The organism is Flagellimonas hadalis, assembly GCF_007785775.2.
Taxonomy (GTDB): Bacteria; Bacteroidota; Bacteroidia; order Flavobacteriales; family Flavobacteriaceae; genus Flagellimonas; species Flagellimonas hadalis.
The window spans coordinates 1-57671 of sequence record NZ_VNIK02000017.1 but is presented as its reverse complement, the minus strand read 5'-3'; the positions used below and the strand labels follow the sequence as shown (position 1 = coordinate 57671).

The window sequence follows — 57671 nt, the reverse complement described above, 5'->3', positions numbered from 1 at the left end:
CTTTCCTATGATCCGGGTCCTGCCCTCATTGATTTGGTAGCCTTTTGCCTTTAGGGTTTCAATGGTTTCCAAAGGAAAGCCTTCGGGTTCGAACACGACTACATCGGGCATCCATTGGTGGTGGAACCGCGGAGCGTTCACGGCATCCTGCATGCTGAGATTGAACTCGTGGACATTGAGTATGGTCTGGGCCACGGCCGTGATGATCGTGGAACCTCCAGGGGTGCCGACGACCATGTAAAGCTCGCCGTCCCTTTCCACTACGGTCGGTGACATACTGCTCAACATTCGTTTCTCGGGTGCAATACTGTTGGCCTCGGAGCCAGGAAGACCGAACATATTGGGAACACCGGGCTTGGTACTGAAATCATCCATTTCATTGTTCAGGAAAAATCCCAAGGCATCAATATAAAGTTTGGAACCGTATCCACCGTTCAGGGTCGTGGTCGCACTGATGGCATTGCCCTCCGCATCGATAATGGAGTAGTGGGTGGTCTCGCTGCTTTCCACAATTTCCACCGTTCCATGGCCTACTTCCGAGGACAAGGTGGCCCTATCAAAAGTAAAATCGGCCATTCTGCACTTTAAGTAGTCAACGTCCATGAGCCCCTTATAGGGAATGTCCACGAAATCGGGATCACCAAGGTAATGGTTCCGATCCGCATAGGCTCTTCTGGAAGCTTCGGTGAACAATTGGATGGCCCTTGTCGAATTGTGGCCATAGCTAGCTATTTCATAGGGTGCTATCATGGTAAAGATCTGATCCATGGTCATACCACCACTGCTGGGGGGACCCATTGAGATGATCTTGATGTCCTTGTAGTCAAATACAATGGGCGATCTCCACTTGGCCTCATACCTAGCGAGATCCTCCTCCGTGATCACACCTCCCTTTGCCTGTACATAGGCCGCTATTTTTTGGGCTACCTCCCCTTTGTAGAACCCATCACGTCCCTCGTTCATGATCTTTTCCAAGGTGGTGGCCAATGCCGGGTATTTGATGGTATCACCAGCTTTGTACACGGTCGCGAACTTGGTGCTGTCACTATTAGCTTCAATGAATCGTTTTCGGGTACCTTCTAATCTTTTGGCCTGTTTTTCGGTCACCACGACCCCTTTTCTCGCCAAGGCAATGATGGGTTCCATGATTTTGTTGAGGGGCAGTTTTCCGAATTTCTTGTGGACTTCCAGAACCCCGGCCACGGTACCTGGGACACCTACGGCGGTTCCCCCAGATGTGCTCAGCCCAGGTATGACATTGCCCAGGGAGTCGAGATACATGTCCCTATGGGCGGCCAATGGAGCCTTTTCCCTGTAATCGATACTTCCCACTTCACCATTACTCTTGCGATAGACCATAAATCCCCCGCCCCCGAGGTTTCCCGCAAAAGGGTAGGCCACCGCTAGGGAAAGTTCGGTGGCTACCATGGCATCGAAAACATTCCCGCCTTTTTTCATGATTTCAACGCCTATCTCCGAAGCTTCCCTACGTGCAGAGACGACCATGGCATTTTCCGTGACCAAACCTGTCGGTTCGGCAGGTAACTCACGGGTACATTGGGTAAATAGTAGTAAGGGAAGAAAATATAGCATTCTTTTCATGGGTTTATTTTTAAGGTACTTAATGTTGCTTTTCTGGATTCCGGGTTTTGCTCTTTTGTCCGGGTCAGGGAATGTCCTTGATACGCTCCAACATGATCTCCATAAGTGCTTCGGCGCCCTTCTCCGCCTTTTCCTTTAAAAAATCCCTTGGGGTATTGTCCCCGACCTCAAAGACCAAGGCCTCGGCACCATGTTTTACGAAGAAATAGTTCCTTGATACCGTGGTAGGGACCAAATCCCCATTAGGCTTGATATTGGGATCATATCCCTCGATGCGCTTCTTTAGGCCATCCAGCCAGGTGGAGACCAAATTGGGCATGTTTCCATGGAGTTCCGGATCCACGGTATAGTAAATATCATCCCAAGTGGAATGGAAATCTATGCCGAAATAGAACTTCCCTTGGGTCTTCTCGACCATCCCTTCCATGAAATCCTTGACCGCAGAGGTTTCCGGTTGGTTAAAATTGGCCCAATCCCGGTTGAGGTCTATTCCACCGGTATTATGTCTCCAAAACCCATTGTCGACCCCGTCAGGGTTCATCAAGGGGACCACATAGATGGTAAATTCCTTTCGGAACTTTTTGGCCAATTTGGTATTCGAGGAAAGGGTCTCCACAAAGGATTTCATAGTCAGGTACCCTGTTACCTCAGGGGGATGCTGTCTGGAAATGATCATAATCATATTTTTGGAGTCCGTATCGCCAATGCTGAGCAAATTGAGGTTCCGGCCCTCACGGCTCTTTCCAATGGTGTTCTTGGTCACGAACTTTTTCTGGGAAATACTGTCCATCCAGGCATTTACCCGGGCCGAATTTTCCAATTCTTGTCCAGCGACCCAGAGTGTATCCGGGCCCACTTCCAATCGCATTTTGACCTTTTCAGGCAAGGAGCCGGGGCCAAAGGCCTTTTCTCCCTTACCAATCTCAACATAACGAAGGGAATCCAATGCGGTCCAGTGCACTCCGTCATGGCTGAGCTTTGGATAGTACCTGTGTTTGTTGTCCGCTTGATAGGTCAGCCATACATCAATGGTCATAGGACGCTTTCCCCAAACCTTGAACGCATACCACGGACTGGTATTGATCGGAGTGTTCTCCGAAGTGATCAATAGGGTATAGGTACTGTCATTGTTCTGGACCAAGCCGTTCAACCGGGCACCGTCGAACTCATTGGAGAAGGTTATACCTTGATCCGGAAAGGCAAACTGTCCCTTCCATTGCTTTTGGACCGGTTTGGAATCCGTTGGTACGGCATTCACAGGGGGTTGGCCCTGGAACCGTTGTTCTTGGCCAAATAGGTTCGCTATGGCCAACAGGCTTAGGAGTACAAAGATTTTTTTCATAATAGGATTTTTAAGCTAGTTGTTTTTGCAGTTCAATTTTCTTGAAATAGGATGCGTTGGCCGCATTGATGCGCGGTGCCAATAAAATCGCCGAAACCATGGTGGGGATGGACATTAGGGCAAAGCTGATATCGATGATGCCCACGACACCGGCCAAGGAGGAAACCGAGCCAAGGAATATGCCCGCGATATACAGGTAGTTATAGATGTTCCGATATTTGGCTCCAAACAGGAATACCACACATTTCGATCCATAATAGGAATAGGTGAACAAAGAGGTCAATGCGAATATGGCCACGATAAAGATCAACAACGGGGCACCTATTACAGGCATGGCAGAAACGAAAGCTTCCAAAGTAATGGACACACCACTGAGGTCCGAACGCTGCCAACTTCCCGTGACCAAGATGGCAATGGCGGTCAAGGTACATACCACTATGGTGTCGATAAAGGGCCCCAACATCGCTACCAGTCCTTCCTTGATCGGTTCGGTGTTCTTTGAGGCACCATGTGCCAAGGGAGCGGTGCCGATACCTGCCTCATTCGAAAAGGCGGCCCTTCGTACCCCCATAATGATGATGGCACCCAGACTTCCCCCCAACACCGCATCGCCGGTCATGGCATCCCTAAATACGTCCATTAGGACCGGAATGATCCTACCATGGTTGACCACCAAAATATAGCTAACAGATAAAAAATACAAAGTGACCATAAAAGGGACCAGTCGACTGGCCAGGTTTGCTATGCGCCTGATTCCCCCAAATATGACCAGACCCACCAAAAAGCAGATTACGATCGCCACCATTGAAAGGGTCAGGTCCTTGGATGGTCCCATAAACGAGAGGGGCATCACTTCCACGACGACCTGGGTCAACTGGTTTGCCGTAAAAATGGGAAGTGAGCCAAAGATCCCTGCCATTGAAAAGAAAATGGCCAGGGGTTTCCATGGTTTGCCTAGACCATTGACGATGACATACATGGGCCCCCCTTGAGATTCCCCCGAATCATCGGTACCCCTGTACATGACGGAAAGGGAACAGGTATAATATTTGGTCGCCATCCCGATCAAGGCACTGATCCACATCCAGAAAAGGGCACCAGGCCCACCCATCGTAATGGCAAGGGCCACCCCTGAAATATTGCCCATGCCCAAGGTGGAGGACAAGGCTGTGGTCAATGCCTTGAAAGCACTGATCTGTCCAACATTCGAGGCCGTCTCGTACTTTCCCCTGATGACCTGAAGGGCATGCCAGAAATGCTTGAACGGCAATAACCTGGAATACACCAAAAGATATATTCCGCCACCCACCAACAGCAATAATAGGGGAAATCCCCAAATCCAGTCACTGATTCCGGTTATCGTTGCTTCAATTTTTCCCATCTATCTATTCGTTCTGGCCTAATTTGGAGGAATAGCGTTTGTAGTCCAATTGTTGTGGTCCTTCCAAATCGATCTGCTTGCCGCCAATAAATGCCAAGGTCAACGCATTGGTCTGTATATCGAGTGCATCCCCCTTGGACACAAATAGACTGGCTGTCTTGCCCATGGCAATGGACCCCAGCTTATCGTCAATTCCCAGAATTTTTGCGGGATGCAAAGTAATGGTTTTCAGGGCTTCCTCCTTTTTCATCCCAAATGCCACCGATGTTCCCGCATAAAAGGGCAGATTGATGGAGTTGGACAACGATCCCACATGGTACATGGATACCTCGATGCCCATCCGTTGCAATTTTGTTGGCAAACCATAAAAGGCATCATAGTCCATATCATCGTTTCTGGGGAGGTTGTAGGTAGGCGGTACAATCACCGGAACTTGGTTTTCCTTGAGAAAATCGACAACTTCCAGGGAACCCTCAGAGGCCACCAAGGAGATTTGGTCAATGCCAAAGGACTTGGCAAAGGTGATGCTCTGTATGATTTCCTTGGGTTCATTCGCATGGATGACAAGTACCCTTTCTTTTTGGAACAGATTCGTTAAGGCCTCCAACTTCAAATTGGTTTGGGCAGTGGGCATTTGTTCGTATTGCTTGGCATCGGAGAACAATTTTTCCAGTTCACCGGTAATCTTTTCGTAAGAAGTATTGGGGCGGAGCATCCTGCTGTTCGTCTCGGCATCATAATAACTCGATAGGGCAGAGGGCCAATCGAGGTGTATGGCCGCAGCCCTTTTGAATACGGCTTCCTCCCAGTTCCAGCCATCCAAGGACATTACCGATGAGGTGCCTGGAATGACACCTCTTGATCGAATCGATTCAATGTAAAGAACCCCATTGAACCGCAAAGGTGGAAGAAAAGTTGATGTCATATCAAAGGCGTAGACTGTTTGTAGGTTGGGAAGATAATCCCCTTCCTCCAAGGTATCATTGGTATGCGGAACGCCACTGATTTCGTTGATACCGATAATGGAATTCAAAAGGATAAAACCCGGATATACCTGTTGTCCGGTTATGTCTATGATCTTATAATCGATCCCATTGGCGTCCAGATCAGAGGCTTTGCCCAAGAAGGTAATGGTCCCCTTGTCAAATCCGACCGCGGTGTCCTCCAGTACCCGGCCATCTCCGGTATGGACGGTCCCCCCAACCAAAAGGATGGGAGTTTCCTGCTCCTTGGCAACCATCGGAAGAATCTGGGCATCCAATCCTTCCAAAAGGCTCGAAAGGATCAGTATCATGGTCAATATCGTATACAATGTCTTGTTTTTCATGTTCTTGATTATTTAGTACTGCATCTCCAAGGACTCACAATGGAATTCCAACCGTTCCAAGGATATTCTGGTTGATACGTTCTCGGTGCCTTCCAACCCTTCCATTTTTTTGAGGAGTCTGGCACGCTCTTTTGAATTCTCCCTGCGCAACTGCGCATCCTTGGCCAGATCAAAATAAATGGCCCCTTCAATGATGGTCTTTTCAGGTTTGGAATAAAGCGACAGTGGATCTCCTGTCCAAAGGACAACATCCGCGGATTTACCGACTTTGATACTTCCCATGGTATCGTCCAGGTGCAAGAGCCTTGCCGGGTTCAAGGTGACCATTTTAAGGGCTTCCTCTGGTGTGAGCCCCCCATATCTGACCATCTTTGCTGCCTCATGGTTCAAGTGTCGCATTGTTTCACCGCTATCGGAGTTCAATGCAGTGACCACACCTTCACGGTCCATGATGGGGGCATTGTACGGGGTCCCGTTCCTAGCCTCCCATTTATAGTTCCAACGATCGGAAAATGTGCTGCCCCCGACCCCGTGTTCCTTCATTCGGTCCGCGATCCGATAGCCCTCCAAGGCATGGGTGAACGTGTTCAGGGCAAAACCAAACCGCTCCGCGACCTCCATCAACATCAACATTTCCTTATCCTGGTAGGAGTGGGCCGTAATGAACCGTTTTTTCTCCAAGATTTCCAACATGGTCTCATGAAGAATGTTTTTACGGGGTTCCACTGCGGTCCTTTTTTCCTTTGTGCCCAAGCTTCTATAGGCATCCCATTCCTTTTTGTAATCCAAGGCCTCAGTGAAGGCATTGGTATAAAATTGTTCCACGCCCATCAAGGACCTTGGAAATCGTATGGATACGTTGTTTTTTGAACGTTTCACGTTCTCTCCAAGGGCAAATTTTATGAAGGGGTCAGCGCCCTGGATCAACAATCCCTTGGCATCCTCCCCCCATTTGAATTTTACTAGGGCGGACTGGCCCCCAATGGGATCCGAAGATCCATGTAGGAGCTGCGCCGCAACGACGCCCCCGGCCAAAGCCCTATAAATGCCCGGGTCATCGGGGTCGATCACGTCCTGCATCCGGACCATTCCCGAATTTGGTGCCATTTCATTGATACCGCCCAAGGCAATATGGGAATGCTCATCAATGATTCCAGGGGTCAGGTGCTTGCCCGTACCGTCCAATACCAAGGCATCCTTGGCACTGAGATCGGTCCCGATCTTGGCAATCTTGCCATTTTCAAGAAGCACGTCCGTGTCCATGAGGATTCCTTCATCTTCGTTCGTCCAAACGGTGACATCGGTGATTAAAATGGATCGGGATGCAATCTTTTCCGGACTGCCAAAGGCCAAGAATGGATAGAATACCTCACCCAAGTCGACAGGACCCTTATCCTGTATCTTTTGAGCTCCCAAGGTGCCCCTTCCTTTTTCTTTCATCCGGGCGGTCCAAGGTTGGTCCTCCCCAAAGTTCAGGGTGCCAGTACCGTTAAGCACGGTCATTCCCTTTTCTTGTTTGGTCCAACCTTTCAGATTGTATTGGCTTCCCTTGACCGTGAATTTAAGGACAGGAAGATCCCCGTCCATTTTAAATTCCACCTTTTCCTTTGATCCATCGGTCAATGTCAATTCGGCTTGGTACTTAGGGCCTTTTCCGATAATGGACAATACGGCCTTTAAGCCACCTACGGATAAATCGTATTCCCCAAGGATGGATTCGGAAATGGGGGCGCTGACCATATAGGGCTTCCCTTCGATCCAGTTGTCCATAATTTGAGTGCCCGGTTCAAAAAGATCCCCGTCCGTAACAATGAAGTTGGCCATTTTACCGGCTTCCAAGGTACCCAGATCCTGGTCAACGCCCAGCCATTTTGCAGGAACTGTGGTCAAAGAGGAGAGTGCAGCCGTTTTGCTCAGGCCATACGCCACTGATTTTCTCAGATTTTTCAAGAATTCAGGAAGATTTTCTGGTGGGAAGGAGGTGATGGCAAAGGGAATGCTATTATGTTCCAACGATGCCGGGTTTGTAGGGGCAAGTTCCCAATGCTTAAGATCGGCCAAGGTGATTTTCTTGGTGCTGTAGGGGTCACTCACATCATAGGCCTTGGGAAAGTCGATCGGTATGATCATGGGAGCTTTCATGTCCTTCACTTCCATAATCCGTTGATATTCGTCTCCACCTCCCTTTATAATGAACTCGAACCCGAATTCATCCGCTATTTTATCGGCTCTTAAGGCGGTCAACCAACCATCGGCCTCCATGATTTTGGGCAGGTTCCCATTGGCCAGCATGGCATCCAACGACAGGTCCGAAAAAGGGCTGTCGGTTTGTGCGCCATACCACTTGGCATCGTAAAAGGTCTGACGCAAAAGGGCAATGGTCCCCATAGGGGAAATGGGATAGTCCTGGGTCGAGGTGCCCTTGTCAAAAGAGTAATGGTCGGCCACCTTGGAATTGATGACCAAATTGTTTTCCGTATCCTCGCCCAGGGCCACCAGGGCAGCGGTTCCCCGCGCAATTCCATCCCTTCTGATGGTCGCCACGGCACCAAATCCTTGGGCCCTCCATTTGGAGGCAAGCTTTTTGTCCACGGTAAAGTTTTCGGAACTGTTGTATTGCGATTTTATGGCCTCGTTGGCATTGTAGGGTCCCTTGGTATTGGACTGTATCTGTTCCCTACTGAGAACAGGGTTCCTGAATGGGGGACGTTTTACCTCGGGTTGCCCATATTCCCCGAACATGTCTATAAAAGAGGGATAGATATAACGTCCGCTGAGATCGATTTCCAGATAGCCTTTGGGTACCTGGTTCCCGGTCTGTACCGAAACGACCTTACCGTCTTGGATGACCAACATCGCATTCTCCAAAACTTGCGTCGGGGCCGTGATGATGGTCGCATGGGTAAGGACCACCCTGTCCGGGCGCGCGTCCAGGACATCGTTTTTGGGAAAGGTCTCCTGTGCGAGTGAACTCCCCATAGATAACATGATACCTAAAAAAAAGAGGTATCCAAAGGTTTTTTTCATCTTCATTGTTGGTGATTTTATCATTTATTTGGTTTTAGATTTCGAACCATTGGCCCAATTCCGGTCTTTGGTTGGATTCAGACTTGTGGTGAAAGGTATTGCTCACGGGATCGTAATCATATGCTTTGGCCATTTCAGCCCCATGCTCCGCTATTTCGCGAAGTGCATCCAGTATAAGGTCCAGTTCCCCATCCGTCATAGTGGGATGGAGTGAGAGACGGATCCACCCAGGTTTGTCCTTAAGGTTTCCGTGCTCGATCTGGTCGGTAATGTGCCGTGAACGTTCCTGGGTGACCTCCAACAGTATGTGGCCATAGGTGCCGGCACATGAACAACCGCCCCGGACCTGGATTCCATAGTGGTCGTTCAATAATCGGACCACCAGATTATAATGGAGATGTTCCACATAAAAGGAAAAGACCCCTAGTCGGTACCTGACTTCCGGTGCGAATACATGCAACCCCTTGATCTTGGGCAACTCCTCGAAACATTTCCTTGTAAGTTCATTTTCCCGTTGCCGGATCTGCTCAATGCCCATTTTTTCCTTCAGAGCGATCGACAGGGCTGTCCTTATGGTCTGTAGGAATCCAGGCGTACCACCATCCTCCCGGGCCTCAATGCTTTCAAAAAAACTGTGCCCCCCCCAAGGATTCGTCCATTTTACCGTTCCACCACCTGGATTGTCTGGAATCCGGTTCTTGTAAAGCGCCTTGTCGAAAACCAAAACGCCTGAACTGCCAGGCCCCCCTAAAAACTTATGTGGGGAGAAAAAAATGGCATCCAATTTCCTTGCCTTGTTCTCCGGGTGCATATTAATCTGGACGTAGGGTGCTGATGCGGCAAAATCCACAAAACAGTACCCGTCGTGTTCATGCATGATTTCAGCCAACTCATAATAGGGGGTTCCCAACCCCGTGACATTGGAACAGGCCGTAAAGGAACCGATCTTGAGTTTTCGGTCCCCATATTTACGAAGTTCCCTGCGCAATTGGAGTGTATCGACGAACAGGTCTTCTGTAGGCTGTAACAATACGACATCGGCCATGGTCTCCAACCAGGTCGTCTGATTGGAATGGTGTTCCATATGGGTCAAAAAAACGACAGGTCTTTCGGTCTCTGGAATCGAGAGGGAATTCTTGAACTTTTCTGGGAGCTTTAGCCCCAAAATACGCTGAAACTTGCAGAGCACCCCGGTCATACCGGTGTCAGTGGTAATAATGACATCTTCCTCGGAGGCATTGACATGTTCCTTGATCCGGTGTTTAGCCTCCTCGTAAAGATTGGTCATCAATTTCCCGGTAAAAGTGGTCTCGGAATGGGTGTTCCCGACAAAGGGACCGATTTTTTTTTTCATGATATCCTCTATGGGGCCATATAACCTACCGCTCGCGATCCAATCCGCATAAACGATCTTTTTGGTCCCAAAAGGGGTTTCGATATTTTCGTCGATACCGATAATATTTCTTCGAAAGGAATTGAAGTACGATTCCAATGATGTTTCTTTTTTCAAGATTATTATTATGAAAAGCTACCCTTTATCCAATCCAACTCAACAAACTACTAATTCAAATATTTATGGCAATGTGTTGAAGACCCCATACGATAAGGCCTAAGTTTCTATTTTTACTTGTTTTGAATTGATAGATAAGGGCAGCTTTATTAATTAATTTTCACAGAATGCGATATTCTGTAAACCCTATTGTACTGGATTCTTCCCGGCTTATCGGTCAGTTATTGCCTCTAGGGAAAAATCCCGGGCACTGAATTTTGTTTCAGTCCATATAGGATTCCACAAAGTCCAAATAAGTAGTGATGGATTCCGCAAAGGCTTTGGAAAAGTTTTTCCGGTTCTCCTCACTGTCACGGACCCCTTGGAAATTGGCCTCTATCTGCATCCCGAAAACTTTGGGGTGGTCGTAAGCAGTGTACCTCCTGGTGTTATACCCTCCGTTGAAGTAGGGCTCGCCCTCCTTGGGATAGGGGTCGCCTTGGCTTGGAACCGCAGGGAAACCGGCTCGTTCCATAAGGGTTCCGAAAGCGTTTTCCCCGGTCAAGAGTTGGTTGAGTCCCAATTGTGGGTTACCCTTTAATAGGTTCCGTACCGAAGTGTTTCCGCCAATTTCAGACTCGGAACTTTCCCCTTCCCTTAGTTCCGTGAGGGCAGGTGTCCTAAGTAGGTACCCCAACTCCAAACGTTTTACTTTATGGCTTTGGCCGTGAAGGTCGATGTACATCACATATCCGTATTTTTTGATGGCCGCATCCAAGGCCTCCTCGATATGCTTGTGATATTGTCTCCAGGTATACTCCATTTGTGGGTTTCCACAGGTGGCCTCCTCCAGGTCCCGGTTAAAATCGATCTTACTCCTTGCCAATCGGGCAATGACCAGGTATGGTTTTTTGCCATGGACCTTGAACGCATTCTCTATTTCCAGTGCGAGCTCGACCGTATTGTTGTCCATTACCTTCGCGCCACAATCCCTGTCCTTGATCTCCTCAGGAGATATGGTGCCCCCATGTGGGGCACTGATAACCAAAGGGATGTTGCCCTTGACGGTTTCCAGCCAGCTGTCCTCGAATATTTTCCGTCCTTCGGACAAAGCCTTTTTGTCCGAACCGTCCGATGTGCTTTTGCCACCAGCGCACTGCACTTGAAGAAGTGCAGTGGCAACTAGAAGGCAAATGAGCATGTTTTTCCCAATCTTTCCTTGAAAAAATAGATCCCTATGCATTTTTCGGTGACTTAATTTTTCAATTATTGATTGACTTTGGTAGGTTCATATAAACCAGGATCTGCCGGGGCCGCAGGATTTGACAAGACCTCATCCTGGGGATACAACATTCGTTCAACATTTTGGGTGCTCGTTGGAACATTCAAGGGAAATGGTACAGCTACATCTGAATCATTCTTCTTTAACCTGCGTGCATCATCAAATGGCATGAAGGTCGTAAACCCTGAAACATAACGTTCTTCGATGATTTCCCTGAGCAAGGCGGTTTCCGGGTCTGTTCCGTCCATATTCTCCATGCCACCGGAATCGAAGTCCCCGGCTACATAAGCGTCATATAAATAGGGTTCTGCTGAAAAATTCGAATTTAGAAAACTACCGGTGTTCAAAAAGGCACGCAACTCGTTCAAATGTCCCAAACCAATTTCGAAACCTTGGGTACGGGCACCGGCTTCTGCCAATATGAGCATATTTTCCTGAAATGTTATCATGGGTTGCGGCTCCAGTTCCTGTGCCACACCCAGATTTCCGTCCGCATCCGATTGGTCGATAACATAATACATACGCCTTGCCGTTTCATCGGTCTTGGCATTGTTCCGGGAAATTCCACTGGTATCGTCCAAGAGCTGCATCAAATAACTATCCCCGGTCCCTGTGTTCGGACCACTGGCCAAAACAATGTAGTATTTGTTTTTGGTGGCGTTTTGCCCCGTAACATCAAGGGGATTGAACATCATGTTGTTGTTGCTAGAGGAAATCCCGTTCAAGGCTGCACTATAGGCTTCGCCATACGCTTTGGTATGCATAAAGTAACGAGCTTTCAGGGTCCATGCGGATTCGAGCCATTTGTCGCGGTCACCTTGGAAGATGTAATCCTCCAAAACCCCAAAACCGGCAGCACCCTCCAAATCTGCTATGGCACTGTCCAACAGTATCTGTAACTGTTCAAAAACATAGAGTTGGTCATCGAATTCAGGGTTTTCTATATCGCTCAATGCTTGTGAATAGGGGATATCTCCGAACAAGGAAGCATAAGTGCCCACCAAATGGGCCTCTACCACCTTGGAGATACCCAATAATAGGGGGTTGTCAGATGCTCTTTCCTGTATCACCCGCACTGGGGTCAATACACTTTGGTACCCATCCCAATCAAAGGTATTGTTAGCGACATTGTATTGGAACCGTTCCAGTTCCACTTGTTCAAAGCCGACCAGTTGTCCCGACCAATACCCCGCCATCCTGCTATAGGCGCCCAATTGGATTCCAATGTTCGAAAGCTCCGCGCCGTTTAGGAAAAGGCCTGGGTCGATATCATTCAGGGTTAACTGGTTGGGATTTTCATTGAGATCATCGACCATTTTTTCACAACCAAAAAAAACGAAAGCCGTGAAAATCAAAAGAATTTGTATATATGTTGATTTCATGATTATTAAGTTTTAGAAATTGGCTTGAACGTTGAAAAGAACCGAGCGTGTTCCAGGATTATTGAAGTAATTCATTCCGAAGGCATTGCTGACGCCATAGTTATTGGTCTCTGGGTCTACATCCTTGATTCCGGTCCAGAGGATCAAATCCCGCCCTGTCACCGATATCCGGAACGAATCCAATGCCAGTTTTTTGCTCAACTTAATGCCCGAAAAAGTATACCCTAGGGTCACGTTACGGAGCTTGGTCCACGTGGCATCCTCGATGTACAGATCATTGGTCTTGTTGAAACCTAGGCCTCCACCGATACCGCGATACCACGATTCGTCCAATAATACATTGCCTGCACCAAAGTCTGCAATGTTTCCCCTTACCGTGGTACCTGCAGGGATTATGTCCCCATTGACATTAACAAGGTCCTCGGATAGGGTAACTTCTTGGGACACGTCCTCATGGACACCGAAGCCATAAAGAACGATTCTTGTCCTGTTGATGTAATCTCCACCTTGGGAGTGTTCAAAAAGGAAGCTGAAGTCAAGATTTTTATAGTTGAGTTCCATACCGATGCCTCCCCTCCAATCAGGATTGGGGTCACCCAGAACACGGCTATCGGTGTCCAATTGTGGAAATCCATTGGCATCCAATGCTATACTATTGTCCTCATTACGTAGGGTTCCTGGCAAGAAAAAAGAACTCATCGGGTATCCCTTGACCGCTTTGGAGGTCCCCCCGATATCCACAGTTTCTGCACCAGCAATATCTACCACCATGTTCTTGTTGTTGTTGTAATTGGTATTGATCGATAATTTGAGGTCATCGGTTTCGATCAATTTACCGGTAAGGTCGATTTCCCAACCTTTGTTCTCGATGACCGCAGCGTTCTTATAGTTAAAGTTGAAACCGGAACTCGGATTGGCTTTCACGGCAAAGAGGATGTCCTTGGTCTCATTTCTATAATAGGTGACACCCAGTCCGATTCTGTCCTTAAGGAAGCGTAGATCACTACCTACTTCCCATTCGGTTTTGATCTCAGGTTTCAGATTGGGATTCCCCTTTTCTGAATCCACCATGAAACTTCCCCCAAACGTTGAAAAACCGGTAGTGGCCAAGGTTTCGAATTTATAGGGGGCCGGTTGGATACCCACCTTTCCCCATGCCGCCCTGAGCTTTCCAAAACTCAGGAAATCAGAGGAACCGACCAAGTCACTGAACTGCCAGGCAAGATCTACAGAAGGATAGAAAAAGCTCCCCTTTATGGTGGACGAGGCCTCCAATGCTCCCGAGAAATTGACGAATAATTGGTCATATAGGCTTAGGCCCAATACCCCGTAACCACGATTGGATCGGATATGCTGCAAGGTCCTGTCCCAGGAAGTGGCCGCTTGGTCCGGATTGAGATCCGTTGTGGGCAGTCTGGAATCCACGGCAAATGGACTTATGGCATTTTCGTTGATGGCCCTTTTTCGGTCATTAAAGTTTACCCCCAAAGTGGCGGATACTCCAAAATCGGTACTGAAGTCGTGGGTTGCAATAACGATTCCATCCAAATTGAATTCCTTATTGGTGATATCGGTCTGGCTCCAATAGCCACCGCTTCGATTTGCACTTGCCGATCCGATCGGGTAGAATTGACTCCTGGAATCCGTGTAATAGTCCAAACCACCCCTTAAAATGACCTTTAACCAATGGGCAGGGTCAATGGTCAGTTCAGGATTGATGATGAACCTGTTGACATCATTGGGTGCCTTTTGTTCGTTCAAGGTCCACAGGGGATTGTTATAAATAGGATTTTCGGCTTCGCCCAATTGACGTCTATAGGACCTTTGACGGTTGGCGGTGATATCGCCATTGGCAGCCGTATAGGTGCCGATATAATCGGTAATGTCAAAATCGGGGGCGGCCCTTAAAAGTCCTAAAAGTATACCGTTAGTTGTTTCACCAGCTTGTTCTATCCGATTCGATTTGGTGTTAGTATAGGAGACCCTATTGTTCCAGGTCAACCAATCGGTAATCTGGAACTTGGTGTTCAACCTTACGTTCTGTCTTTTGTAGTCATAATTTTCAATGATACCCTTCTGGTCCAGGTTTTCATAACTGAAAAAGTACGAGCCCCTTTGTCCACCACCGTTGACGGATACATTATGTTGTGAAAAAGTTCCGATCCGAAAGACTTTGTCCCAGTTGCTGTCGGTATAGGTTTCCCGAGAGTTCTTCGTGGTTACGGGGTAATAAGTTTGGCCCGTGGTATTGGAGACAAAAAATTCACCGGTGGTATCCACTTCATCCGCTCCCCCGGAACGATCGGCTATTTTGTCGCCCCAAGATTCCGCAAAGGAGGTGTTGTACACCCCATTTCTACCTTGACCATAGGAACTTTGCATCGCAGGCCTGACATTGATGTAATCATAGGACTGTGTAAACGAATATTGTACGGTGGGTTTTTTACCCAATTGTCCGCTTTTGGTCGTGATCACTATGACCCCATTTGCTGCACGAGATCCCCAAAGAGCCGCTGCGGAGGCCCCTTTTAGGATTTGGACAGAAGCGATGTCCTTTGGGTTGATGTCGTCCAATCGCGATTGTTGGCTCAAGGTGACGCCACCGATATTATCATTACTGATGGGAATCCCGTCCAAAATAATCAATGGCTGGCTGGCACCTTGAATGGTGTTCGCACCGCGGATCTGAATGGAAGATCCAGCCCCTGGGTCACCATTGGATTTACCGATCCGTACACCTGATGCCTTACCTGCCAATGCATTAATGACCCCGGCTTCCCCGGATTTGGCAATGTTCTCGGATTGGATGGAGGAACTTGTCGAACCTGATTCATCCTTTAGTTGCTTGGTACCAATGGCCGTTACAATAACTTCGTCCAAATTACTGACACTGGGGGCCATGGTCACATTGACGACGGGATTGTTCCCTACGGTTATTTCCTTGGTTTGGTAACCAATATAGGAGAATACCAATATGTCTCCTTGGGAGGCTTCTATGGCATAGTTTCCATCGAAATCGGTGGAAACCCCTTTAATGGTGCCCTTGATGACAATACTGACCCCTGGTAATGGGGAATTGTTCTCATCAGTAACCGTTCCTGTGATGTTGATGAAATCCGGTTGCAATGCCTTTACAGCTCGTGAACCGGTAATTTGTGGTTCATTTTCCTTCTCCACTAGGACAATCAATTTTCTCCTGATCTCATAGGAAACATTGCTTTCAGCAAGGATTAGGTCCATCAGGGCATCGATCTTTATCTTTTCCACATCCACCGATATCCTTTTGTCCAAATCCAATGTGGAGTTTTTATAAAGGATATTATAATCCGTACTCTCCTGAATTTTTTCGAATACCGATGCTATGGATGCGTTTTCCATTTTCATCGAAACGTATTTTTGGGCATAGGAATTATTGGCATTGAGCTGGAAAAGTGCAACCAATAAAAACAGGGCGGAAATTTTCATTTTCAAATCTATTTTACCACTAAAATAGCTTTTGCATAGTGTGTTTTTCATACTTTTGATATGGTTTAAAAATTGGTCATTCAGTTTTTGAATTGTTTGAAAACCAGGGATTGTTCCCGCAATTCCTGGTTCTTTTTTAGGTTTAGTTCATAGGCCTTAGTTGTTTTTCTGAGTTAGTATTATTTTATCGTTGGTTATCTTATAGTCAAAATCCTTGATCCTTTGGAATCCTTGTAACACCTCTTCAATGGTTTCCGTTTTGAAGCGACCCGTGTACCGTTCACTTTTAAGAAGGTCCCCCCTTATTTCGATGGTCACATTGTAGTGCCTCTCCAATTTTTTGGTAATGTGAACGAAATCTTCGTTTTTGAAATACAGGATGCCTTCCTTCCAGGCAATGTATCTGCTGACATCCACATCGGTCAGTTGAAGTGCTTTATGATCATTGGAGAAGGATGCCATTTGGTTCGGTTTTAAAAGGAAATGTGATGCTTCGGAACCATTGCTCCTTTTGACCGAGAGGCTGCCCTCCACCAAGACCACTTGAACGGTTTCGTCATCGAGATAACTGGATAGGTTGAATTGTGTGCCCAAAACTTTAGTGTCCAATTCCCTTGTTTTGACCCTGAAAGGGCGCAAGGAATCGGATTCTACGGTAAAATATGCTTCCCCTGTCAATTCCACATCCCTTGGTCCCGAAGCATAAAATGCCGTGGGGTAGGTCAAGGAAGAACCGGAATTGAGATAGACCTGCGTTCCATCGGACAGCACAATCTCGAATTTCTTCCCATAGGGTACGTTGAGGGTATTGTATACCAAGGGTTCGCTCAAATCATCATTCTCAATGCTAACTTTTTTGTATACAATCTTAGATCCATCCTGTTCAGCAATGATATTGTTTGAACGCGTGACAATTGAGGCATCCTTGTTCGATAGCTCCTTGGTCGTACCGTTGTCCAGGACAATGGTAACTTCCTGTTGGCCAACGGTATTTGGGGTATTGTTTCGTGGCAAAAGCAATGTTGATATTCCGATGAGCCCGATAAAAATGGCAGCATATCGCAACCAAGCCTGTCTTCTTTTTCTTTTGGACCGGACTAAAAGGTCAAATTTTGAAAGTAATTCCTTCTTGTACTGTTCGGCATTTTCCTGACCTAGGGACCGTGTGATCAAATAGTGGAGTTCGGCCGAATCCTTAAAGGAAGAAGGATTGTCCTTGACCCATTGGGCCAATTGCTCAATTTCCTCTGGGTTCGAAGGGTTTTCAAAGAAATTGAAAATAATTTTTTTGATATGTTTATTTTTCATTATTGTTAAATGCGGATTACCAAATTGTTATCTGTGAAACGATCTGAAATTGACAAACCCTTGGTTTTAATCAAAAAATATTGATAATATTGATCGGACTTAGAAGATAGGTGCAATGGATTCCAATGATATCGGGGGAAATATTGATTTAATCTCAATCCAAAAGGGCAGTCGAAAGGAATTCGAGAAGGTTGTGGAGCTTTACTACAACGAACTCTTTTTTTATGCCAAAAGTTTATGTAGGGACGAATTGTTGGCCAAGGACTTGGTCCAAGATGTTTTTTTTGGACTATGGAAAAAAAGGGAAACATTGAATACAAAAACGGTCCTTAGGGGATGGCTTTACCTTTCATTGAAGAATAAATTCCTGGACCATGTAAAAAAGTACAGAAAGGAAACCTATTTTTTCGAGAGGACCTATTCGGAGACCATGGAAACCCTTTCACAACAGGATCACCAAGAAAACCTATCCAGAAAACTTGAATTGATGGATAGGGAGATTGCCTTGTTGCCCAAGAAATGTAAACAAGTATTGGTCATGAGCAAAAAGGAAGGATTGACCAATGCGGAAATTTCGGATTATCTCAACATTTCCATCAAAACCGTGGAAGGCCATCTTTCCAATGCTTATAAAATCCTCAAGGAAAAGCTGTATGAGAAATTTCAAATTTTGTTCACAGTAATCGGTTTCAGATCAAAGTGATCGCGAACCTTAATAGGTTCTATCCGTGATAAACCTCGATTAGGATGCAGCCAATTCAAATATTCGACAATCCTACAGCCACGTATTAAAGGTTTTTTTTCATCATTTTTTACAGCATAGGAATTTTGTGGTTTATCCTAGAATAACAATGAAAGTCCTGAAAGCATTAGCAAAAACAGGATGCTCTTTTTATAATGGGCCTTCCCTGATTTTTTGAATGTTTTTCTTCCCAAAAACTGGGCGGAAAGGAAAATAGGAAAAATAATCGCGGCGTATTTACATTGCTCAAAATTTAAAATGCCACTTAAGGCCAAGGTTGGTATTCTGGTAAGGGTAACAAGTCCCAAAATGCCAATCATCGTGGCCCTTATGGTATTGATTTCCTTGATCCTATTCTCCACGCAGATGATATACAATGGTCCCCCAGTGGAGAATATCCCAGAGAAAAACCCTGCCAAAATACCAAGACCTAAAATACTGGTGTTCCCCAGATTCGATTCTCGCTTACCTAGAAGGGAATACAACACGTATGCGAGTATGAAGGCACCAAGCATTTTTTTTAAAAAGACTGGCTTGGAATAGGAAAGGACCAAAACTCCTAAAACAACCCCTACAATTGATGTTATGGAAAGGTCAAGGATTGTTTTTTTATCAATGAAGACCCATTCCCTGTAAATCAGAAAGATACTTGAAAAAACATAGAATAGAGAAATGTAGGCAATGGCTTCTGGTAATTGAAACTTCAATAATAGGATTGGAAGTGCCATGAGAGAACCAGCAAATCCCATAGCAGTTTGCACATAAAACCCTGCAAAAATACCTATGGACAAAACGATAAGTGAAAATAAATCCATGTTTCCAAAATTGATCGGCTAATCTAGTGAGTTGCAAAATGGATCTAAAATTGAAAAATCGGAGAATACAGGTTATTTTCATTGAATATGCTTTATTTTGGCAAAAAATATATTGAAATGATGGTTGATGGAATAGATAGCCGAATAATAGGTCTTTTGAGGCAGAATTCCAGATATTCGTTTGCTGAAATCGGTAGAATCATTTCGCTTTCGCCTTCATCTGTGAGGGAAAGGATACAAAAACTAGAAGATTTAGGCATAATCGAATCGTACAATATCAAGGTCAATTATGCCTTGTTGGGATATGGGATGGAGGTCTTTATCCTCTTAAAGATTTTCGATGGCAAACTAAAGATATTTTTAGATGAAATCCATGACTTTGTTGAAGTGGAGGAGGCGTATAGGATTACCGGCCCGTATAATATCCATATTAGAGCAATTCTGCGGGACCAAAAACATTTGCAAGACTTTGTGGACAGGCTCATCAATTATGGAAGTCCAACAACCCTTTTGATTCTATCCGATATTGAAAAGAACTTGTGATTCATTGTTTACTTATTTGCGAACCGCATAATTCGATTTTAAATGTAATATAATATAATGATTTTTTGATTTTAATTTTTTGCATTAAGACATAAAATATAATCCACCCTGAGAAAATGTTCTAAGCATAATATTCTGGAGCTTGTCTGGTTATAAACTCTGCAAGAGATCTGTCCTCAATATAAAAAGATACATAGGATAAACAATTCTTTATATTGTGATAGGTTATGTTGAAAGAAGTTCCCAAAAACAGTCAACATAAACTGAAATCATTTTATGAATTCGTCAATGCCTCTTAAAAGATAAAGTTAGAAGGGCTTATTTTTATATCTTTGTTTATATCCCAAATCTGGCCTCATGAGAAAATACACAATTACAGTTGGAGTGATATTGGTAATATCTTCTTGTAGCAAAGATGATGACGTTTCAATTAATGACAGGAAGGAGGCACTTTTTGGCCAATGGGAATATGAGGCTATTGATTCCGATACTGCCGTTGATATCAATGGTGACGGGACCGTAAACATTGACCTATATAACACAAACGAAATTCGTCAATGTCTTAAAGACAACTTAATCTTTTTTACAGAAGGGGCAATTGGAGAAAAAAACGAGTTTAGAATTAATGAAAATGGTCTTTCCTGTGGTGAAGTTGACCCATATAGTACGGTGGAATCGGACAAATATGAGTTGATCAATAACGAAATTCTACGCTTCGAGAACAGAAATGATATGCGAATCATAGAGTTTACCAAGAACCGTCTTGTACTGGAACAGGATGATTTTTTGGATGATCAGGATGTCGTTATCACATATACTTACAAACGGTGTTGATTCAGATATTGAATAAGTGGGGCATAGCCCATTAATGAATTTTATACCCTTACCACGGAGCCAAAAGTCCAATCGCTCCATTGCCCATCACTGTCCCGTACCCTTACTTCATAAGGCTGATCTAGGTATTTCAATCTACTTTCACGCGGTTCGGTCTCCATCTCAAAATACCTGTCGACACCACTTCCCTTGGCTTCGCTGTAGTTCAACAATTTGGTATCCCAACGATTGTCCTGTCTGTTGAAAATGCGGATCTCGACCTGTTCCAAGCTTGCTCCATTATAGGCCTCCGAACAGTTAATGCTAAAGCAGGTATATATCCTGACCTGATAATCACACCCGTTCAGCCCACCACAGTTGATGTTGTGTTTTTCACCCTTGGCCGCCACAGTGGGCAATTTCAACATCTCGATGGATTCGCTCTCGGTCTGTGACTGGCCTGTGGAATTCTGCACCAAGAAATTGATCACAAAACTTTCATCCGTTTCGGGAAAGAACTGCATGGGCGCACTGCCATAATCCAACGGGACGATCTCTCCCTCATTATAGGTAATGCCCTTATAGCGTATGGTTCCTGCACTGGCCCCTGTAAAGGTGAACACCAATGTGTAACCAACACTCTGGTCATGACCCGAGGTGGCATTGGTTATGGCAGTGATATCGAATGGGTCGTTGATGTATTTGTCCTGGGCCGATTGGCTGATATTGAGCGTGAACGGTTCCTGGTATACTTCATAATCCACGTTGACGTTGGCGGTTTTTTCCACATCGGAGGAGGAACGGACCGTGAACGTCAGATTATGGTTCCCCTCGCTGTTCCCGGTATATTTTCCAGAAAATGTGCCCACGGGTACAACAAAACTTTCCCCAGCTGAATAAGTGTTGCCATTGTACCGGAAAGACCCATTGTTGCCACTGACGGAAAAGTACATTTCATAGGAATCGCCCCCGATACCGATTTCTGAAATGTTGAAATTCACATCGATTTCCTCCCCGGTGTATGCCTGTTGGACGGTTCCGGAAGCTGTGAAATTATAGTCCTTGGCCGAAACGTCCACGGCGATGTTTACCGATTTTTCAAGCCCTGTATCGTTCTTCGCATAAAAGGTCATGCTTACCGTCCCATCGTCAGTGCCCTCAAAGCTCCAATTGAAGTTGCCCTTTGGCACTTCATAGATGTTCCCGGGACTCAACACATTGCCATTGCTGTCCTTGATGATGGCATTTCCATTCATGCTGAAACGCATGGTATAGTCGGATGACCCCACGCTCTCGGAAATATTAAAGTTCAGGGAAGTGGTTTCCTCCACGGTGATATCGGAACTCTGTATGCCTCCCGTAAAGGTGAAATCGACCTGGTCAAAGGTTATGGTCGCATTGGACGTACGGGTAACGTCGGACCCTGATTTGACACTCAGGACAATATTGTGCTGACCAGGCTCCAAACCCGTGTATGTAATGTTGTTCGACCCAGGGCCCAATGGGAAATTTTCCCCTGGCCCATAGGAAACCCCATTGACCAACATGGACCCGTTCTGGCTCGACGAATAAAAGGCGGTATAGGTGTCGTTCGCCCCATCCGGGACTTCATCGATGTTCACGATGACACCAACGGGATTGTTAGAAAACTCAGTTGCCTTTGAAGGGGTCATGGCAATACTGAAATCATTGTTGCCCACCACTACAGTGACCTGTTCTTCCAAAAGCTGTCCATTACTGTCGCGTAACAAAAAGGAGATTTCATAGGTCCCAGCCAGCTGCCCTATAAAATCATAGGCGAAACTTCCCGGGGTAACGGTGAAATACTGGCTCGGTACAATGGGTGAATTTCCGTTATAGAGTTGGCCATCCCCACCTGTGATAAAATAGTTGAGCTCATAGGAAACCCCGTCATAATCCCCTTTTTCGATAAGGCTCAGGGATATGGCCCCTCGTTGGCCCACCAATACCTCACTGTTGTTGGCAGAGGCATTGAAATCAAGTTCCAGCTGTTTTGCATCCAGATCTATTTCGACGGGGCCGACCTCTTGCCCAAAATTGTCGGTCACGAGAAAACTGATCTGATGGCTCCCAAGGCTTTCCGGGGTATAGAAAAGGGAAAAGTTTCCAAGGTCGACAGGGTAGTCCGTATTGTTCTGGATATTGTTCCCGCCCGTCCCCATGACCTTGCCATTGCCCTCGGTTATGTTGTAGGAAAGGAAATAATCGATATTGGAGGTATTTCCGCTGGATCTGATGTTGAAATTGAGCTGTGTCCTTTGGTTGACAAATACCTGGTTGCTCTCCGCATTGCCACTAAAAGTGAACGGAATATTGGCCACCTCGATCTCCACGCTGTCCCTTTTCATCTGGCCATTGCTGTCGCGAACATCAAAGTAGATCTTTCGTTGGCCGAGCACATTGTCCTTAAAGGTGAAATTGTAATTGCCCGGGACTATGGACCTAAAGGCCCCGGCGTCCATTACGCCCCCGTTTTGGTCCCTAACGGTCCCGCCACCCTCACTGCCAGGGGAAAAGGAATGTCCGATATCGTAGGTGACGTCACTTTCCCCATCCTGTGTCTGGAGGTCGATGTTGATGGCGATGTTGGTGTCGAGTTCCACTTGGGTGGAAGCGCCCGTGGCCCGAAAGGTAAAGTTCAGGTTTCCCACATCGAGGACAAGTTCCCTTGTGATGGTAGCGCCATCGGGGGCCTTCGCCACCATGGTCAACTTGTGCTCGCCCAAGGTCTCAGGAAGGTATTTGAGGTCGCTGACCCCTTTTGGGAGCGCAAAGACATCCCCAGGATCATAAGCGGTATCACCAAAATAGACCTTACCGGTCCCGTTTTCCAATTGGTAGGAAACCTCAAATTCCTGGTTTCCGTTATTTGCGGGATCTTCGGTGTCCTTGTCCCTTAAAAGGGTCACACTTACGGGATTTTTGCTGTTGATGATAAATTGGTCGGTCCCTTTGCCCAATAAAAAGCTAAAACTTGCATATGTGGTATTATAAATCAAATCGAGTTCCTTTTCGATCTTGTTGGAGTCCCAGGCAAGGATCTTGACCTTATGTGCACCGGTATCGATGGGCATATAACGGAACGACACATCAAGATCTTCAATAGGGATGGTATCGTTCTGGTATATGGTGTCATTCCCTATGGACAGGTAGTATCCCTTGCCGTTCTCGATACGGTACTTCATATAATAGGAGGTCGTGGAGACCATTTTTTCCGGTTCTAGGGAAAAATCCGTCTTGACCGCCTCAAAGACAAAGCCATCGTTGTTGTGGTCTTCCGTAAGGGTAAAATCAAAGGAATCCTGGACGATGCCGTCAAAATTCTTACTGCATGCCAGAACAAACAAAAAGCTCAACAGAATTATGGGAACAAGGTGTAGTGGAGTAATTTTTTTCATAGTGTCGGGTTATGTTCAGAATAAAAAGTAACGCAGGCCGATCCCCACATAGGGATAAAAATTGCCGACATCCGAATTGATATGGTAATATTCATTGGCCTTTATCAATAGGGAAAGGTCGTTCCCCAGGATCATCTCCCATTCGACACCTGCATATATTCCATAGATGAACCTGCTCTTGCCATCTATCACGGCCCCGGTCTCCAGGATATTGTTCCCGTTGTTGATCACTTCATATCCAATGACCCCGCCCCCACCTATGTTCAATGCATATCTCCTGAAATTGGGTTGTTCCCATACCTTGACGAAACAGCCAGGCTGGACCGTGAAAATATTATAGGGGATATCATAATCCCCCTTGTCCTCCGCAATGGCGGCAAATATGCTCAACTGGGCATAGGTACTCCTGTCCAGATGATAATTGTACGTTGCCATGATTCCGAAACCGTCCTCTGCATATCCACCGCTGAGACCCACGGAAGAGGCATAGTTCCCGCTCCGCTGTGCGGAAAGGGATATGGCCATAAACAAGAACGAAAAAAGCACCAATGATCTTCCCATAATCAAAATCGTTTAGGATTGTTTATAATGTCCCTGCCAATGGACATGGACAGGTTACGGTTTCCTCCCTCTTCATCGAGTTCCACCAAAAGTTCCTTTTTATTGTCCAAGGAGAATTTCTTGAGTACGATGACAAAGTGGTTCTCGGTTCCCCCCTTTACAATCTTGGGGACCTTGTACTCGAACAGAAGACCGTTATTTTTATCAATCGGGATTTTCTGTTCGGAAGCGTTCCTGTACGAACTTTTGATGAAGAATTTGATAAAGTTGATATCGAGGTCGACCCCCTCCTTATTTTCCAGCCTGAACTGGATATAGAGCTCGTCGTTGTTATAGTAAACCCCTTTGAGCCACAGGAAGACATCGCCTTTCCGTGCAAAATAACGCGGGATCCACGCCTTGTCGAACTGCATGTAATAACTCCTCAACCGATAGTACTCGATGGGGTCGTGGGCATAAAGGTCCGTGGTGGCCAATTCCAACACCGAGTCCTTCGGTATTTTCTCGATCTCTTGCATGGTCAACGAAAGGGATTCCTCCGATTTTAGGGGAGAACCTATACTGGAATTTAGTTCTGGAACTTGAATGGACTTTGGTCCCTGATAGGAAATGGCCCTATCATCAATATTGGTCACCGCCATTTCGGGCCCAATGGTCCAGGTCAATTTTTTGGGGCGGGCATCCAGTTTCAGGATAAAATCAAAGAGGTTCCCGGATCTGGTGATGACCGTCAGGTTGGTATAGTTTTCCTTTTCTGTGGCCAGATCATCATAGTATACTTTTAGGATGCGAGGGTTGAACCGGCTCCCGATCTCCTTTGGGAAGTCCACTGCAAACCCGATATCGCTCCCAATGATACTTTCGGCGATATCTCCAGGAAAGATCAAAATGGTCTTGAACTTTCTGGAAACCTCGATGGTGTCACGGATTGCCTGTGCGGAAAGCCCATGGTTCATCAATAAAAAGAAAAGAAACAATAGTAGTTTTTTACCCATGGAGTGCCGTTTACGTTTTTAGGAATACCTTGTACCCGTTGATCAACAATATTTCGTCGCGATCCTTCCTTTTTTTATTGGAGAAGAACTTGCCGAATGCCCGTATCGCATTTTCCGTCATGGGAAGGTCGATCCCGTTGGAGAGTTCCCTTGAGATGTCCCCCACGGCACCCTCCTCCACATCGGCGTAGAATTCTGTGAGCAGTTTCCCCGCCCTTTCATTGTAGATGCCGAGACCGCCGTCCTCCTGGTCATATGCCTTCAGTGCAATTGGAAAATTCCCTATGTTCGAAATGTCCATCAACAATCTGGACCCTTGGATGTTCACGGTGGCATAGACAAAGGTGTTCTTGGGGAAAATCCGATCGGCAACCCTGAGTTCTTCCCGTAAGATCAGGGTCACCCTACTTCCGGGAACGACGAATTGGTCCCTATATACCGTGGCTTTCGCCCTTATATTGGCCAATAGGGCACTATGTTGTGAAACGCTTTCATTCGGGGCGGAGAAATCCTGGCTTCCCGACCTGCGTTCCTCCCGGGCAAGCTGTAGCATTTTTCGGTATTCGATGCGCTTTTCGGTCTCCGAAGGTCCGTTTGTGCCGGAAACATCCGTACTGTTCGGCATGGTGTTCTCCAATGGTCCCGTTTCAGGTTTGGATGAGGAATTGTCATCGACCAATGAGAAATCTTCAAGGTCTTTCAGGATCTTTTCAAGGGAATCGTTCTCTTTTTCCCTGTCCATTAGGGTTGCAGGCCCATTTTTCTTTCTTGACCTTTCCAATGAATCCGTGACGGACTCCTTATAGTAGGTGTTGGGATCTTTTATTTCCAACCCGTTGGACCTATCCGGAAGGGAATCATTGTAACCATCGGTCGTTCCTTCTACTTGGAACGTCCCCTTCAATCCATTGAAACTGGTGGACAAAAAATATAGGAGGAGCAGGATGGCAATGGGAAGGGCGAGGGCGAACCCTTTATGGTTCCTGATCCAATCATTCAATTTATGGATGTTCAATGCCATAGTAAAATTTCTTTACCCGATAATCGAGATCTGAACGTACCGGGTTATGTTGTCAACAAATATCATTTGCGTAGGTCCCTGTTGTCCAATACATCGAAACGGACGATTTTAAGGCCGTTCAGATTATTGGGGGTGGATCTAGTCTCCATCAAATAGCCTGTCGTGACCAAGTTCCGATATTCGGTCTCGCCGTCCCTTTCAATTTTTTGCTTTCCGATGAACCTGAACCTGAACGGATAGGACGAATAGTCAATGATGATACTGTCCTTCTCCAGTTCTATCGAATAGCCACTTTTGGCGATATCCTCGTAATAGTCCTGGTCCACCAAACGGTTATAGAGTCGCATGCCCGAACGATCGACCATGAAAAGTGCCTTTCCCTCGATATTCCTTTTTATGAACCCCAGGTCCGGCTCCAGGCCAAAGAAAAGTTCATGAAAAATGCCCACATGTCCCTCGCACAGGATATCGATGGCCCTTTTGTAGTCCTTGACCCGAACAGTAGCCAATTTCTGGCCGCTGTCCAAAAGGTAAAAGTTGTTCTTTGCACTTTCGTTGACCCTATTGACAACATAGGTACAGCACAAAAAACTAAAAAGCATGAAAGCTAAAGATAGGACAACCAGTCGGTTAGATCTTCTTTCTGCCCTTGTAATATCGTTGAAAACCCTATAACCTTCGTTGAATTCCATATTTCCTATTGAATTAATGTTCTTACACCTTTTGTAGTCCCACCCGTTTTTATATCAATGGCAGTTTGTGCGGCCTTTTTGGCATAGTGCTTGGTCTTTTCCTTCAATTGCCCGGCATTCACGTTCATTCCCTGTACGATAAAATTGGAAAGGGTAGGGGCCTTGAGATAGACGAACAGGTTCATCAGAATCAGAAGGGCACTGGTCAGGACCAACCCCAGATTGGCCTCGGTACGCAACAATAGGGAATCGATGAGCTTTTCCATGATCTTGAGCATAAAATTGTCGATCAAGTGCAACATGGGGATCCAAAGGCAGACGGACATGAATTTCTGCAACCAGGCCTTCCACATTCCCGATAGGGCAGGGATGAACGACAGCCCGATATTGAGGGGACCGAAAACGATAAGGACGAACAGGTAGATCACGGACATGGCCTTTATCCCGATGAAGACCACGGTGGAAACAATGGAGGCGAAAGTGGTGATCCCGGAGGTCATACCGCTCAAGATCAGGGATTCCAATGCCGACCAGTCCATATCGAACAGGCTCCATGAGGAACCGATGTCCTCCATGGCCCTTGTCTGGGCATGGTATATCTTCAACTGTAGGATGTCCCATGAGACATCGTTGCCTTTCAACGAGTTTCCGATACCCTCATAGAATTGGAATATCGATCGTGCGAACACCTTGTACTTTAACAGGATCAACGCCAATGGGACCCATTTGAGGTAGGCGAAAAAATCGGCCCGGGTCTGTTCGTTCATGAACACCTTCAATGCGATGATGCCTATCCCGATATAGGCAAATTCCTGTCCAATGTCCATGATGGGATCCACCGCGTCAAAGGCGTCCAGGATATATTGGTCAAAGAGTTCGTTCACCTCTTCCCGGATGCCCGCATCGGTCATATTTTGTGTAAAGGCCAGCAAGGTCATCGGTTCAGGTCTATCAATGTTCTTCGTATTCCCCTAGAGGCATCGAGCTGTTTCATCCGTTTGTTGTGTGCGATCAGACCGTCCAATACCCCGTTCAACTTAACGGTGATGTCGTTGATCTTCTTGAGACGTTCCTCGGGGTGCATGAGGGATCTCGTGTTCAGGATGGTCCTGCTCTGCTGGAAAAGGTCTTTTGTCCTCAACAGCGCATCAGTGGCAATGGCCAGGAATTCCTTGGTCTCCTTGGAATCCAAATTCTTAAGGTTCCCGATGGTTTCCTGTGAAGTCCTATAGGCTTCCAAGATCTTATCCTTTAATTCTGTGATGTTGGACAGTTCCGTGGATTCCAACACATAGTCCGGAGCGGTCTTCATGGCATCAAGTTCCTCTTTTAGGATTTCCCTTGACCTAGTGGTCTGATCATTGTTTTTCTCCATCAGGTCGATCAACCGATCCAATTTCCGGTTGGTGGTGGCCAACCGGTTTCCCAATGATCGGAGCTGTATATGGATCTGGGCCAATTGGTTGTTGGTGATCCCGAGGGAGCCGTTGGTCGCCGCATCGGTTACGGGAATCTGGCCCAGGGCGACCAAGGAGACCAAATTCATTAGGTAAATCAGTTTTTTCATTTTTCCTGTGTTTTTTGGGAAGGCAGTAGGGAATAATCCTTGGCCGTCAGTTCCCAATTGTTATGGTTCTTTTTATGCAGTTCATTGATCTTGTGCGATTCCATCGGGTTGGTCTCATAAATGCATTTTTCCACTAATGAGGTTTCCACTCCGTAGACCTTCACCCTGTCCTTCCAACAAAAGGCCACCTCCCGATATTTCCGATCGAGCGGCAGATCTCTGTTCAGGGAAAGGATGGATTGCCTCTGTTTTTCACTGAGACCCATCATTTCCTGGATGTCCTCGAAGGCATTCTCAAAATCCCCCATGTCCAGGAAGACCTTGATATGGGAATTGACTACGATGGCATTCTTGATGACCTCGGAGGCAATAAAGTCATCAACCTTCTGGGAAATAAAGATGGGCTGGCCACCATATTTTCTGGCCATTCTGGACTGGCTGTTGAAATAATCCTCGAATTCCTTTCTGGAAAGGGCCTTCCATGCCTCATCGACCACCATCATCTTGTTGATGGGCAGTTTGTCCTTATCGAGGAGCTTTTTGTCAAAAATTTCCATGACCATGAGGGCGGTAATGGGGAACAACAGTTCATTGTCGATGAGTTTCCCCAATTTGAAATAGACCAGCCTTTCCTCGCCCAGACGGGCAATCCTTTCATCTTCCCGGTTCAGCAACCTTTCCCTTGGCCCGCCCTTATAGTATTTCTCCAAAAGGAACAGAAAGACATCGGGGTCGAACACTTCTTTGGAAATCCTTTTTGCACCGACAAGGACCTTGAGATGTTCTTGGCAGTATTCATAAAAGCTATCGAACCGGAAATCGGTGTTCCCGGTCTCCCACATATGGGAATAATATCCGGGCAACAGGTTTTCAAGAACGGTATTTTTGACCTCGTTGGACATCGTATCCCCAAAAACACCACGGTCGTCACCCGTTATCAATTTCAAGAGGGTGACCAGATTGAGGACCTTGCCCTCGGTCAATGCCCTGGATCCATCGTCCTTTTCAATGGTGTCATAAGAATCCAACTTAAAGGGATTGAAGGTAAAGGGCCGTTTGTCGTCATGTTCGATGATGGTCCCGCCAAACACCATTGTGATCCGTTCATAGGAATTACCGTCCTCGATGATGATGGCCTCCGCCCCTTGGCGGAGTTCCGAGGCAATGTAATGGTTGGCCACATAGGACTTGCCGCCCCCGGATCCAGAGGCGATCAGCATGCCACGATTGAATATCCAATGGTTTCTCTCGGGTTCCCGGTAGACACTGACGGACAGGGGCCTTCCACAGACCCTGTCGATCAACCGTAGACCATCGATCCCTTGCGAACCGTCACGATATCCGCCCTCAAAGTATACCAATGAGGCGGCCATATCGCTGGACATGGGCATGTACATATCCGAAGGGAGGCCCACGGCATTTCCGGGTATCCCTGCGAAGAACAGGTTCTTTCGGTCAATGTTGTTTTCCTTGGCATTGATCTTGAGCTTTTTGAAACCGTCCGCAACGGCACTGCACATTTTTCCATGGTTCCTATCTGTGTTGTTGAACCCCAGGACGTTCAAATGGTAAAAGACGATCTCCTTGTGGTTTTCAAGGATGTCGGTATTGAACTCCCGAATCTGATCGGCATAGATCCCATTGCTGTCGTCTTTTTTTCCATTGCCGAACTGGTCGAAGCGCTTGGCCTTTTTCCGCAATCCCTTAAGGGCCTTTTCCTGTTCAGGGATATAGATGTATTGGTTGATGATGTGTTCATGGGGTATCTTGAACCCGATGGAAAATAGATTGCCAACAGGGAACCGGTTGTGCTGTGTCGTGAATTTCCCGTACAGTTCATATGGTCCCAAATATTCCTTGGTGAACTGGTCCAGGTTTTCCACGGTAAAGAACCGGGCCTGTTTCTCCCCGATCTTGATGGAATTGTTGGAAAAGTCGATATCGGGCAGGTTTTTATTGGATGCGGAAAGGCTGAAATATTTGGCATAGAGTCCTCCTTCGTGCAATAGCGCGTCATACCCCATTACCTCCGACCGGATAAGGCCCGATCCGTTCAATAGGTTCGAAACACTTTCCACCTTCGCCTCAAAATCCAACAGGAGATCCCGGTCAAGGAATTCTTTGGGAATTGTCCTGTCCAAAAAGAAATCCCTTTTTTTCGAGAGAAAGGAATTGACCCTGGTGGGGCCATATTTGTAATACCCCGTCGGTACCAAGCTGATAAATAGGTAGTGCTCGGCCCTTAGAAAAGGACGCTCCTCAAAATACCGTTCATTGCCTATCTCCATAAAATCACCGTTCAACCGTTGCGGGATGGGGCCGTACCTTTCCTCAAAGAAATGGTCCTGTCGGTGCAGGATCATGTTGGGGCCCAATATGTCGATGATGTTGAAGAAGAGTCCGTTCAAGGCGTTGTAATCCCTTTGGTCCAAAGTGAACACCTCTGGGAGCTCCAATCTCAAGGGAATGGTCAAACAGCCCTTTTCCTTGGAAATGAGGGAATTCCTTTCATATCCATAAATGGGGAACACATCCATCATATCGACTATCCTTTCCATAGGGGCATATTTTTGTACGGTCGAGAGATCTTGATCTTGTCCGGCCTGGAGGCATCGGCCATCTTTTTGATGAATCCCCTGGCTCCGTAGGTCCTGGAATGGAACAAGAGGATGGCGAACATGGACAATAGAGCACAGGTGGTTACCACTAGGGCCATGAACGTGGGGACGACCATCGATAAAATGAACCCTAGGGAGAGTATGCCAAGGCCTATATAAATACAATGATTGATGTATCTGGCCTTGAGGCCGAGGAACAGGACCTCCTTCTGGAGTCCTTTCCGTATAAGGACAAACTTGTCTTCCATGAGGGCCTTTTTTAGGAACGCATGCTGTCCCCAACGGACAATAGGATCCAGAAAATGGCCAGGCCAAGGATGACCTGTCCCACCTTTTTGGTAAGATCGCTCTGTTGGTCCCTTAAGTAAAGGAATACCAATCCACCCAAAATGGTGGATGTCCCGGCAATGGTCTTGACGGCACTGATGACGATGTCAGCGATCCTGGAGAGGTCACGTTCCCCTTGTTGGAGTTCTTGGGTCAGTTCGTTCAATTGCCCAAAGGAATCGTGTGGTAGGCAAAGGCCCAGCCCGATAAGGAGCAAGAGTTTAAGTTTCCGGGTCGGGATCGGTCTTGTCCGTAACATCCCTGTTACGGATGATCTTGAATTTTTCATTTTCTGTGCGAGTTAAGGAATTGTTCAATGCTTCACTTGAAGAGCCTTTGTTTTTGAAAGCCTCCAGGAGTTTGGAGTTGTTCTCGACTTCATCCACCTGGCTGAGTATGGTTTCCAAATCGGCTTGTTCTTCTTGTGAATTATTTACAAATTTATTACTTAAATACAAATAATCATTATTTTCTTTGATTTTTTTGCTATCCCTTTTCTTTTTTACCAACAGGACCCAGGCCACGTATACGTAATACATGGCCGTAATGCCCAATGTTATTTTCCAGAATAGGTTCAAATACAGTTTATTATAGTTTTTCTATCAGTTTCTCCAGTTTGGCCCCGTTCTTATGGACAAATTCTTCCAGGACCTTCCTTAGAATCTCGTTCCGGTTGATCTTTTTTCCCATTTTATAGCCCAATCCAAGGGCCAGCCTTTCATAACCGGCTAGGCATTCCCCGCTCAAGGACATCTGGAACACATCTTTTTTGTCCCTATAAAACTCAGATTCAACGGTTTTATTGAATTCCTGCCAAATTCTTTCCTCGGATTTTGTCATTTTTTTCCGTTTGGCTGGACGGTTCGCGTTTTCCATGGGCCGTACCACGGTTTCAGCCTTCGGGGTTTCGGCACCATCCGGATCTTTATCCAGTGGAGCTCTGGTACCGGGTGTTCCAGTCATGGTGTCGTTGGTAAGATCGGCCGTTTCCCCAGTTTGATCGGTCTCCATTCCGGAGGACCTTTCCTTTTTTAACCTATCCAACACGCCATCCGTTTTGTCCATGTCCATTGTTATGGCCTTTATCAGTTGGCCCGTATCTTTACTTTTTTTCATTTGTTCATTGCTTGATTTTTGGTCATTGTCTTTTGTAGCATATTTGGTCCTTCCTAAAAAATCCCTCATTGAGGGTTTCATGGCCATATCAATTACTGGATAATTTAAGGACTTCCTCAAAAAAGTTCCTGATATCCCGTGGTCCCGTCTCCATTTGTTCCGGGATGGGATGGAGGGTGCTCCTGTACTGTTCCCGGTATATGGTCTTCTCCTTGACCACATGCTGCATGAAGGGAAGGCCTGCCGTCAGGACATCACCCTTTAAGTTCGCGAACTTGTTCTTTTGGACTTCCCGATATTTGTTGAAGAAAAGATGGACCGATCGCAGTACCCTGTCCCCATTGTCCAAGAAGTTTTTCTTCAATGTCCTGTAGAAATTGAAGGTACTGTCGATTTCCAGCTCGTCATGGTCGAAGGGTATGAAGATATGTTCGACGAACATAAGGCCCTGTACCATTTCGAGGCTCAGGCTTCCCGGGAAATCGATGATGATGTAGTCCACTTTTCCATAATGCTGCAGGATCTTGTCCTTAATGGTCCTTACCGTCACCCGGATTATGGGATATATTGGGAGGCTGTCCTCTCCATTTTCCCCGATAAGGTCCAGTTCGCGCTGTCTTTTCTTGAAAATGGAGAACTGGGGGTCGTCCACATCCAAAAGGACTACCTTCTTTCCATAGGTATGGAACAGGTTGGTGGCCAGCATGATGTTGAGGGTCGTTTTGCCCACGCCGCCTTTTTCCCCGGCGACTGAAATGATCTTTGTTTTCATATTGATATGTATTTAAGTGAGTAAAGGAATATTTGTATATAGGGTCAATTACATAGGCATTTGTTCAATGGTTTGGATATTTGTTGATATAAGTATTTGTATGATCATACAGTTGGATGATCGATCATTTGGTGGAATGTTTATTNATAAATGAATAAATGAATAAATGAATAAATGAATAAATGAATAAATGAATAAATGAATAAATGAATATTTTACTATAAATGTCCAATGCCGGTCCGTGTCAATTTTCTATCGATGCTTAAATTTTTGATTTGAACCCTGAAAGGGCTTCCAGGATATTGGACTCCAAGGCCTTGAAACTTTCTTGGATCCCTTCCTGATAGACGAGGTTTTCCCCGATATTGCGTTTCGGGATGAACTCATTGTCCGTGGCAATGATCCACATGGGGTTGTAGCCCAAGGAATAATAGTACAGTATAAGTTTAAAGGTGGTAGGGGAGATCGTACCTCGTTCCACATTGGTCAAGGTCGAATAATCGACACCCAATCGCTCACATACATTTTTTCTGGAATAATGGGAATTGCGCTTGTCCGTGGTATCATCCGCTTCGACCAGGTCGTCCCGGATCTCCCTGAGCCTTTTTCCGATATAATAAAAATCCTCCGCTTTCGCGCTCTTAAGTTCGTCGATGTCCTTCATGTCTATAAATTTTGAACGGGGTAGGAGGAATAGGGTTCTTCCTCGAAAAGATCGGCCCCATCCCATAGGGCGGCCAGACTTTCCCCTTTGCTATTATCTTCCTTAAAAGTAGGTCTTTCCTGTGACCCGTCCATATCCTCGAACAGATCTGGGCCGGACATTTGGTTGAAATCCTCCAAAAATTCCAGGGCTATCTCCCTGTTTGCGTCCAGTGAAGACCCGATTTCATCCGTTATCTTATCGGGATCAAAGATCGAGGACTTGGGATGTTCCCCCTTGATCTTGAAATATTCGTCCTTGACAAGATCATCAATGTCCCCGAGTACCTTGTGGAAGGCCTCGTCCAGGACCCGTTCCATTTCCCGTTCCAAGAACATCCTTCCGACAAGGTTTTCCATGAAGGCCCTTATCTGGAAGCCATAGGCTCCTTTATTGTCGACCAATTGCCCCAGCTCCTTTAAATGATCGTACAGTTTCAGGTCACGGACCAAGGATGTGAACTGCATCCGCTGCATGGGCCCATCACAGTTTTCTTTGGTAAAGGTTTCCATGTAAACGTTATAGAATTCGATGTAATCGTTCTGGGCAAGATCAAGTCGGGCCACCTTGTCAAAAAAGCCGATATCCTCCATCAATGACAGGCGTTCCCTTACCTTTTTATCGTGGTCCGGGGTCCTAAAATCCCTGGTCACCGGAAGGGGGAATTTGTCCTGATGTTTTTTTGCCTCCATGTTCGGTCTCAATAGGCCAAAGCACAGTTTTTGCTTGATGGGATGTTCAAAGGTATCGGCCACGATACCGCCAAAATATCCCGTTGACATCCCGGTTATCTTGCTCTTGGGCATCAGTTCCATCATTTGGGTGCCCATACTGGTGGTCGTGTCGTTCCTTGAGACCGTCCTGGACAGTTTTTCCTGGTGGATCTTCCCAAAAATGTCACTGATACGTCGGGCCGTTTCCCCCTTGGCAGCACCGCTGAAGACGTTCGCACAGTTGTCAAAGATCACATCGGCCAGTTCCTTGCCGTAATCGGCGATGAGCTGGGAGACGCTTTGGATGCCAAGGACAGTGGCCACCAAATGTGACCTCCCCGTATCGATGATCTTTCTAAGGCCCATGATGAAAATCGTGGGCACCTCGTCAAGGATCACGCCCATAGGTCTGCCCCCGGGCCTGTTGACCACCTGAAGGGCCTTGTTGATGATCAGCCCGATGGGTGCGGCATAGATCTCCGATCGGTCCGGATTGTTCTGCACGCACACGATCTTGGGCCTGGATGTGCTGTTGATGTCCAATTGGAAATCATTGCCGGTCATGACATAGAATATCTCCTTGGTGGCGAGCATGGAGAGTGATATCTGGGCACTGGCGGTCTGACCGGCCAATTGTTGCCCCGCTTCCCGTTCCAGGGCATCCTTGAAGGGGATCATCAGGTTGCGGACCTCCATGTCTCTCAGGATAATGTCCAAGAGTACCTGTATGTTGACCGTTGAAAGGATGATCACATGGGGGAGGGTACAGATATTGGTCCCGGTCTCCTCCGCTTTCTTCTTCAGGTACCAGATGAGCCCCGAAACAAAACTGATGGCACTCCTTGAAAAAAAATCGTTCTGCTTGATCCATTCCTTATTGAGGTTCTTCATGATGATGGTGGCCGCATCCGAGGCATCGATCTGTGACTTCATCAAGTAGGGGCTGATGGGATTGTTCCGGTGGGTCCTTTCCGGATCATCGAAGGAAATGGTGTAAAACCCGGGCAGGGAACCCAACTGTTCCGGATCATCTGTGCCGAGTTGTTCCTTCTTTTTCAGCCAATGGTTATAGGCGATACGGGATAGTGTATCGAACTTGAAGTCATAAATGAGCAAAGTGAACATCTTGCCGATAAGCTGTTCGATAATCTCCTCAAAAAGGGCAAACGACTTCCCACTTCCCGGTGTACCTATGATCAACAGAGCCCTGAAAAGGTTGACGAAGTTGACCCAGCCTTTTCTGATCTTTCCCTTGAAACGGTAGTCATAGGGAATGTTCACCGAATAGGGGGTATCGATCTTTTGTTCCATCTGCTGGAACGTCTCGTTCCCGTCATTGAAAGGGTCCTCTTTGGAAAGGTCGGTAAAGGAGAGCACTTGAAAGAGATGGACACTGCCCGATAGGGAAAACAGGAACCCCAGGAAATAGCACGGTACCGAAGACCAATACAAAACAATATTGGGAACCTTAAGGACATCACCGGCACCAAAGAATAAAATTCCAAGGGTCAGGTACGACACTCCCTTGGTATAGGTCTTTCCCGCTATCTTTTTGGGATGGTACAACATGACCGCCGCCACAATGGCCATGAGCAACAACAGTTTGCCCAGATACTTTTGGTGCAACGGCCCGAACTTCATAAAAAAACCATAGATCCATCGGAGTATCGGGCCATCGATCCCATGGTAGGCCAATAGCGCATAATGATCGATATAGCCGATCACCGCAAAAAGTGCCACGGAGAGGAACATGGCCGAATGTGCCAACCTTTTATCTTGCATGGAAGGGAAGAATATGGTCCATTATGGGATCAACCAAAGGTCCTTTCCCTCCATCCCTCCAAAGCGATGTCGGATGCCTCCTGAAAGGAAATCCCCTTCTCCCGTACCATTTCGATGGTAGTGTCCATCAGGACCTTTGATTGGTCCCGGATGAACTGGGTATATCCATCCCCCATTTGGAGGCGGTTCTTGAGTTCCATATCGTTCTCTTCGATAAGTGCATCCAGCAGTTCATAGTAGTATTGGTGGTCTTTCAACCCTTCCGATAGTTCTTCCATTATTTTCATTTGTTTAAATTTAAGTCAATACATTGATATTTGTTTATTACCCTTTCTATGGATATTGGTGTTTGATATGTCCCAAAAAAACCCTCTTTGAGGGTTTATATTTTTAATTGTGCGATGTTCTCCTTTGATGTCTTTTTGTGCATAAGGTGCGCCGCAATGGCCCGAAAGGGGACCATATAGGAATACCGGAGCCCAAAATCGGCCAAGACCCCGGTTGGGCGTATTTCCTCTACGATGCCCTCATTGGGGGCACCCTCCGGTCCGCTGTTGGTCTTGAGGACGATCTTGTCCCCTGGGCGTATCCTATCCGGATCCATGGTCCCAAGTTGTTCGTACCTTTCCTTCTTACTGCTTTTCAGGTCGTCGTTCCAATCCTTGCCCATCGATTTCATGATCTTGGTTTCCACCGGAAGGTACAGTTCGCCCAAGGTGGTCAAAAATGACTGTAATTCTCTGGCTATCTGTGGGTCGAATGGAATTGTGGCGCTGGATCCCGGGATTGAAAATTCAAGGGCCAACTTGTCCGAAAAAAGGATGGTCCTGAACCCTTGGCCCTTTGGGAACGCATTACCGACCGAGTCTTCGATCGTACGGGCATCATGGGCCATTTGACCTCGACGGTCCTTATGGTAGTGGATGTTCATCGATACCCTCTCCCTTTTGATCCTGTTCTCGACATAGACCTCTTTTGCCATTCCATTGATGAGCTTGGTGAAAACTTGGATGTCAAATCGGTGTCCCGTGGCATCGTTGTCGAAAATGGAAACGAGCTGGACCCCTTTTCTTGAAAGAATGGGGGTGATGAGCTCATAAAAGAAATCCAGTTTTTCGGTATAGACGTTCCCTCCAAAGGAAATATAAAAATCCCCCTTTTTTCCCTCAAGTTCATGGAAGGACAGCAGGTCCACCCCGCTTTCCCCAAAAACGATCCGTTGGGTCCCTTCCTTTGGAGGATTGGAACTGAACAAAAAATGGTCCTTTCCGTTGAGCACCAGGCGGAATTTTTTGGATTCCCCCGTATGCCTGTCCCTGTAGGGCCTGTTGTACAGGATATAGTTCCTGGGGGTTCCCCCGATATCGAATTTTGGAAAGGCCACATTGGCGATCTTGCCCCCATTGTCGTTATGGTGGAAGGCATTGAAGATCCTTCCCCTAAAGGGATCGGATGCAAGGGTTTCCATCGCAATGCCCCTTTCCTTGGTCAGGTATATGGCATTCCGCATTGGTACTATGTTGTAATTTTCCTCCAAGGATCTCGTTCTGCCCCTTTTTTGGTGGACCTTTGCGTTTTGTGCAACATGTTCGTGGGCACTGTCAATGATTTCCAGGCCCTGTTCGACGGCCCTGTAAAAGTTCTTCTCCCTATTGTTTAGGAACGAAAAGAAAAGTCCCTTGTCCTCCGAGTCATTGCGGTTGAAATAGGAGATGGGATCCCTTGAGGTCATCAAGACGATTCGGTCGCCCTCCTTGGCGAATTCCATTGATCCTGCACTTTTTTTGAGCAGTACATGGCCCGTGCGCAATAGATGGCCCGCAAAGTCCACTTCCCGGTTGATCTTACCGATCAACCGCTTATAATGTTCTGGATCATCTTTGTAACTTATGGTGTTCTTCATTTCCGATAGGATTGAAAAAAGCCGATATATTTGAATATGTCGGCTTTTGTTCATCAAATGGACCTTTTGGCCCCTATTTGCTCATGACATTATGCCGTTTCTTTTTTTTTTCGTCCCCGACCACAACGGCACCCTTGGTTTCCAGATCTTTTACATTGGCCTTTTCCGGGGATTTTGTAATGAACCTTTCTGCCCTTGGGCTATAGGTGACGTTATAGGTCTTCCTGCCCTTTTTGGTAGCGATGGAGATTTCCACGGCCTCTCCCTTGTTCATGGCATCGGCCTGCTGTTTGGTCAACTGCTGCCCATAGAAATAGGTGTTCTCCGAAAGGGCGGTCTTCGTCCTGATGTCATTGAGCTTTGGCTCGTAATAGGCCAGCTTCGGGAACATTTCCCCATCCTTGGTCGCCCCATTGAAGACGATGGATCTACCGTCATTGACCATGGCCTCGAACTCTTCCTTGGTGAACTGGTGGTTATAGGCGGTGGCTTGGGCAAGGGTCACGGGCTGGTTCCTTTTGATCTGTACATCCAATTTGGACCCGCTCTGGGAACTGTACATCAATTGGACGGCCTTGACACTTTCCTTGAGTTCCCCTTCGTTGACATAGGTGGAGCGATGGATGTACTCCTCTCCCTTGACCAGAGCATCCTGTACGTTCTCGGGAAGCTTGTCAAAACTGATATAGGCGCCCTCCAATTTTTCCTTGGCCTCCCCATAGGCGAACCGTTGGGCGGGAGACCGCATTTTCTCCACATAGGGACTGGTCTCGTCAATGTTGAATTCCAGGCCTCCCTGGGTCTTGATCTTTAGGATGCTTTCCTCTTTGGAGAGGATTTCCCCTTTTTGCCAAACTTGGTTCACTTTTACGAAAACCCTTTCTACTTGTTTTTCCATTTTACTGAGTATTTAATTGTTAAGGAATATTGATTTTCGTACCTTTGCGGTACTTGTTGATATTCATTTATCGATGAGTTAAGGAATATTTCGGAAAGAGGGCGGGAGCGCTCTTTTTCCATTTTATAACGCTATCCGGTAATCCTCCATCTGCACCTCCTTCCCCTTTAATGTGATACTTTGGTCAGATTCCCATTCCAAATGCCAATTGGCCATTTTGGGTTTGAGGATGTCCAATGTTTTGCCCAGATAGTTCCTGTGATAGGACCAGACAAAATATTTGATGGCACCCACCTCAAGGGGCAGCCTTACCGAAATGCCGTCCCCTTCCTTCCCGACCACAATACTGTGGCGGTTGATGCGGAATTGATCCAGGGCCTTGTTGTACTTTAAAAAACTTTTTGCCAATCCTTGGTTGAAATCCTTTATGGAATTATAAAAGCGCAGAAAGGATTTTTCGTCCCCTACCTGGAACTTGACCCTTAGGTCCCCTTCACCAAGTTTCAACATGAAATTGGTGTCGTCGATGAAGGAAATGAAACTGAGGTCCTGTAGATACCCTTCTATCTTTTTGCTTCCCGTGAACGAGAGGATGATCTTCTTCACCTTGGTCAATTTGCGGATCTCGAACAAGATCTTGGTGGTCTCATAATTGATCTCCCCGAGGGCCATATAGACGGCATTGTCGAGTTGGAACTTCCTGTGAAAGGCAATGGCCTCCCTCGGATCCTTGAACACGACCAACCATTCGATGGATTTGGGGACATTGGAATACCAAAGGGAATGTTTGGCATCGGATTCCCCAAAGGGCAGGACACTCTTGTCACCGTCCAGGAAATAGCCCGAGGTCTCGTTCTGGACATTGTAGAGGGGGAACAATGGCTCCCTGGAAGGGGTCTCAAAGATACGGTCCTTAAAGGCATCCGTTCCGGTAACATCGGAATAAAGCCCCTCCGACCTTCCCTTGAACGGCATAGCGTAGGAATGGAAGTGGTTAAAGTCCGTTGGGACCCTTTCCAGGCCCACACCCTTGGACGTATCCAACATCAATTCCTTGGCCGCTGTCACCTGATGGTACCTTTGATCGACCTTGTCCCAAAGCGTTTCGCTCTTTTTTCCCTCTGTCCTGGAGACCTCTTCCAAGACAAGGTCCGAAGCGGACAGTTTGTTCTGGGGGCTCTCCACGTGGTAATATAGGAATCCTTTTTCGGTATGGATGACCACGCTGTAACGGCCTTTCCTTTTGAACAGGACATGGGTGGGTTCCCTTTTTACAGGTTCATACCCGAAATGCCCGAACAGGGCGGGGAGGTCTATCAAATGGTCTTTGTCCAACCAACGGTCCAACATATGATTAAAAATTGTTTATTTGTAAATAATTAATAAGTTTGTAACTGACACCACAAATATATAAAACTTTTTCAAATGGCAATGGTTTTCAATAAAAAAGGTCTAAAACGGATATTGGGACATCTGATGTCCCTCGGCAAGAAGGAGGTTCGGTACCTCATATTCCTTATAGTTGCACTAACGGTACTTCTATTGGGCAAGGCCTTTTCCATGATGGAGGAGGATATCGGGGAACAGATGGTGGCCATGGACCGCTATGATTTGTCCCTTAAGGAAAATTCGGGGAATGCCCCAATGGACAGCATGGTGTCGGAAAGGGAAAGGGAGCGGTTGCTTTTTGAAATTGAGGAAAGGATCGTAAAGTATCTTTTCCAGATCCCGGACTACACCTATATGTCCTCTCTGGAAACCTATTTTAGATATAGCCCGGGACTGTTGGACGAAATTCCCTCGTGTACGCCCTTGGAAAAAGGGGACTATAGGTTGAGCAGTGCCTTTGGGTACCGGGTCCATCCCATTTCTGGAAAAAGGAAAAAGCACATGGGCCTGGATTTTGCGGCACCCAAGGACAAACAGGTATATGCCACTGCATCAGGTACGGTGGTTTCCATTGTCCGTTCCAAAACGGGATATGGGACCCACATTATCATCCGGCACCGTTTCGGTTTCAGGACCCTTTACGGGCACCTGACAAAGATCTTGGTGGGCAAAGAGCAATTTGTCCAACAGCACGAATTGATCGGGACGGTGGGTAGTTCAGGGGATTCCACTGGATGCCATCTGCATTATGAGGTCAGCAAGAACGGCGAAAAGATAGATCCTATACCCTCATTGGACCTGAAGCGTAAGATCATACTTGAACTCATTGAACGATAATTATGGAGCCATTACAGAAAAGCAGACGACCAGACCCGTGGCAAAGGGCAAGAAAGCTCATGGCCAGATTATGGAACCTTAAGGAAAAGTTGTCGAACAGGGATTTTGGGGACTTTTCCACCTTGGAATATGAAAGGGTCCGACCCGAGGACATCCGGGACAGCCAAAGGCTCAAATACCACAGGAACCTGGATATGGCCAAAACGGGGCATGCGGATGCTTCGTTGAACGACCTGATTTCCTATCATCGGAAAAAAGAAGGGTTGGTGAAACTCGACCAAGGAGTGGTTGCCATGGGAACCATCAAGGTCAGGGAAAATGACGACCTTTTGGCATCGGTCCGGATCGGGTACGACAGGCATCGGAAGGCCCTGGTTATGGCCCTGAGGGACCATGATAATATCCCCATATGGAAGCCGTTGGATTGGCCGGAACTCTTGGGAAGATTGTCCAGCCTCCATCCAAAGGCAACTGACGGACTTGAGTTCGGACATTCCTTTTTTGCAAGGGACATCCAAAGGACCGTTCCATCCGATTTCGAATCCCTCGGTAAAATGTATGACCTCATTATCGAAAAGTCCTTTGGGTCCAATAAATACTTTGGGAAGGGGGTATTGCCATTGGATGCAGGGGTATTGGAGCATCCCATGGAGCATCTGCACAGACCGATCCTGTTCCCAGCATCGATAAAAGGCCATGAGATCCTAAGGTTGACAGAGGCCAATGCAGATTATCTTGTCTTCCAACCCTTTCTCAAGACCTCTTCGGTCATCCTGCACCTTACCCGTGAAGAGATCCAAGAAATGCTCCGGAACGAACGGGTCGATCGGATTGCCAAGCTCAGGTTCGGACTTGTCCTCGGCATCAGGGAGGGGCAGTTGTACATTGGTAAAGCGAACGGTAAAAAGACCCGGGGGATGGACTGGACAACTTTCAGGGAAGCCATGGAATTCCCTGCCCATAGTGCCAAGGTCAAGTACTATCTGGCCAAAAAGATCGTAAAGGAAAAGGACTTCGTGATCGAAAAGGGTGCGATCCGATTGGAAAGCAGTGGACGGACCGCACATTTAAAAAGGCATTATAAAAATGGCCAATGGTACTTTGCCGAAACCGGCCGAAACAATCAAGAACTACATTTCAGGCCTGCCGATGGACCGGTCATGGGACACCTTCGGACCCATTTTGTGGATTCGGAAAATCTACAGATGGCATTGGATGCGATCAAAGAACAGAAACTGGACATAAGGAAAATCGAAAACACGCTAAATATATGAACCATAAAACAAGAACAATCATCAGAACGGGCCAGTATGACCATTGGCAAAGGGAAATCGTAAGGGATAGATCGGGGACCCATTATGTACTTGTGGAGGGGGTGCCCCATCATACCACCAAAATGGGGGAACCATCGTTTCCGTTACGGGACTTTGTGTTCCAGGATATGGGAAAACCACGCACATTTGATGGGAATGATTACCCCTATGGATTCGATCCAATGCTATATGGTCTCGAAAAGGAGCAGGTCAAGAAACCCAAAGAACAGAACATGCTAAAACTATAGGTCAAGAGATCCATCCTTGGCATTAACGGCCCGGACAGCAGACCAGTTGTTTCGGCCAGGATCCAATTGGACAGGGCCAAAGAATCTTAACGTGGTAACAATCTCCATTGACCTTGATGCGTCGGCATTAACATTTAAAAGAACATAACACTATGACATTATAAACTTAAAGCGGGGGCAACCCCTGCAGGGCCATCCTTAATGGCGGGTCCCACAAATTCCTTAACTCACGATCTATGAAATACTCAAAAAAGAAATATCTGGACTTTATGGTCCGGACCATCGACGCATTGCGAAATTCGGACACCCTCGGGCATACCTTTATCAACAATCCAGGGTTCGGCAACATTTTCGACATCCTCAAAAATGAAAAATACCGGGAACGGTTTTTAGGTGCATTGAACCAATATGTGGGCGATACGTATACGGATACCCTTGTGGACAGCCTGAAAAAGGGTTCCCTGAACTCCTACTATACCCCAGTGCCCGTAATCCGGGCCATGATGGATTTTTTGGGCGGGATACCCGACTTTTCCCCAGGGACCATTTTGGAGCCCAGTGCGGGGAACGGGTTGATCATCAGTGAACTGTTGCACAGATATCCCAAGGCCAGGATCACGGCCTTTGAAAAAGAAATCCTGACCGCACGGATCTTGGAACATAATTTCAAGCACAGGGACAATGTCCGGGTGTTCGGCATCCCATTTGAGGGTATCGGCCAGAGCGATGCTGCTAAAAGTTATGATTTGGTCATCAGCAACATCCCCTTTGGTGCCAACAAGGTCTTCGACCCCGATCTGGCGGACCATCCGTTAAGGGACGGGCTTACCAGCAATGTCCATAGCTACTTTGTCCATAAAAGTCTGGCATTGGCCAAACCGGGGGGAATGGTGGTATTGATATGTACCAAGAATTTCCTGGATAAGGCAAAATATGGGCAGATCCGCGAAAATATCATTAAGGACAATGATTTTTTGGGCGGGGTCAGGTTACCGGACAATGCCTTTGAGCAGGAAAACACCTCGGTGATCGCCGATATCCTGGTCTTCCAAAAAAGCGGAGCCAAGAATCCATCCTTGGAACAGAAGGAGAGGAACCGACTTTTCATGGGAACGGCAAAGGTCGATCTTAAAGGTAATGAAATCCAGATGAATGCCTTTTTTGATGCCCATCCCGAAAATATCCTGGGGACGGTGGAACCGGGAGGACTTTATGACCATTCCGATTACACCGTAAAGAATCCCAATAATATTGCCACCGTAGAACCTGTCATAAGGGAGGCCTTGATAACTTTTAGACCATCGAGCATAAAATCCAGGACCGTAACGGAGAAAAAAGCGGATAAGACCGCAATACCGGCAAACCCACAACAGTCATATAAGGGCCCATTAAGACCGGGGAACTTGATCGTGGCTGAACAAAAAATTGCAAAGATCACCGATTCAGGACAGTATTACTACCTGAAGACCAAACCGGCCGAATTCGATAAACTGACCAAGATCATCTCCCTACGGGACACCTATTTGAAACTCTTGGAACCCAAGGTTGTAGATGGACAGAAAATCTGGGAGGACCTGAACTATCAATACGACGTGTTCCTCTTCCAATACGGGAACCTGAACGACAAGGCCAATTACCATTTAGTGACCCTGGATGTCCAGGGACCATTGGTGCTGGCATTGGAAAGCCCTGAACAAGGGACTTTTGCCAAGGGCCAATTTCTATTGACCCCTTGGGCCCCACAAGTGGAAGAAAGCCCCGAACGGTTGTCCCTACAGGATGCCATTTATTTTTCCCTGAACCGGTACAATCGGATCGATATCGATGCCATAGCCGAGCTTACGGACAAGCCGAATGAAACCGTGATTAGGGAATCCCTTTCCAAGGGCCTTTTGTTCATCGATCCGACCGAAGATGGGTGCAGGCTTGTTCCAAAATACCTGTTTTTGTCCGGTGTGATCCATAAAAAGATACAATGGTACCGGAACAACGACTTTGGGGAGTTCCGTTCCTTTGTGGACAGGGATATCCTCTCCCGGTCCCTATTGGAACTCGAAAAGGTCAACCCACCGATCACTCCGTTCGAGGATCTCGATGTCAAGATCCATGAGCCCTGGTTTCCCATTGAGGTGACCCAATCCTTTATTTTTGATACCTATGGCAACTTGGCACACATAAGCTACAATGAGACAACGTCAAAATACATGGTCAAGATCGAAAAATACGACTATGCGAGCGTCAAAAAGTTTTACGTCAGTTCCGAACACCGATACTATGGTTTCAAGGATATCCTGGAAGGTGCCCTGAACTCCACCATACCCTATATATCAAAAGGGTCCGGGGATTTTAAACGGACCGATAAGACCAAGATGCAGGAGGTGAACATAAAGTTCGAGATCATGTACAGGGAATTCAACGAATATGTGATCGGGAACAGTGAACTCAAAAAGTCGTTGGAGTTCCAATTTTACTCCATCTATGATGCCAAGATCATGCCCAAGTACGATGGAAGCTATCTGGAGTTCCAGGGATTGAGGCATTTTGAACCCTACAGTAGCCAAAAGGACACCGTGGCCGGGATCATCATCAACCAAGGGCTCTTGGTCAATAAGGAGGTGGGTTTCGGAAAGACCCTTGACATGGCACTTTCCACCGAAAAACTCCGCGAACTTGGCCTGTCCAAAAGGACGGTGATCATCGGCCTGAGATCGACCGTGGTACAGTTGGAAAAGGAGTTCCGCAATGCCTTTCCCCAAATGAAACTGTTGGTGGCCAATGACAGGGAGGTCGGTGGAATTCAAAAGCGGAACGCCTTTTTTGCCAAGATTGTCTCCCAACGGCCCGATGTGGTATTGATGAGCCATGACACCTTCAAGTTCATACCGCAGTCCCCTGAGATCATCAAGGAAATCATCCAGGAGGAACTGGACAATCTGGAAAAGGACCTGGGCGTGATCTATGAGAACAAGTACGATATCAATAAAAGGGTGCTGAAGGGGCTGGAGATCAGAAAGGAAAACCTGGAGGCCCAGCTCCAGAACGTTTACCACCAGATCGAAAAAGGAAAGGACAGGATATTGACCTTCGACCAATTGGGATTTGAACATATCATGGTCGACGAGTCCCATAAGTTCAAGAACCTGATGTACACCACCAGGCATTCCAGGGTGGCTGGCCTGAACACCAGTACCGGATCTGAAAGGAGCAAGAACCTGTACACGGCGATCAGGACCCTCCAAAGATCCAGGGACAAGGACTTTCAGGCGACCTTTCTATCGGGTACGCCCATCTCCAATTCCATAACCGAGGTGTACGTCCTTTTCAAATACCTCATTCCAGAAAGGCTCAAGGAAATGAACATAGCCTCCTTTGATCAATGGGCCCAGGTGTTCGCCAATAAATCCTATGAGTTCGAGCCCACGGTCTCAGGCGACTATAAGGTCCGTGAACGGTTCCGCTCCTTCAAAAAAATGAAGTTGCTGTCCACCCTGTACAATGAAATATCCATCATCGTCAACTCACGGACCCACCATATCGATCGGCCCAAAGCGGTGATGGATGTACATACCATCAGGCCCACCGAGGGCCAGTTGGCCTATTTTGAGCAAATAAAGACCTTCCTTGGGACAGGGAACAGTGATTATCTGTATGGCAACAAGACCTATACCGAGGATCAAAAGGGGGCACTTTCCCTGATTGCGTTGCACCATATGCGCCATGCCTCCATCGACCCCAGATTGCTCAATCCCGATCTGGAGGACCCCGGGGAGGCCAAACTGCGCATCATCGCCCGTGAGGTCTATCGGACCTACACCGAGAGCAACGATTTTAAAGGTACCCAAGCGATTTTTTCCGATCTGGGCACCCCAAAGGACACCTTTAACGTCTATTCGGAGATCAAGCGGATCTTGACCGAGGAATACGATGTCCCGTCCGGTGAAGTGGTGTTCATCCACGATTTCAAGACCGATGGCAAAAGGCTCCAATGCTTTGATGACCTGAACTCCGGCAAGTACCGTATCATCATTGGCTCAACGGAAAAATTGGGGACCGGGACCAATATCCAGCGAAGGATGGTCAGGATCCACCATGTCGATATTCCCCACCGGCCCACGGACGTGGACCAGCGTAATGGAAGGGGGGCGAGGAAAGGGAATGAAATGGCCAAAAAATATTGGGACAATAAGGTCATCATCTCCTTTTATATCGTAGAAAACTCCACCGATGCCCTGATGCTCAATAATGTCAATACCAAGAAGAACTTTATCGAACAGATCACCAATGGTACCATCCAGTTCAACAGACTGGACATGGGCCCAGTGGACGACAATGGTTCCATCGATTACAAGACCCTGTTGGCCGTGGCCAAGAACGACCCGCTCTTCTTGGAAAAGGAACAACTGGGCAAAAGGCTGGAAGAGCTAGAACTGGAACGGTCCATCTTCAAAAGGAACAGGCTTGAAGCGGAGAACAACATCCGGTTCCATTCCCGGGAGAAGGAAAAGGTGTCCAAGAACATTGAAAAGCTCGAAAGGGACCTACCGTTATGGCAATTGATGGAAAGCAAGGAAACCTATTACGGTATTATCAGAAATGCGATGGGGCTTCCATCAAATGCCCAGGATACGGATATTGGACAGGCCATTATCGATTTTTTTCAGAAGCAAAATGGCATGGCCTCGGAGCACCAGGTCCTAAAAATGGATGGGGCAAGCCTGTGCATCCGGATAGAGGATGCGGAGACCCATTCCCTATTTGTCCGAACGGACAATGCGACCTATGGACATGGGGCCAGACGGATCGTTACAAACCCCAAGAGCGTGGCCGATTACATGTACAATGCCCTTTCCAAGATTCCCCGGTCGATCAAGGACCAAAAGGAACTGGCCCTTGACCATGGACACCACGTTACCGCCAACCAAAAGATCTTGGACCTTGATTTTGATAAATTGGACGAACTCAAGAAGATGGAAACAAGAATGGAACAGATCAACGGGGAACTGGATAAAAAGTTCGACATGGATATCGCGGATAAGGAAAAAGAACCGGAAAAATCGGTAATCTCCCATCCGGAGTCCTTGGATGTAGGGACGGGCCGATCTTTATGAACCGTTGCAAAGGCCATGGATACAATTTTTATACCCTTGGGTACGATACCCAATGGTAAAAAAACTTTCATGGAAGTATTATTATAACAAATGTTTACTAAATAAGTTACAAAATGAGGCCGTACAATGGTATGGGTACAGAATGGTAAAGAGCATGTACAATGGATAAAATGACATTTTAAAAGATCCCAAAAGAAAATAAACTTGTCATCCATGAAAATGTAGGGAATAGAAGAGGAGTACCAGATTTTGCCCTTGATAAGTACTACTAGGGGCTATTCTGGATATAAGGTCTTTATTTTTTCGCGATAGGATCTCGGGGACAAAGAAGAATTCCTTTTAAAGAATTTGCTGAAATCATAGATGGCCCTGAACCCGAGGACCCGTCCGATTTCCTTGATGGGGGTGTTGTCCCGCAACAACACCTTGGCCTCTTCCATAAGGGTTTCCGTAATATGTTCCTTGGCGGTTTTGCCGGTACGCTTTTTCACCATCCGGGAAAGATGGTCCGCTGTCACATGGAGATGCTTTGCGTAGAACCCTATCTTGTGCTCCATTCTATAATGGGTGGCCAACAAGTCCATAAAATGTAACACCAATAGATGCCCTGCCGTGGACACACTGGTCGGAGACCCTCCTTGATCTTGAAAAAGGCGTTGCAGCTCCCACAGTAGCATATTAATCCCATGCCGCAGTACATGGCCATTGGCAATGGAAGGTTCAGCTTCATGGCTTTTGGGTCCCAACAAGCTAAAGAGCAAAAACATGAAGGAGACATCGTCCTGTCCAAGGGCAATGGTCCGGATGCCCTTTCCGAAATACCACATAAAAGAAGGGGGCAATGACCCTACGGTGTTTTCAAGGACGAATTTCCTGCTGAGACCAAGGACCCCTATCTGGATCGGGGAAGTAGGCCCATCCATTGACCAAAGGTTGCCCCTGGGTACTACGACGAGCCTCCCCTTATAGAGAACAATGCTATTCCCATTGACCTGAAATTGCACCCTCCCCTTTTTGACAAGCAACAGGATGGAATGGAAAGGGCCAAACAATGAATTTGTCCTCGCTACCTGTTGCATGTTTTTGGGGAAATGGACCACCATTCCCGGATATGGGCCCCTGTCATGGGTCTTTTGCGGTCCCAAGATCGGGGTCAAAGCTCTTCCCTGTTCATGAGTCTGGTCATTAGCGCAGTGACCATAAAGAACAGGTTGCAAAGCACATTGATGAACAGGAGCCAGGCCAGTTTCTCGGGATGTACACTTTTGGTGACCCCCTCCGGATTGAAATGGTCCACGAGTTCATCATAGCCGAACAGGTCGATGATAAAATAGATGGCCGACAGATTGAAAACGATAAGGACAATGGCCCAAACAATCCCCCATTTCCGTTCCCTTTCCAGGATCGTATTGATCATGGTCCCGGGTTGGATGGTCCTTTGTCGGGCGAAGGGAAGATGGGATCAGTATCTTGCCCTGCAACAGGATCCAAGGCCGAGGGTGCCACTTCCATCGCATTGGGTATGGAAATATCCCAGTCCTCATCCTCAATTCCAGTGGTGCCTTGCACGTTTGTTTCCGGATAACTGGCATGTCGGACCAGTGAGGCAAAGGTGAGGAGGTACTGTTTGTCCAAGTCAGTCAAAATGGGATCGTCCATGGTGTGGGCTTCATAGGTGACCATTTTTGCATGGAACGGGGCATAGCCATCATGCGAGGCACTTAGTATCGTATCGACCAATTCCCGAAACCTGGCCTGTGCCGGGGTACTTAGGCTCCAGCCTATACTTAACGTATGTAACGATGACCTCGGGTCCGTGGCATTGCCCCTTCGTTTGGAACCTGTACCCAATGGATATCCGGTATGGGTTCCTGGCAGGGACGCCCGGTATATCCGCCCAACGTCATCGTAAGGATTGTCACTGTTTTCAGGGGTTGGCAGCATACGGTCCGAAAGGGACCCCATGGCTTCGTACGTTTCTTGATCAGGGCTGCATGCCATGCATAGGAGCAAGACTGTGATAAGGATATATTCTGATAGTTTCATTTTTGATGAGTTTTAAGATTAACCGATAGTTGCATCGGCTCGTACTCACCCGGGTGATCAGAACCTGTCTCCGCCGGAAATGTCCAGTGGTTATGATCATTGAATTCGCGGTAAAACTATGGTGAACATCGGTACTCCTGCAAAGGCTACCTCGGCATTTTCGGAAAAATGACTGGATGGATTCCAGAAACCGTCCTACCTGCTTTTTTGACATATTGTAAGATAAAACCCACAGTTTATAGTATCTTAGTGGAGCGTCTTCCCAGAGCTGGGCCGATCATGCTTCACCAAGCGGGGCCATAAGGGGTAGATCTACTGTTTCCCCCCTCCAAGCATCAAAACAAAGGCCGATGATCGGAAGACTATTTTTTTTACTGTCCCTTTTTGGAATGTGCATGGTATGTGCCCAACGATCCAGTGCCCCATCCCTTGATTCACTCCAGGGGTTGGGGTATGATGCCCTTTTTGATAAGATCAAAGGGGCTGGGGCGGATAGCACGAAGCAGGGTGTTTACCTGAAAGCTTATCTAGACAAGGCGCGAAGCGAGAGGAATTGGGGGGAAATGGTCCAAGGATATAAAAACTATCTCCATCGCTCCGAGGGAGGTGCCAAGCTGACGTATGCGGACAGTATGGTCGGTACCGCCAAAAGCGCAAGGGACAGCGGTCTGATCGGGTCAGCCTATTTGACCAAGGGCATTGTGTTCTATAGTGCCAAACAATATAAGGCGGCCTTGGACAACTATCTTTTGGCCGATCAGTTCTTGGCGGGGAGCGATGATGCTTATTTACAGTTTAAGCTCAAATACAATATCGCCCTGGTCAAATACTATACGGAACACTTTGATGAGGCCATTGTGCTGCTCAATGCATGTCGGGACTATTTTAAGGGGAAAAGCATTCCAGGGTATTTGAATACCCTGTTGCTGCTCGGGCGGTGCCATCAGCGGATGAAAAATTATGGGCTTGGCCATGCCATCAATGCAAAGGGCATGTCGGAGGGCAAAAGGCTCGGCAATACGGCCTTGGCCTTATATTTTGTGCAGTCCGAGGGAATCAACCATGCCATGGAAGGGAACTATCCCTTGGCCATTGATCTTTTGGACAGCAGCCAGCAGTTCATCCGAGCAAAAGGTAACGATTTTGCAAATGAGGTGTTGGGTGAATTCTACCTCGGAAAAAGTTATTGGGGCTTGGGCCAGCGAGAAAAGGCTGTGGAGTATTTTAAACAGGTGGATGCCAGTTTTTCCGAAAAGGGCTATATGAAGACGGAATTACTGGGTGCCTATACCCACCTTACCGAATATTATGCCGATCTGGGCAACCAAGAGCTTCGGTTGCTTTACCTGAACAAACACATCGGGGCCATTAATTTTATGGGGGCCCAGAACCACTATTTGGATGATAGGATAAAGGATGGATATGACCTGAAAGGTGTCCAAAGGGAGAAACAACGAATCGAGCGGCTTTTAAGGGTCAGGGAGCGACAGAAAAGCATGGTCATTGCAGCGGCTATTTTTTTAGTTGTCCTATTGCTTGGGGTGGCCTATAAAAAAGAACGTGATAGGAGCATCTACCAGAAAAGGTTCGAAGAGATCCTTAAGGGGCAGAACCCACCTCTCGAAAAACCCAATAAACCACACCTTGTCCCTTCGCACAGCTTGGACATATCACAGGAGAAGATCGACGGGGTGTTGGCCCGTTTGGAACGTTTTGAAGGGAAACAGGAATTTTTGGATAGGAAGATGTCCGCCAGTAAATTGGCGGTCATTGCCGAGGTGAACGGTAAATACCTCTCCCAGATCATGGCCCATTACAAGGGCAAACGGGTGATGGAATATATCAATGACCTGAGGGTGGACCATATCATCGAACAGATGAAAGAGGACCGCAAACTTGCCTATTACAGCAATGGCTCCCTTGCGGAGGTGGCGGGCTTTAACAGTGAACGGACCTTTGTCAATGCCTTTAGGGCCCGTGTGGGGATAACCCCCATGTTCTTTATACAACGGTTAAAGGCGAAAGGGGTACCGGAATAGGGTCATTTTGGTAAAAGGGAACTATTGGTTGCGACCAACACGGTATCCGCTAAGGGGGGGTGGATAAAAAATGGAGTTTTTGGGGCGTGTCCCTTTCGGGACCGGGCTTTCCGTTGCAAGGCCGTCCTTTGCAAGGTCCGGGCTTTTCACTGCAATCCCTCACGCGGATTCTGAAACGTGTTGAAAGCAGTACCGCTCCTTGGGATTAGGATAAGCATATGATCAAAACTTGCATTTTTTACAAGTTTTGATCGTTTTAACCGGTTTTGTCAATTTTCAGATCAAAAAATTCTTTGTGGACAAGGAACAAAACGATAAGATCGATGCAAATGGGACACTGTTATACCCACAGGGAATTATGATATTGGCAAGTGTATGTTATTTCTCTCTTTCTGCCAACAGTTCGTCTGTTGTCCATATCCAGTCGATTCCCTTTTGTTTGAGACCGTTGCTCAGCTTTTTGTCCCCGGTCCATAGGCTGCCGTTGATATCCAAACAAAGGGCTACAAAGGGAGTATCATTTTCATCGATGTCCTTGACCAGATCAAAACCTTTTTCCCAACTTTCAGGTCTGATTATCTCCGGATCTATAAAGTCAATGTGATTGAATACCGTTCTTTTGAGAAATTTGATATCATCATCTTTAAGTCCCGAGATCTTTTTCAGTTTTTCATGGTGTTTCTCTAGCTCTTCTATCAAAAAGGTGGGGGTGTAGAAGTGGAACGCCAAACCAGGGTTTAGGAGTAGATCGTTGATTTTTCCCTCGGAGCTCAATATCGCACTGAACACAATGTTTGTGTCTACGACTACGATCATTTAACGAAACGGGACTTGTTCTTTTTCCACCAATCGCTTTTGGAACTTTTGGCCAGCTTCCCGATCTGCTCTTCGGAAGCCTTGCTTGTAGAGGTGATCTCCTTGAATTTAAGGAAGTCCAGCAATCGCTGAAGGCCAATGGTATCCGTATCGGCCGAGAGCCTGATCAATATCTCGTTATTTAGTCTTTCAATCTGCATAAGGATAAAGATATGAAATTGTATCGGATTTCCCGAGAGGAAAGTCAACAGCAATGATTTATGCCGATATTGTGTATTCGGTTTTTTTAGTGCAAATACCGCGCCAGCTTCAAACCCTGCCTGTCAAGTATAGCTGTCTTTATTTTAATGAATTTTTTGGGGAGTATAGGAACTAAAGGTAAGAATTTTCCAGAAAACCTGTGAAGTGTAAAAATCGGAACAAATTAAAAGGATAAGTTACTGAGACATCCCAAATACAAGTAGTAACATGCGTTTAAAATAGATTTTTTTGCTGTTCAAGGGGTTGTGCAACGATTACCAACTTGTCAGCGGTAGGCTTTATTTCAAGTTTTCCAATCCAAATTGAGCTAATTTATCAATAATTGGCAAGGTCTTTACTCCCATTTTTGTCAACCGATATTCAACTCTTGGAGGAATTTCAGGATATGACTTCTTGGACACAAGTTTATTTTCTATTAAAGAGTTTAAAGCCTGAATGAATACTTTTTCACTTATCCCGGGAATACACCTTTTCAATTCTCCATACCTTATTACTCGTTCATTTATCTGAAACAATATCAGCAATGTCCATTTACCGCTTAATAATGCTAAAGATTTTCTTACCGGACAATTTTCGTCTGATTGGTTAATTATTTTTTGACTTTTTTTCATCTGATAATCAATATTTATAACCTATTGGTAAGTACCTAACAAATAGGTAGGTACTTGTACAAAGGTATGTAAAATCCTAACTTCGGACAATAAACAATTGCAAAAAGGGGTGTTATGACACAGGAAGAAAAAAATAAGCAAATAGCTACCACAGCATACCAAAGAATTTTTGGCGATCTGGATATCACTGCGATAGATGAATACATAAGTAAGGATTTCTTACAACATAATCCTACGATAGCTGACGGTCCAGAGGGAGTAAAAGCTCTTGTACAGATGCTTGCCTCACAAGGAGTACTGAAACAGAAAATCAGCTTTAAGCATACAGTTGCAGAAAAGGATATTGTTTTCCTTCATTCACGTTATGAAATGGCAGGAAGGGAATGGAGGTTCATTGATATCTATCGCATTGAAAACAATAAACTAGTTGAGCATTGGGATGCTATGATGCCAATGCCTGATGAGCGTGCAAATAACAATCCGATGTTCTGATTCAACTCTATCCAATCAAATACTCAAAAAGCATGAAAACTAAAGTAAGATTAATAGTAGTAACACTGATATGCTCGATCATAGGCATAACAGAGGCACAAAGTCAAAATTCACAAAAATCAATATCAAATAATATAAATTTAAAAGTTATGGCACCAAAAGAAGTAGTATTAGCATATGCAGAAGCCTTAGGAAAGGGAGATATTCCAACTGCATTCTCATTTTTCAGCCCTGAAGCCAAATGGCACCAACCAGGTGCTCATCAATTTGCGGGAATTAAAAGCGGGACAGATGAAATCGGCAAGATGCTTGGCGGTATGATGGAAGCCGCGAAAGGAACTTTTGCAATAAAGCCAAACGGCAATATAATGGTCAATGGTAATTTTGTTGCCATGCCCGTTCGCTTTAGCGGTACTATCGATGATAGAAAAATTGATATGACTGGGATTGATTTATTTGAGGTCAGTAATGGGAAAATTATCGGAGTTTGGTTGTTTTCTGAAAACCAAGAAGTAGAAGACACGTTTTGGGGTAAATAAATTCCAAATGATGTTTGTCAAAAGGAGAAGTTGAATGCAAAAGTGGTGTCATTTTGAAGGTGTTCTCCTGAGCTTACTTATGGCCATCTTTGTTAAAAGAGCACTGTTAGGCTACAGGTTATTATTTGTTTCCAAAAAATCAAAGCGTCCCGATGATACGATCTTAATGTTCCCTCTGATGGCATCGAACTCCTCCTTTTCCAGAATGGATGTCAACTGCTTCCCAAAGTTGGAGATGTACACTTCCGACAGCTTTGCAATCTCTTTGTCAGGACGACTGTCCTTATCGGTCTTCATTTTATATTCAATGACCTTCTCAAGGGTGAGCAGGGTCGTTGGAAAGTCAAAATAGTGAATGGCACTGTCCTTGGACTTCCTGGCGGTGCGATAATCCATTTTTCTTTTTTCATTTTCGAACACCAGTTCCACCGTGTCCACGATGTACTGTTTGTTGGACAGTTCCGTCATGACCTCGTCGATGGCATGGGACCTGAACTCGTTCAGGGTTTTGGGAATATAGACGATGAACCTCATGGCGGAAGGGTCGGACAGTTTCTTGCGAAGTCCACGCACCACGGGTGCCAGATAGTTGTACATATAACCATGGGCAAGGGCATAGGTGATGCTGAGTTCCTCTTCCTTGACCCGTTTTTCCAATTGTTTGGTGACCCAGTTGCCCAAGAGGGCCACGACAGAATAGAACAGACCCAGAAACGCCAAAATGGGCTCCAGGTTCATGGAGGTATTATAGACCCAAAGGGCAGCAAAGACAAAACTGGCCACCAATATGGCAATGGACAACCATTGGAAAATGGTCTGGATGCGGTCTAGGGATCGGTCGGTCATCCTTGGTGGATTATCTAGTGTGCCCTTTGGTAAGAGGGTTTACCCAAATATAGACCAAAAATAGCAATGGTGGGAAAGGTAAGGGACAACTGAATGAAGAATTAATTGTTCTCTGTTTGTTCCATACTACCATGGGAAACATCCTATTCAATCCAAGAGCTTTCAGGGAAACCTATTTTGGGATTGGAATGGTTTCAGGAAGATGTTCTTGGCTAGCTTTTGTTCGAGGACAACTCTTTTTATAGCGTGTCCCAGAGGACCGGGCTTTGCGTTGCAAGGCCATCCCATAGGTGCTGGGCTTTTCACTGCAATCCCTCACGCGGACACTGTGGTTATAAACGTCGGAGCATATAGAAGTGGTATTCCATGTCAAAAGGGGAATCGACTTCTATTTTGTCAAAGACATTGAGTTTGGTATTTTCGAACGTATCAAAGCATTCCAGAATGTTGGTTTTCCAGGCATCTGATTTGGAAACAAACCTAGATAGATTGGAATCTATTCCCCAGTGTTTGTCAAATTCAATTTTCTTTTGGATGTCCCAATGGGCTATGGTTAAGATGAAAAGATCGCTTTTTCGTTCCTCAAAATCCCTTCTGATCACAAATCCATAATCGGATAGGTCAAAATTGTCTTTGCTAAACTGGTATTTGAATTCAACTTTGAATGGATTTTTTTGGTCAGTTGCATCAACAATACCAAGATCCACCCTGGTGGTATTCAATCTGGGATGCTCTGCAAAGGCTTTAAAATTTGTATTGACAAATCCTTTATTGAGTTCTTCCAGTATATAGTTTCTGATGAGGTTCTCTTGTTTGAGGTTGGGGTAATTGGAGGATATGGAGGATAGTCTTTGTTTGAAGATATTGGAATTGATGATGTGTACAATTAGATTGGAAAGGTTCTCTTTTTTCATTTTTAAAATCAGTTTTTTGTGTTCAGTTAATCAATCCGAAGGTAAGTTCCAAATCAATCCACTCTTTGAAAGAGTTAGTTTCCTTTTATTAAACAACTCTTTCATAATTAACCAAACCTGATCTGTCAATGAAAATGATCTTTTTAATCGATTATCAATCTTTATCAAAAATCCAGTAATTGCTATTTTTTCAACGGGAACCTCTTTGTCCGGTAGCTTCCAGAACAACTTCGAACTGATTGGGTAATTTATGGTATCAGTGTTCAATAATTTGCCTCTGCGTTGAATCTCTTCCGAGAATTCCTTTAGATAATTGACAAATGGAATTTTTCTTCCTTCCAAATTGTACAGGTAGGCATAGTACATTTCCATTATTTCCTTTTCATCAGCGATAAGGATGCTGCCAAAATCGATACTTGTAACAGTACCACGTAAGATTTCAACATCAAATTGAATATCCAAAGTGCCAATTTCGATTGTTTTTTGGAATTCTCCATCATTTTCCTCGACTTCTCTTAGTTCAACAAGTTTTATACCTTCATGCTCAGCAAAGGTTTGTGAATCCCGGGTAAACTGGATGAGCCGGGTAAACTGAGCCACCCGCGCC

The 57671-nt window shown here is 46.3% G+C and carries 49 protein-coding genes (1 of these 49 running past the window's edge); 10 read left to right on the top strand and 39 right to left on the bottom strand.

Annotated features, from left to right (window positions below):
- The 10 genes from ggt to FOT42_RS16975 all read right to left on the bottom strand — a co-directional run.
- Positions 1-1602, bottom strand: partial view of a gamma-glutamyltransferase gene (gene ggt / locus FOT42_RS17020; RefSeq protein WP_119647236.1) — the 5' portion only. The gene continues 84 nt to the left of window position 1, outside the view; 1602 of the gene's 1686 nt are visible here — the first part of the coding sequence; it begins with the start codon at positions 1600-1602; its stop codon lies off the left edge, out of view.
- A 64-nt stretch (positions 1603-1666) separates the two neighbouring features.
- On the bottom strand, positions 1667-2944 hold the full coding sequence (locus FOT42_RS17015) for a M14 family metallopeptidase (RefSeq protein ID WP_119647237.1): 1278 nt from the start codon (positions 2942-2944) through the stop codon (positions 1667-1669).
- Between the two features lie 10 nt (positions 2945-2954).
- Positions 2955-4325 carry an alanine/glycine:cation symporter family protein gene (locus FOT42_RS17010; protein WP_119647238.1) on the bottom strand — a complete coding sequence of 457 codons (1371 nt, stop codon included), beginning with the start codon at positions 4323-4325 and terminating at the stop codon, positions 2955-2957.
- Positions 4326-4329: 4 nt separating this feature from the next.
- A complete protein-coding gene (locus FOT42_RS17005) occupies positions 4330-5652 on the bottom strand; it encodes an amidohydrolase family protein (protein WP_119647239.1) in 1323 nt (440 codons plus the stop codon).
- Positions 5653-5664: 12 nt separating this feature from the next.
- On the bottom strand, positions 5665-8685 hold the full coding sequence (locus FOT42_RS17000) for an amidohydrolase family protein (protein WP_192938434.1): 3021 nt from the start codon (positions 8683-8685) through the stop codon (positions 5665-5667).
- A gap of 28 nt (positions 8686-8713) precedes the next feature.
- Positions 8714-10189: an aminotransferase class V-fold PLP-dependent enzyme gene (locus tag FOT42_RS16995; protein WP_226789935.1), complete on the bottom strand. Its 1476-nt coding sequence runs from the start codon at positions 10187-10189 to the stop codon at positions 8714-8716.
- Positions 10190-10451: 262 nt separating this feature from the next.
- Positions 10452-11369 (bottom strand): N-formylglutamate amidohydrolase, encoded by a 918-nt coding sequence (locus FOT42_RS16990; RefSeq protein WP_151891717.1) that lies wholly within the window; start codon positions 11367-11369, stop codon positions 10452-10454.
- Positions 11370-11434: 65 nt separating this feature from the next.
- Positions 11435-12832, bottom strand: a complete 1398-nt coding sequence (locus FOT42_RS16985; RefSeq protein ID WP_151891716.1) for a SusD/RagB family nutrient-binding outer membrane lipoprotein — start codon at positions 12830-12832, stop codon at positions 11435-11437.
- Positions 12833-12844: 12 nt separating this feature from the next.
- The gene (locus FOT42_RS16980) at positions 12845-16348 is read right to left on the bottom strand and encodes a SusC/RagA family TonB-linked outer membrane protein (RefSeq protein WP_151891715.1); all 3504 of its coding nucleotides are present in this window, start codon (positions 16346-16348) and stop codon (positions 12845-12847) included.
- A 105-nt stretch (positions 16349-16453) separates the two neighbouring features.
- Entirely contained in the window at positions 16454-17605 is a 1152-nt protein-coding gene (locus FOT42_RS16975) for a FecR family protein (protein WP_151891714.1), read from the bottom strand.
- Positions 17606-17720: 115 nt separating this feature from the next.
- On the opposite strand from FOT42_RS16975, the gene FOT42_RS16970 reads away from it, so the two are divergent.
- Positions 17721-18308: an RNA polymerase sigma factor gene (locus tag FOT42_RS16970; protein WP_151891713.1), complete on the top strand. Its 588-nt coding sequence runs from the start codon at positions 17721-17723 to the stop codon at positions 18306-18308.
- Between the two features lie 137 nt (positions 18309-18445).
- Here FOT42_RS16970 and FOT42_RS16965 read toward each other — a convergent pair whose 3' ends face one another.
- Positions 18446-19162, bottom strand: a complete 717-nt coding sequence (locus FOT42_RS16965; RefSeq protein WP_151891712.1) for a sulfite exporter TauE/SafE family protein — start codon at positions 19160-19162, stop codon at positions 18446-18448.
- Between the two features lie 117 nt (positions 19163-19279).
- On the opposite strand from FOT42_RS16965, the gene FOT42_RS16960 reads away from it, so the two are divergent.
- The gene (locus tag FOT42_RS16960; RefSeq protein ID WP_313788436.1) at positions 19280-19705 is read left to right on the top strand and encodes an Lrp/AsnC family transcriptional regulator; all 426 of its coding nucleotides are present in this window, start codon (positions 19280-19282) and stop codon (positions 19703-19705) included.
- Positions 19706-20062: 357 nt separating this feature from the next.
- Positions 20063-20539, top strand: a complete 477-nt coding sequence (locus FOT42_RS16955) for a hypothetical protein (RefSeq protein ID WP_151891711.1) — start codon at positions 20063-20065, stop codon at positions 20537-20539.
- A 41-nt stretch (positions 20540-20580) separates the two neighbouring features.
- Here the strand turns inward: FOT42_RS16955 and FOT42_RS16950 are convergent, their stop codons facing one another.
- From FOT42_RS16950 to FOT42_RS16860, 19 genes are all read right to left on the bottom strand, one after another.
- Positions 20581-23937 (bottom strand): TraQ conjugal transfer family protein, encoded by a 3357-nt coding sequence (locus FOT42_RS16950; protein WP_151891710.1) that lies wholly within the window; start codon positions 23935-23937, stop codon positions 20581-20583.
- Between the two features lie 15 nt (positions 23938-23952).
- Positions 23953-24498, bottom strand: a complete 546-nt coding sequence (locus FOT42_RS16945; RefSeq protein ID WP_151891709.1) for a conjugal transfer protein TraO — start codon at positions 24496-24498, stop codon at positions 23953-23955.
- Between the two features lie 2 nt (positions 24499-24500).
- Entirely contained in the window at positions 24501-25493 is a 993-nt protein-coding gene (locus FOT42_RS16940; RefSeq protein WP_151891708.1) for a DUF4138 domain-containing protein, read from the bottom strand.
- 10 nt (positions 25494-25503) lie between these two features.
- Positions 25504-26514: a conjugative transposon protein TraM gene (gene traM, locus FOT42_RS16935; protein ID WP_151891707.1), complete on the bottom strand. Its 1011-nt coding sequence runs from the start codon at positions 26512-26514 to the stop codon at positions 25504-25506.
- Positions 26515-26576: 62 nt separating this feature from the next.
- Entirely contained in the window at positions 26577-27206 is a 630-nt protein-coding gene (locus FOT42_RS16930) for a hypothetical protein (protein WP_192938433.1), read from the bottom strand.
- A gap of 5 nt (positions 27207-27211) precedes the next feature.
- A complete protein-coding gene (locus FOT42_RS16925; RefSeq protein ID WP_151891705.1) occupies positions 27212-28144 on the bottom strand; it encodes a TraJ family protein in 933 nt (310 codons plus the stop codon).
- On the bottom strand, positions 28141-28773 hold the full coding sequence (locus FOT42_RS16920) for a hypothetical protein (RefSeq protein WP_151891704.1): 633 nt from the start codon (positions 28771-28773) through the stop codon (positions 28141-28143). Before FOT42_RS16920 ends, FOT42_RS16925 begins: the two co-directional genes overlap by 4 nt.
- Complete coding sequence (locus FOT42_RS16915; RefSeq protein WP_151891703.1) at positions 28770-31331, bottom strand: TraG family conjugative transposon ATPase; 2562 nt, start codon at positions 31329-31331, stop codon at positions 28770-28772. The genes FOT42_RS16920 and FOT42_RS16915 overlap by 4 nt, the downstream gene beginning before the upstream one ends.
- A complete protein-coding gene (locus FOT42_RS16910; RefSeq protein ID WP_151891702.1) occupies positions 31319-31639 on the bottom strand; it encodes a DUF4133 domain-containing protein in 321 nt (106 codons plus the stop codon). The genes FOT42_RS16915 and FOT42_RS16910 overlap by 13 nt, the downstream gene beginning before the upstream one ends.
- An 11-nt stretch (positions 31640-31650) precedes the next feature.
- On the bottom strand, positions 31651-31977 hold the full coding sequence (locus FOT42_RS16905; protein WP_226789934.1) for a hypothetical protein: 327 nt from the start codon (positions 31975-31977) through the stop codon (positions 31651-31653).
- A complete protein-coding gene (locus FOT42_RS16900; protein ID WP_151891700.1) occupies positions 31940-32125 on the bottom strand; it encodes a hypothetical protein in 186 nt (61 codons plus the stop codon). Before FOT42_RS16900 ends, FOT42_RS16905 begins: the two co-directional genes overlap by 38 nt.
- Positions 32126-32306: 181 nt before the next feature.
- Positions 32307-32834 (bottom strand): hypothetical protein, encoded by a 528-nt coding sequence (locus FOT42_RS16895; RefSeq protein WP_151891699.1) that lies wholly within the window; start codon positions 32832-32834, stop codon positions 32307-32309.
- Positions 32835-32922: 88 nt separating this feature from the next.
- On the bottom strand, positions 32923-33606 hold the full coding sequence (locus tag FOT42_RS16890; protein WP_151891698.1) for a ParA family protein: 684 nt from the start codon (positions 33604-33606) through the stop codon (positions 32923-32925).
- Between the two features lie 262 nt (positions 33607-33868).
- The gene (locus FOT42_RS16885; RefSeq protein ID WP_151891697.1) at positions 33869-34270 is read right to left on the bottom strand and encodes a helix-turn-helix domain-containing protein; all 402 of its coding nucleotides are present in this window, start codon (positions 34268-34270) and stop codon (positions 33869-33871) included.
- Between the two features lie 2 nt (positions 34271-34272).
- Entirely contained in the window at positions 34273-36804 is a 2532-nt protein-coding gene (locus tag FOT42_RS16880) for a TraM recognition domain-containing protein (protein WP_151891696.1), read from the bottom strand.
- Between the two features lie 29 nt (positions 36805-36833).
- Entirely contained in the window at positions 36834-37091 is a 258-nt protein-coding gene (locus FOT42_RS16875) for a hypothetical protein (protein ID WP_151891695.1), read from the bottom strand.
- A gap of 95 nt (positions 37092-37186) precedes the next feature.
- Positions 37187-38707 carry a toprim domain-containing protein gene (locus tag FOT42_RS16870; RefSeq protein ID WP_192938432.1) on the bottom strand — a complete coding sequence of 507 codons (1521 nt, stop codon included), beginning with the start codon at positions 38705-38707 and terminating at the stop codon, positions 37187-37189.
- Positions 38708-38780: 73 nt separating this feature from the next.
- On the bottom strand, positions 38781-39605 hold the full coding sequence (locus tag FOT42_RS16865; RefSeq protein ID WP_151891693.1) for a hypothetical protein: 825 nt from the start codon (positions 39603-39605) through the stop codon (positions 38781-38783).
- Between the two features lie 123 nt (positions 39606-39728).
- Positions 39729-40955, bottom strand: coding sequence for a hypothetical protein (locus FOT42_RS16860; RefSeq protein ID WP_151891692.1), 1227 nt, complete (start codon positions 40953-40955; stop codon positions 39729-39731).
- Between the two features lie 75 nt (positions 40956-41030).
- Here FOT42_RS16860 and FOT42_RS16855 point away from each other — a divergent pair, with 75 nt between their 5' ends.
- The 4 genes from FOT42_RS16855 (at position 41031) to FOT42_RS16840 (ending at position 48500) form a co-directional block, all read left to right on the top strand.
- The gene (locus tag FOT42_RS16855) at positions 41031-41831 is read left to right on the top strand and encodes a M23 family metallopeptidase (RefSeq protein WP_151891691.1); all 801 of its coding nucleotides are present in this window, start codon (positions 41031-41033) and stop codon (positions 41829-41831) included.
- A gap of 2 nt (positions 41832-41833) precedes the next feature.
- Positions 41834-43105, top strand: a complete 1272-nt coding sequence (locus tag FOT42_RS16850) for a hypothetical protein (RefSeq protein WP_151891690.1) — start codon at positions 41834-41836, stop codon at positions 43103-43105.
- Positions 43102-43392 carry a hypothetical protein gene (locus FOT42_RS16845; protein WP_151891689.1) on the top strand — a complete coding sequence of 97 codons (291 nt, stop codon included), beginning with the start codon at positions 43102-43104 and terminating at the stop codon, positions 43390-43392. Before FOT42_RS16850 ends, FOT42_RS16845 begins: the two co-directional genes overlap by 4 nt.
- Positions 43393-43628: 236 nt before the next feature.
- A complete protein-coding gene (locus FOT42_RS16840) occupies positions 43629-48500 on the top strand; it encodes an N-6 DNA methylase (RefSeq protein ID WP_151891688.1) in 4872 nt (1623 codons plus the stop codon).
- A gap of 275 nt (positions 48501-48775) precedes the next feature.
- On the opposite strand, the gene FOT42_RS16835 is transcribed toward FOT42_RS16840, so the two are convergent.
- The 3 genes from FOT42_RS16835 to FOT42_RS16825 form a co-directional block, all read right to left on the bottom strand.
- Positions 48776-49579, bottom strand: coding sequence for a helix-turn-helix transcriptional regulator (locus FOT42_RS16835; protein WP_192938431.1), 804 nt, complete (start codon positions 49577-49579; stop codon positions 48776-48778).
- 74 nt (positions 49580-49653) lie between these two features.
- Positions 49654-49917: a hypothetical protein gene (locus FOT42_RS16830; RefSeq protein WP_151891686.1), complete on the bottom strand. Its 264-nt coding sequence runs from the start codon at positions 49915-49917 to the stop codon at positions 49654-49656.
- Positions 49914-50546: a hypothetical protein gene (locus FOT42_RS16825; protein ID WP_151891685.1), complete on the bottom strand. Its 633-nt coding sequence runs from the start codon at positions 50544-50546 to the stop codon at positions 49914-49916. Before FOT42_RS16825 ends, FOT42_RS16830 begins: the two co-directional genes overlap by 4 nt.
- Before the next feature lie 350 nt (positions 50547-50896).
- Between FOT42_RS16825 and FOT42_RS16820 the strand changes: the two genes are divergently transcribed.
- Positions 50897-52585: an AraC family transcriptional regulator gene (locus FOT42_RS16820; RefSeq protein ID WP_151891684.1), complete on the top strand. Its 1689-nt coding sequence runs from the start codon at positions 50897-50899 to the stop codon at positions 52583-52585.
- 378 nt (positions 52586-52963) lie between these two features.
- On the opposite strand, the gene FOT42_RS16815 is transcribed toward FOT42_RS16820, so the two are convergent.
- The 3 genes from FOT42_RS16815 to FOT42_RS16805 all read right to left on the bottom strand — a co-directional run bounded on the left by FOT42_RS16815 (position 52964) and on the right by FOT42_RS16805 (position 54273).
- Entirely contained in the window at positions 52964-53401 is a 438-nt protein-coding gene (locus tag FOT42_RS16815) for a PIN domain-containing protein (protein WP_151891683.1), read from the bottom strand.
- A complete protein-coding gene (locus tag FOT42_RS16810; RefSeq protein ID WP_151891682.1) occupies positions 53398-53601 on the bottom strand; it encodes a hypothetical protein in 204 nt (67 codons plus the stop codon). Before FOT42_RS16810 ends, FOT42_RS16815 begins: the two co-directional genes overlap by 4 nt.
- A 339-nt stretch (positions 53602-53940) precedes the next feature.
- Positions 53941-54273 carry a winged helix-turn-helix transcriptional regulator gene (locus tag FOT42_RS16805; RefSeq protein WP_151891681.1) on the bottom strand — a complete coding sequence of 111 codons (333 nt, stop codon included), beginning with the start codon at positions 54271-54273 and terminating at the stop codon, positions 53941-53943.
- Positions 54274-54387: 114 nt separating this feature from the next.
- Here FOT42_RS16805 and FOT42_RS16800 point away from each other — a divergent pair, with 114 nt between their 5' ends.
- Both FOT42_RS16800 and FOT42_RS16795 read left to right on the top strand, forming a co-directional pair.
- The gene (locus FOT42_RS16800) at positions 54388-54765 is read left to right on the top strand and encodes a nuclear transport factor 2 family protein (RefSeq protein WP_151891680.1); all 378 of its coding nucleotides are present in this window, start codon (positions 54388-54390) and stop codon (positions 54763-54765) included.
- A gap of 32 nt (positions 54766-54797) precedes the next feature.
- Entirely contained in the window at positions 54798-55304 is a 507-nt protein-coding gene (locus FOT42_RS16795) for a nuclear transport factor 2 family protein (RefSeq protein ID WP_226789933.1), read from the top strand.
- A gap of 111 nt (positions 55305-55415) precedes the next feature.
- On the opposite strand, the gene FOT42_RS16790 is transcribed toward FOT42_RS16795, so the two are convergent.
- The 3 genes from FOT42_RS16790 to FOT42_RS18160 all read right to left on the bottom strand — a co-directional run.
- Positions 55416-56150: an STING domain-containing protein gene (locus tag FOT42_RS16790; RefSeq protein WP_151891679.1), complete on the bottom strand. Its 735-nt coding sequence runs from the start codon at positions 56148-56150 to the stop codon at positions 55416-55418.
- 332 nt (positions 56151-56482) lie between these two features.
- The gene (locus FOT42_RS16785) at positions 56483-57064 is read right to left on the bottom strand and encodes a hypothetical protein (RefSeq protein WP_151891678.1); all 582 of its coding nucleotides are present in this window, start codon (positions 57062-57064) and stop codon (positions 56483-56485) included.
- 30 nt (positions 57065-57094) lie between these two features.
- Positions 57095-57671, bottom strand: a 577-nt coding sequence (locus FOT42_RS18160; RefSeq protein WP_192938430.1) for a hypothetical protein, incomplete at its 5' end; no start/stop codon positions are given.

Coding starts and splice junctions, on each gene's coding strand:
- FOT42_RS16860 (WP_151891692.1), bottom strand. CDS start 40,955: ATGTTGGACCGTTGGTTGGACAAAGACCATTTGATAGACCTCCCCGCC.
- FOT42_RS16810 (WP_151891682.1), bottom strand. CDS start 53,601: ATGCAGATTGAAAGACTAAATAACGAGATATTGATCAGGCTCTCGGCC.
- FOT42_RS16910 (WP_151891702.1), bottom strand. CDS start 31,639: ATGGAAGACAAGTTTGTCCTTATACGGAAAGGACTCCAGAAGGAGGTC.
- FOT42_RS16975 (WP_151891714.1), bottom strand. CDS start 17,605: ATGAAAAATAAACATATCAAAAAAATTATTTTCAATTTCTTTGAAAAC.
- FOT42_RS16870 (WP_192938432.1), bottom strand. CDS start 38,707: ATGAAGAACACCATAAGTTACAAAGATGATCCAGAACATTATAAGCGG.
- FOT42_RS16840 (WP_151891688.1), top strand. CDS start 43,629: ATGAAATACTCAAAAAAGAAATATCTGGACTTTATGGTCCGGACCATC.
- FOT42_RS16940 (WP_151891708.1), bottom strand. CDS start 25,493: ATGGGTAAAAAACTACTATTGTTTCTTTTCTTTTTATTGATGAACCAT.
- FOT42_RS16830 (WP_151891686.1), bottom strand. CDS start 49,917: ATGATCAATACGATCCTGGAAAGGGAACGGAAATGGGGGATTGTTTGG.
- FOT42_RS16835 (WP_192938431.1), bottom strand. CDS start 49,579: ATGCAACAGGTAGCGAGGACAAATTCATTGTTTGGCCCTTTCCATTCC.
- FOT42_RS16895 (WP_151891699.1), bottom strand. CDS start 32,834: ATGAAAAAAAGTAAAGATACGGGCCAACTGATAAAGGCCATAACAATG.
- FOT42_RS16805 (WP_151891681.1), bottom strand. CDS start 54,273: ATGAAAAAAAGTCAAAAAATAATTAACCAATCAGACGAAAATTGTCCG.
- FOT42_RS16815 (WP_151891683.1), bottom strand. CDS start 53,401: ATGATCGTAGTCGTAGACACAAACATTGTGTTCAGTGCGATATTGAGC.
- FOT42_RS16945 (WP_151891709.1), bottom strand. CDS start 24,498: ATGGGAAGATCATTGGTGCTTTTTTCGTTCTTGTTTATGGCCATATCC.
- FOT42_RS16965 (WP_151891712.1), bottom strand. CDS start 19,162: ATGGATTTATTTTCACTTATCGTTTTGTCCATAGGTATTTTTGCAGGG.
- FOT42_RS17010 (WP_119647238.1), bottom strand. CDS start 4,325: ATGGGAAAAATTGAAGCAACGATAACCGGAATCAGTGACTGGATTTGG.
- FOT42_RS16960 (WP_313788436.1), top strand. CDS start 19,280: ATGATGGTTGATGGAATAGATAGCCGAATAATAGGTCTTTTGAGGCAG.
- FOT42_RS16820 (WP_151891684.1), top strand. CDS start 50,897: ATGATCGGAAGACTATTTTTTTTACTGTCCCTTTTTGGAATGTGCATG.
- FOT42_RS16795 (WP_226789933.1), top strand. CDS start 54,798: ATGAAAACTAAAGTAAGATTAATAGTAGTAACACTGATATGCTCGATC.
- FOT42_RS16880 (WP_151891696.1), bottom strand. CDS start 36,804: ATGCAAGATAAAAGGTTGGCACATTCGGCCATGTTCCTCTCCGTGGCA.
- FOT42_RS16850 (WP_151891690.1), top strand. CDS start 41,834: ATGGAGCCATTACAGAAAAGCAGACGACCAGACCCGTGGCAAAGGGCA.
- FOT42_RS17000 (WP_192938434.1), bottom strand. CDS start 8,685: ATGAAGATGAAAAAAACCTTTGGATACCTCTTTTTTTTAGGTATCATG.
- FOT42_RS16970 (WP_151891713.1), top strand. CDS start 17,721: ATGGATTCCAATGATATCGGGGGAAATATTGATTTAATCTCAATCCAA.
- FOT42_RS17005 (WP_119647239.1), bottom strand. CDS start 5,652: ATGAAAAACAAGACATTGTATACGATATTGACCATGATACTGATCCTT.
- FOT42_RS17015 (WP_119647237.1), bottom strand. CDS start 2,944: ATGAAAAAAATCTTTGTACTCCTAAGCCTGTTGGCCATAGCGAACCTA.
- FOT42_RS16955 (WP_151891711.1), top strand. CDS start 20,063: ATGAGAAAATACACAATTACAGTTGGAGTGATATTGGTAATATCTTCT.
- FOT42_RS16890 (WP_151891698.1), bottom strand. CDS start 33,606: ATGAAAACAAAGATCATTTCAGTCGCCGGGGAAAAAGGCGGCGTGGGC.
- FOT42_RS16825 (WP_151891685.1), bottom strand. CDS start 50,546: ATGAAACTATCAGAATATATCCTTATCACAGTCTTGCTCCTATGCATG.
- FOT42_RS16845 (WP_151891689.1), top strand. CDS start 43,102: ATGAACCATAAAACAAGAACAATCATCAGAACGGGCCAGTATGACCAT.
- FOT42_RS16920 (WP_151891704.1), bottom strand. CDS start 28,773: ATGAAAAAACTGATTTACCTAATGAATTTGGTCTCCTTGGTCGCCCTG.
- FOT42_RS16855 (WP_151891691.1), top strand. CDS start 41,031: ATGGCAATGGTTTTCAATAAAAAAGGTCTAAAACGGATATTGGGACAT.
- FOT42_RS16985 (WP_151891716.1), bottom strand. CDS start 12,832: ATGAAATCAACATATATACAAATTCTTTTGATTTTCACGGCTTTCGTT.
- FOT42_RS16950 (WP_151891710.1), bottom strand. CDS start 23,937: ATGAAAAAAATTACTCCACTACACCTTGTTCCCATAATTCTGTTGAGC.
- FOT42_RS16915 (WP_151891703.1), bottom strand. CDS start 31,331: ATGGAAAGGATAGTCGATATGATGGATGTGTTCCCCATTTATGGATAT.
- FOT42_RS16885 (WP_151891697.1), bottom strand. CDS start 34,270: ATGAAGGACATCGACGAACTTAAGAGCGCGAAAGCGGAGGATTTTTAT.
- FOT42_RS16905 (WP_226789934.1), bottom strand. CDS start 31,977: ATGTTACGGACAAGACCGATCCCGACCCGGAAACTTAAACTCTTGCTC.
- traM (WP_151891707.1), bottom strand. CDS start 26,514: ATGGCATTGAACATCCATAAATTGAATGATTGGATCAGGAACCATAAA.
- FOT42_RS16790 (WP_151891679.1), bottom strand. CDS start 56,150: ATGACCGACCGATCCCTAGACCGCATCCAGACCATTTTCCAATGGTTG.
- FOT42_RS16800 (WP_151891680.1), top strand. CDS start 54,388: ATGACACAGGAAGAAAAAAATAAGCAAATAGCTACCACAGCATACCAA.
- FOT42_RS16875 (WP_151891695.1), bottom strand. CDS start 37,091: ATGAAAATAATGGAAGAACTATCGGAAGGGTTGAAAGACCACCAATAC.
- FOT42_RS16925 (WP_151891705.1), bottom strand. CDS start 28,144: ATGACCTTGCTGGCCTTTACACAAAATATGACCGATGCGGGCATCCGG.
- FOT42_RS16930 (WP_192938433.1), bottom strand. CDS start 27,206: ATGGAATTCAACGAAGGTTATAGGGTTTTCAACGATATTACAAGGGCA.
- FOT42_RS16980 (WP_151891715.1), bottom strand. CDS start 16,348: ATGAAAAACACACTATGCAAAAGCTATTTTAGTGGTAAAATAGATTTG.
- FOT42_RS16990 (WP_151891717.1), bottom strand. CDS start 11,369: ATGCTCATTTGCCTTCTAGTTGCCACTGCACTTCTTCAAGTGCAGTGC.
- FOT42_RS16785 (WP_151891678.1), bottom strand. CDS start 57,064: ATGAAAAAAGAGAACCTTTCCAATCTAATTGTACACATCATCAATTCC.
- FOT42_RS16865 (WP_151891693.1), bottom strand. CDS start 39,605: ATGGAAAAACAAGTAGAAAGGGTTTTCGTAAAAGTGAACCAAGTTTGG.